Consider the following 56,044-nt stretch of genomic DNA (forward strand, 5'->3'; position numbering starts at 1 on the left):
ATATCGAAATCCAGAACCGCAGCGAGTGTCGGATCATCAATCCGGATGCCTGGAAGAGGGCCTGATGTTTCTGGTGCACCCGGCAACCGCAGAAATGTACCAATCAGGGCGTTCTTCACGCGGCGCGTCTTTTCTGGATACGCATTGCGACTTTCTCAGCCATATTTGTGGCGCAGGCCTACAGTAGTGTTTGGCTTCCCCGGACAGAGCCTTCGGAAAAGCGATATCTTACAAAAACGCCCTGATGTTCACGGGGTTCATGCCGGATACATTTTGCATCCTTCGGGGGTGGCCTGCCGTAGAAAGATGCCGAGTTCCCGGAAAGTGCTGGCACGTGGATCTGAGGCACGCCACACGAGCCCAATTGTCCGACTTGCTTCGGGTTCGGAAAGGGGGCGGACGGTAATGAGGTTCTCAAAATCCATCCGGTTACGCAGAGCAAGCCGGGGAATGAGCGAGAAGCCTTCGCCTGCACCAATCATGTGCCAGAGCATCTCCAGGCTTGTGGCCAATCTGGTTTCGCGCTGTCTGGGAATGGTTGGGCAGATGGACAGCGCCTGATCGCGAAGACAGTGACCGTCTTCCAGTAACAGAAGATCAGGTCGACCCAGCTGTTTCAGAGAGATCCTGTTCTTGCCAGCCAGTTCGTGCGTAACCGGAAAAACGCCCAGAAAAGCCTCTTCGAAAAGAGGAAGGGCTTCCAGCGCCTCCGACGGAGCAGGCAGCGCCATCAGAGCCAGATCGAGTTCGTTGTTTCGCAGAGACTGGACCAGCGTATCCGTCGTTCCTTCTGTCAGGCGCAGATTCAGGTTCGGATAGGACTGCCGCAGATGGGGAAGCGTGCCGGGAATATAATACGGGCCAAGCGTCGGGATGACGCCCAGTCGCAGAATGCCATCCAGCGGGCTGGTGCGCGTCCGTGCGACTTCCAGAAGATTCCGGGCTGCCGTTAAAACTTCACGGCCAAGCGCAATCAGGCGCTCTCCATCAGGTGTGGGGGCGACATGCCTGCGCGAGCGCTCGAACAGCGTAACGTCGAGAAGTTGCTCCAGCTTACGGACCTGCTCTGAAAGGCCCGCCTGGCTCACACCACAGCGTTCTGCCGCGCGGGAGAAATTGCGCAGGTCATCCACTGCCACGACATATTCGATGTCCCGAAGGGATAGGCCGGAAAGGGGAACGTAACTCATGAATTATAGATAATACCGAACACCAAAATATGGAAGTGCGGTTTTTCCTATATTTGCATGAAAGCGTCATCGGCCTTGGCAAGACACATCTGCTGACGAAGCGTATAAGGTTTCAAAGAATTTCCACAGCAAGGATGAAGACTCCATGACACAGCGCGCTGCTCTCGTGACCGGTGGTTCCCGTGGTATCGGGGCCGCAATCGCCCTTCGTCTCGCCACAGACGGATATGACGTTGCGATCTCTTATGCCAGCAACGAAAAAGCTGCTGCGGATATCGTCAGCAAGATTGAAGCCAAGGGCCGCAAGGCTGTTGCCATCAAGGCCAATGGCGGAACAGCGGAAGGTAACCGCGCTGTTGTCACGAAGGCCGTGGAAACATTCGGTCGGCTGGATGCACTCGTCTGTAACGCCGGGATTTATCCTTACGGGCCGATCGATCAGATGACAGTTGAGCAGATCGATCAGGTGCTGAACCTGAATGTTCGTGCCGTTATGATCGAGACGATGGAAGCTGTGAAACATCTGGGGCAGGGTGGTCGCCTGATTTACATCGGCTCTGCTTTTGGTGCCCGCGCACCTTTCCCAGGTATTTCTCTTTACTCCGCCACCAAGGCGGCTCTGGAAGGCTTTGCCCGCGGCGTAGCGCGTGATGTGGGGCCGAAGGGGATTACCGTTAATGTGGTTGAGCCAGGTCCGATCGATACGGATCTGAACCCGGCTGACGGCGAAGGTGCGGCCCTGATCAGCAGTTTCACCGCGACGAATTCCTACGGTAAGGTCGCTGATATTGCGGATTTCGTAGGCTTCCTTGCAAGCCCTGCGGCCTCTTACATTACGGGCGCGTCCCTCCCGGTGGATGGCGGTCTGACGGCCTGATCTAAATTAACGTGCGGTCTATCCTGTTTTCTCTCCTTGTTATCGGAGCGGATGCGCAACATTCTCCCTGCGAAAGTCGTGGGCAGGGAGATGCCGCGTAAACGCTAAAGGAAAACAGGATGACGTTCGGGCGCAGGTTCTTTCTGGCAAATACAATGCTGTTTTCAGCCAGTATCGCTTTGACCGGGCGTGCATCGGCTACGGCAGCTTCAGATGGAGCGGGCGATGACCTGACCCGCTTCATCTACGCGATGCCAAAGGCCGAGATGCATGTGCATATTGAAGGCACGCTTGAGCCGGAAATGAAGTTCCGTCTGGCCCAGCGCAATGGTGTCTCCCTGCCGTACAGCACGGTTGAAGACATGCGGGCCAGTTATAACTTCCACGATCTTCAGAGCTTTCTGAAGATTTTCTACGAGGGCAAAACCGTTCTGCTCAAGGAGCAGGATTTCTATGACCTTACATATGCCTATCTGACCAAAGCAGCCTCCCAGAATGTGCTGTATGCGGAGATATTCTTCGATCCGCAGATGCATACAGATCGTGGCATTCCGTTCGCTACGGTTATGAATGGCCTCACGCGGGCGCAGGCTGATGGCCGACGTAATCTGAAGATCGACTCCCAGCTTGTTCTTTGCTTCGAGCGGGAACTGACGGCTGAGTCTGCCATGAAGACGCTGGAGGCAGCGCTTCCCTACCGTCAGCATATTGTCGGTATTGGGTTGGACTCTGACGAGAAGAACAATCCCCCTGACAAATTCCGGGAGGTGTTTGCCCGCGCCCGTAAAGCCGGTTTCCACCTGACGATGCATTGTGACCTGAACCAGCTCGATACGCATGAACATATCCGGCAGGTGCTGGAAGACATTCAGGCAGACCGCATTGATCATGGCGGCAATATTCTGGAGCGTCCGGATCTGGTGGCTGTGGCAAAACGCCGAGGCACAGCGTTTACCGTTTGCCCGGTTGCCTGTGGCTGGCTGCGGGAAAATGGTGAAAACATCAACATCATTCGCGGAATGCTCGATCAGGGGCTGAAAGTTACGGTCGCGTCTGATGATCCCGCTTACATGAAGAGCAATTATGTGGCGGAGAGCCTTGTCGTGGCGCAGGGCGATGGCGCGTTGAGCAAAGGCGATCTTCTGACGCTGGCGCGAAACAGTTTTGAGGCTGCCTGGATCAGCCCGGCGCAGCGCAAAATCTATCTGGGCAAGCTGGAAGCCTTTCGTCGTCAGTGGGCTTGAAGGACTGGTCAGTGGGGCTGATATGAAATAGGTAGTGGTGATGAGGGTTTGATCTCTGTTCGGTTTGACCGATCAATCATATTGACAGGAACTGTTTCCTGACCTTCTCATTTTGTGGGACATAGGTTCCGCAACCTAACACGAGCGACAAAGCAGGAGACCTTCTGATGGTTCGCATTAACTCCACACTGGCCCCGTTCTCGACCGATGCATTCCGCAACGGCGAATTCCTGACGGTCACGGATGCAGACGTCCGTGGCAAGTGGTCCGTCTTCTTCTTCTATCCGGCAGACTTCACGTTCGTTTGCCCGACAGAACTCGAAGATCTGGCTGATAATCAGGCCGCTTTCGACAAGCTGGGCGTTGAAATCTATTCCGTTTCCACGGACAAGCATTTCACGCACAAGGCTTGGCACGACACGTCCCCGGCTATTGGCAAGATCAAGTACACCATGCTGGGCGACCCGACGGGTGTGATCTCCCGCAACTTCGGTGTTCTGATCGAAGAAGCTGGTCTGGCTGATCGCGGCACGTTCCTGCTCGATCCGGAAGGCAAGGTTCAGTACATCGAAATCACGGCTGGTGGCGTTGGCCGCTCCGCGACGGAACTGCTGGAGAAGATCCAGGCCGCTCAGTATGTCGCCACGCATCCGGGTGAAGTCTGCCCGGCCAAGTGGAAGGAAGGCGGCGAAACGCTGAAGCCTTCTCTCGACCTCGTCGGCAAGATCTGATTTTGCCGGGTGAGGCGGGATCGCCTCACCATTCCCTGCCCCTTCATCGGGGTAGGGCTCTTCAAGATTTCACCAATTTTAAATTGCTGGAGAAAACGATGCTTCAGGACGACCTGAAAACCCAGATGCGCGCCTATATGGAATATCTGCGCAGTGACGTCGTGCTGGAAGCTACCCTTGGCACCGACGAGCGCTCCGCCGAAGTGCGTGGATTGCTGGAAGACATTGCCAGCCTGTCCAACAAGGTGACGTTCTCCGACGCCGGAACTGCTTCCCGCCGCCCATCTTTCCTGATTCGCCGGGCCGGTTCGGTTGAAGCCGTGACATTCGCTGGCCTCCCGATGGGGCATGAGTTTACCTCGCTGGTCTTGGCGCTGCTTCAGGTCAGCGGTCATCCGCCCAAGATCGACGCTGATCTTGGCGAGCAGATCAAAGCGCTGGACGGAGATTTCCATTTCGAGACCTATTTCTCCCAGTCCTGCCAGAATTGCCCGGATGTGGTGCAGGCGCTGAACGCCATGAGCGTCCTGAATCCAAAAATCCATCACGTCGCGATTGATGGGGCGGATTTTCAGGAAGAAGTCGAACGCCTTGGCATTCGGTCTGTGCCGCAGGTCTATCTGAATGGGCAGCCATTTGCCTCTGGTCGCATGGAAGTCGCGGATATTCTGGCAAAGCTGGATGCGTCTTCTGTTGAGCGTGCGGCTGCCAAGCTGAACGACGTTGCACCATTTGATGTTCTGGTACTGGGCGCGGGCCCGGCGGGTGCATCCGCAGCGATTTATGCTGCACGTAAAGGCTTGCGGACGGGCCTCGTTGCGGACCGTTTCGGTGGTCAGGTGATGGATACGGCTGGCATCGAGAACTTCATTTCCGTCAAGGAAACAGAAGGCCCACAGCTATCTGCTGCGCTTGAAGCCCATGTGCGCCAGTACGACGTGCAGATCATCGCGTCCCAGAAAGCAGCAAAACTTGTTCCGGCGGCTCAGATTGGTGGCTTGCATGAGATCGCTCTGGAAAGTGGGGCGAGCCTGCATTCCAAGACGGTTATTCTGGCAACCGGTGCACGGTGGCGCCAGCTAGGCGTTCCGGGTGAAGAGGAATATCGCACCAAGGGCGTGGCCTACTGCCCGCATTGCGATGGCCCGTTCTACAAGGGACGCCCTGTTGTTGTGACGGGCGGCGGCAATAGCGGTGTTGAAGCTGCAATTGATCTGGCGAATATCGTCTCACACGTTACGCTTTTGCAGCGCGGTGCGCACCTGAAGGCGGATAAGGTGTTGCAGGACAAGTTGCTGAGCCTGCCCAACGTCACGGTTCTGATGAGTGCGCTCACCACGAAGATCGAAGGTGACGGCAAGGAAGTCACGGGTCTGACTTACAGCGACGCTGATGGTGGCCTGCACCACATCAAGACGGACGGCGTATTCGTTCAGATCGGTCTGCTGCCAAATACGGACTGGTTGAAGGGGACCCTGGATCTGAGCCCGTATGGTGAGATCGTGATCAACGATCATTGCGCAACATCAGTGCCGGGGATCTACGCTGCGGGTGATGCGACGACAGTGCCGTATAAGCAGATTGTCATTGCCATGGGTGAGGGCGCAAAGGCCTCCCTGTCTGCCTTTGACTACCTGATCCGCTTGCCTGTGCAGGCATAATTGGTGAGGCCTTGGGGAGAAGGAAAAGGATGTATATGGTTCAGGCCATGCATCCTTATCTGCTCCCCCTCCTTGCCTTCGCACTGACTGCCGCCCTTTTCACCATTACGCCGGGCCTGGATACCGCCATGACCCTCCGGACGGCCACGACGTCCGGATGGAAAGCCGGGCTGGCGGCGGTTATGGGAATCTGTCTTGGGCTGGGCGTCTGGGGCCTGGGAGCGGCTTTTGGCCTGACTGCACTTTTGGCGGCGTCAGAGACGGCATTCACAGCCGTCAAATGGGCGGGGGCGCTTTATCTGGGATGGATAGGCATCAAGCTGCTTCTACATCCCCGATCATCCTTGTCGAAAGAAGAGGCTGAAGCATCCGTTGAGCAGCCGACGAACCGTCCAGAGGCAGGACTGGCCTTTCGGCGCGGTTTGCTGAGCAATCTGCTGAACCCCAAGGTTGGCGTCTTTTACATGACGTTTATGCCGCAGTTTATTCCGCCCCATGTCAATGTGCGCGAATTTTCGCTTCTGCTAACCGCCATCCAGGCGTTGCTGTCTTTTGCATGGCTTGGACTGCTGGTCGCCTTGACCATTCCTCTGGGACGCTTTCTGTCCAGTCCGACCGTCGTACGGCGTATGGACCGCCTGACCGGCAGCGTTTTCTTGCTGTTCAGCCTTAAGCTGGCACTTGCCCGTCGGGCTTGAGAGCAGACTCGATTTTTCAGCACTTTTTGTGGCAGGCTGACAGCAGCAGGTCTTCTTGAATCTGGTATGCGGGGTCTGCTGATGAATGCTGTTCTGAAAGGAGCTCGATCATGAGTGCAAAATTTGAACTCTATACCGACACTGCTGGCGAATATCGTTTTCGCCTGAAAGCAGCTAACGGAGAGAGTATTCTTGCCAGTGAAGGGTACAAGCAGAAAGCCAGTGCGGTGAATGGTATTGCTTCCGTTCAGAAGCATGCCCCTGACGACGCCCATTATGAGCGTAAGATTTCAGCGTCTGGAAAGCCGTTCTTTAATCTGAAGGCTTCAAACGGGCAGGTGATTGGTAGCAGTCAGGCGTACAGCAGTGAAAGTGCGCGGAATGCCGGGATTGAATCCGTTAAGAAAAATGCACCGTCAGCTGTGACGGTAGATGCTGTATAAGAAGATCTGTTAATCTGCCTCTGCATCATTTTAGTACTATTGATGCAGGGGTGTGTAATAAAACTAGGCTATAAAGCTGATATTCTTAACAAAAGCCGTAAGTTGGCTCTGGCTATTGACGCCTAACCTGACAAAAATATCTTTGACCATCTGTCGGGCAGTTCCTTCGGTGATATTCATTTTCAAAGAAGAGTCCTTAATGGAATTCCCATTCGCGATCAGGCAGGCAATTTTTGATTGAGACGCTGTAAGGAAAAGGTTGCTCAAAATAGCTTCCGTTTCAGAATTGACTCTATGAATGGAAAAAATAACCATTCTGGTTTGTTCCATTTTGGATGAAACGTTTATTACTTTCGCAAAGAAAATCTTATCTGTTTCGGTTTTTATTTTTATGGGATTGTGAATGTCGCCGGATCCAGAGAGGAGGCGAGAAAATTTACTGTTACCATCAGAGCTTTTCACTTGGATTGTGTTGTTTTTTATAAAAATTCCATCGGATTCCATCCGGATTAGGTTGTTGTTCGCATATACAATTTTATTTTCTGAATTAATCAGAGCAATTCCAAACGGCATTTCTTTAAAGGAATTCTCAAATATTTCATGAAAATTCTTGCTCTTGTTAAAAGAGATTCCGGTTCCAACTGCTTGAATAACGTGCGGAATTATTCGTGTCAGGTTTTGCTTGATGATTGCGCTTGATTGTATTGTTAATCCGTCTGGAGACTGTACTGATAATAGAAACCTATTCCCATTTTCAGTTTTGAACATGGCATGATGTATTCTTCGAACACCAAATTCCCTTAAAAATTCCATGTAAAACGGTATTTTGTCGATTTGTTTGTCAGATAAGAAGCTGTCATCAACATATAGGAAGTCATTTTCTATTTTTTTTCTTGTATAGACAGACAGAGGTGATTTGTTTCGCCAGTGATTGTAATATAATTCTTCTGTTTTCGGATCCTGATTGGAGCCAAACCGCCATTCAGACATGTCTTCGTCTAATGGAATTAAAGATGCGCCGCCAAAACTGCTGTCTGTGCAGTATTTTGCGATATTTACTAAGGCTTCATTCCATTCGGAGCGGTCTTCTATAGTTTTATAGATATTTTTTGTAATAAAAATATGATTTTCCATTTGATGGATTCTTTCTTTTGAAGCCGGAATCATCAGACAAAAATATTCAAAAAAAAGCAAACATCCACTACCATATGGGAGTGGTGGCCAAAATTCTCATGCTTCAAAAAAACAGGCGCGGTGAGTTGCAGATCTCATCTGGCTAGAGGCAGGAGAAAACAATGGTAGCGTCAGTAATTTTCACCCCAACAGGGGGTAGCCAGTCTGTCGTCAGTGCACAGAATGGCGTAGTAACTATAGATAATTCTGGAAAAATATCTGGGGCGGCATTTTATACTGGCCTTCCTGTTCCAGATGCAAGTCAAGCAACAACAGGAAGTGTTATTGTAGATAATAATTCTGTTGTAACTGCCTCAAATTGGACAATTGGAACTGCATCCGAAAGTGCAGCAGTCACAGTGAGTGGAGGGGGATCTCTATCTCTCGATAACTCAGTTTCGATCACTAGCGGATCGAAGATAATTATTGGTAATGGCGGCACTGTAGTTCTTGGTGGTTATGCAACCACAACAACAGGCCTTATCCAGTTCGACGAAGGCGGCGGTGGAACGCTTGAAATTGCAGCAGGAACAACGCCAAGTATTATTAGTTACATTACGAATATTAAAGAAAATGATACAATCATTCTCAGCGGCCTGACGGCAGACGGTTATACGTATGAGAACGGCGTTTATACACTGACCAATCAAGGCGTACCCATTTCCGGAACATCTTCATTCCAGCTCCCGGCAGCGAATGAAGGAACGACCTTCACGGTTTCGACGATCAACGGCAAAACTTATCTGAGAACACTGGTTGTCGTGTGCTTTTTGCGGGGATCAATGGTCCGCACCGCACAGGGAGAGGTCGCAGTTGAAGATATCTGCATTGGCGACGAAGTTACCGTTTATGACTGGCAGGCTCAGGCCGAAGTAAATCGTCCGGTCGTGTGGGTTGGAACCAAAAAGGCCTTTGTCTGCCCAGGGCTGCCTGATGACAAAGCTGGTTATCCGGTCCGTGTTCTCAAGAATGCTATCTCAGATGGTGTTCCCTATGAAGACCTGCTGATCACTGCTGAACATTGCCTGTTCTTCGACGGTAAATTCGTACCTGTGCGGATGCTCGTAAACGGTCGTTCCATTTTTTACGACAAGAGCATCACGTCTTACGACTATTACCATGTAGAGACGGAGCAGCACTCTGTTATCACCGCGAATGGCGTTCTTACAGAGAGCTATCTGGACACAGGAAATCGTCGCTCATTTGCTCAAAGCGGCAATGTCGTCGCCTTGGGTGGCCGTGCTAAAACATGGGCTGAAGACGGTAATGCGCCGCTGGATGTCAGGCGCGAGTTTGTGGAGCCGCTATTCCACCAGTTTGATGCGCGTGCCAGCAAGGTCTGCTCAGAGACGGTTTCCGAAGATGCACCTCTTACGGAAGATGCTGATCTTCACCTGGTGACGGACACAGGCACGGTTATTCGCAAGACCCGTGAAGCCAATGACCGTGTCATGTTCATGATCCCTGCCAACGTCAAAAGCGTGCGGATTGTCTCCAGAACCAGCCGCCCGAGTGACGTTATCGGCCCGTTTGTAGATGACCGACGCAACCTCGGCGTTCTGATTGGCGATATCACTCTGTTTGAGGAGAGCCGTACTCACCGGATTACAGCGCATCTGAAGACTGAGACGCTGGAAGGCTGGAGCAATCCGGAGAAGGGTAACATGCGCTGGACAGCCGGTCGTGGTCTTCTGCCGCTTGGTAGCCGCCCTTCCAACAGCATTGCCATTCTTGCTCTGCAGATCAAAGCTGGCGGACCGTACAAACTGGCGCCTCAGAACAACGCAGGCCTGTCTCTTACAGCCTGAAGCCCGGTATTTTCCTGCTTTGGCTCTGTCCCCTTGTCGGGAGCAGAGCCTTTTTTGTTCAGGCCGCAGCCATACCGCGCAGGACGTAAGGCAGGATGCCGCCATGGCGATAGTAATCTGCCTCGTCCACCGTATCGATGCGACACAGGAGGGAAACGTTTTCCTGTGTGCCATCGCGACGGGTGATGGTCATAACCAACGTTTTGCGAGGAGTCAGATCACTGATGCCCGCAATATTGATGGTTTCAGTCCCATCCAGATTCAGTGTCTTACGCGTCGTTCCAGGTTCGAACGTCAGTGGCAGAACGCCCATCCCCACAAGGTTTGAACGGTGAATGCGCTCAAAGCTCTCGGCGATGACGGCTTTGACACCAAGGAGACGCGTGCCTTTCGCGGCCCAGTCACGGGATGAGCCCATGCCGTATTCCTTGCCGCCGAACACGACAAGCGGTGTTCCTTCGTCAGCGTAGCGCGTGGCCGCATCATAGATAGACATAAGTGCCCCATCCGGCTGATGACGTGTCATGCCACCTTCGGTACCCGGCGCCATTTCATTGCGGATACGGATATTGGCGAAGGTGCCGCGGACCATCACGCGGTCATTGCCGCGGCGTGACCCATAGGAATTAAAGTCTTTAACCGCGACCTGATGTTCCTGAAGATATTCGCCCGCAGGAGAGGACGTCGCGATGGAGCCGGCAGGCGAGATGTGATCGGTGGTGATGTTGTCACCAAGCAGCGCCAGAACGCGTGCGCCTGAAATGTCACTCGTTGTCTGTGGGTCAGCTGTCAGGCCAGAAAAATATGGTGGATCCTGCACATATGTGGAGCCAGGCTGCCATTTGAATGTGGCTGAATCACTGGCTGTTCCCAGCGCCTGCCATTCCGGCGTGCCTTCCGTGATACGACCATACCGCTCAACGAAGGCACCCCGGGTAACCGCGGACCCAACCAGTTCTGCAACATCATGGTTGGAGGGCCAGAGATCCTTCAGATAGACGGCCTTGCCGCCCGGCGTGTGACCCAGAACGGCTGTCGTAATGTCCTGACGCATCGTCCCGAGCAGTGCGTAAGCAACCACAAGTGGCGGGCTTGCAAGGTAGTTCGCGCGAACATTAGGTGAAATACGGCCTTCAAAGTTCCGATTGCCGGACAGGACAGATGTCGCCACGAGGTTATGTCCCTCAATGGCATCAACTATCGGCTGGGCCAACGGACCTGAGTTTCCGATGCAGGTCGTGCAGCCATATCCAACGGTTTCAAAGCCCAAGGCATCCAGATCTGCCGTTAGGCCTGCACGATCCAGATAATCGGTCACAACCTGCGACCCTGGCGCGAGCGAGGTTTTGACCCATGGCTTGGGCTTGAGGCCGAGTGCACGTGCCTTACGGGCAACCAGTCCTGCGGCAATCAGAACGGCCGGATTGGACGTGTTGGTGCAGGATGTAATGGCCGCGATAACGACCGAACCATGTTCCAGCGCGTAATCGGTTCCAGCGACCGGAGCGGTGACGATGGTATTTTCCGGTTTGACGCCGAGCGTCTCCGTCAGGGCCTGCTCGAAAGCCTCGGAGGCAGAGCGCAGTTCTACACGGTCTTGCGGGCGCTTTGGTCCTGCGAGGGACGGCGTAACGGTGCTGAGATCCAGTGCGAGCGTGGAGGAAAAGACCGGTTCTGGCGTGGACGCATCACGGAACATGCCTTGCGCCCGCAGATAGGCCTCGACAAGCGCAATACGGTGTTCGTCACGGCCGGTCTGGCGCAGGTAATCCAGTGCCAGCGCATCGACCGGGAAGAAGCCGCAGGTTGCGCCGTATTCCGGGGCCATGTTGGCAATGGTGGCGCGGTCTGCAACCGGCAGATGGTCCAGTGCGGGGCCATAGAACTCGACAAATTTCCCGACAACGCCCTTGGCGCGCAGCATCTGCGTGATGGTCAGGACAAGGTCTGTGGCCGTCGTGCCTTCGGGGAGCTTGCCATCCAAACGAAAACCGACGACATCCGGAATGAGCATGGAAATTGGCTGGCCGAGCATCGCGGCTTCGGCTTCAATACCACCAACGCCCCAGCCCAGAACACCTAGTCCATTGACCATGGTGGTGTGGGAATCTGTGCCATACAGCGTGTCCGGATAGGCATAGGTCACGCCATCAATCGTGCTGGTCCAGACGACCTGAGACAGATATTCCAGATTGACCTGATGGCAGATGCCCGCACCCGGCGGCACAACGCGGAACTGGTCGAATGCCTGCTGGCCCCAGCGGAGGAACGCATAACGTTCGCCATTCCGCTCGAATTCCAGAGAAACGTTCTGCTGAAGGGCATCCGCACGGCCTGCGACATCGACCATGACGGAATGGTCGATCACAAGATCAACTGGCACAAGCGGATTGACCTTCCGCGGATCGCCGTTGAGCGCCAGAATGCCATCGCGCATGGCGGCCAGATCGACGACAGCCGGAACACCTGTAAAATCCTGCATCAGAATACGGGATGGCTTGAACGGCACTTCCTGCGTTGAGCCAGCGTAGTGCAGCCAGTCTGCAATGGCCTGTGCATCTTCAGTTTTGTAGCTCGTGCCGTCCGTGAAACGCAGAACGTTTTCGAGCAGAACCTTGAGGCTGACGGGAAGGCGGGAAATGTCCCCGATTTTCTCCGCTGCGACAGGAAGAGAGAAATAGCGATAGGTCTGTCCGTCAACGGACAGGTCGCGCTGGCTGCCCAGAAGATCGCGTCCAACCTGTTTCATGATGTGTGTTCCCTGCTGGTCGTGTCGTCTGGTTTAGTGAATGGCGCGCAGGAGGGCCTGCGTGACGTCTTCTGTTGTAGCCGTGCCGCCAAGATCGCGGGTACGGATATTGTCTGTCGTAAGGATCTGCTTCATGCCGGCATCAAGGCGGGCGGACAGGTCCTGGCGTCCCACATGAGCCAGCATCATGCTGGCTGCCATCATCAGTGCGAGGGGATTAGCAATGCCCTGACCTGCAATGTCGGGTGCTGAGCCATGAACGGCTTCAAAAACAGCCATTTTCTCGCCAATATTCGCGCCTGGTGCCATGCCTAGGCCGCCGACAAGCCCCGCAGCCAGATCAGACAGGATATCGCCAAAAAGATTGGTTGTGACGAGAACGTCGTAATTTTCTGGCTTGATGACAAGCTCCATCGCGCAGGCATCGACAATGCGCTCTTCAAGCTCCACGCGGCCTTCATATTCTGCGGCTACGCGGCGGCCTTCATGCAGAAAGATGCCGCTCAGGATCTTGAGGATATTGGCCTTGTGAACCAGCGTAACCTTCTTGCGGCCGTTCTTCACAGCGTACTCGAATGCAAACCTTACGATTCGGTTACATTCCGCTCTCGTGTTGAACCCGGCGCCGTATGCCACAGCTTCCGGATCGTCCCCAACGCGCATGTAGTGTTCCATGGCGGCGTAAAGGCCCTCAACGTTTTCCCGGATCACGACCAGATCGACGTTCTCATAACGACCGCCTGGCACGATTGTCTGCGTCGGACGCACATTCGCATACAGATCGAACTGCTGACGAAGTGTCACATTGATGGAGCGGAAGCCTTTGCCAACAGGCGTTGTCAACGGGCCTTTCAGCACCAGGCCCGTACGGGCGATGCTTTCCAGCGTCGCATCAGGCAGGGCGCTTCCCTGGCTCTCTAGAGCGCCCATGCCTGCGCTCTGATGGTCCCAGACAAAAGGCGCTCCCAGAGCATCAAGCACTGTCGTGACAGACGCCATGATTTCTGGTCCGATACCATCACCGGCGAGAAGGGTAGCGGGGATCTTGTCGGTCATGGGGGCGTCCTGTCTGTCCGTATGTGAGAAGGCGTGCGGACTTTAGAGAGGAAAACTGTTAGATCCAATATTTCCATACAGGTTTCATCATACCTTAAAGGTATCGCATGGTTGAGCTTCGTCATTTCCGCGCCGTTGTTGCCATCGCGGAGGAAGGCACCCTGACACGAGCCGCAGAACGGCTGGGGATTCAGCAGCCTCCTCTCACGCGGATGTTGCGCTCCTGTGAAGAAACCATGGGTGTTCAACTTTTTGAGCGTCATGCCAAAGGGATGCGCCTGACGGCTGCTGGACGCAGTATGCTCAAGGGGGCTTATGACATTCTCGACCGTGTAGACGAGACGGTTGAAGATGTCCGTCGTGTCGTGCGGGGCGAGAGCGGGGAGCTATCTGTCGGCTTCACCAATTCCGCAATGTGCCACCCCAGTTTACCCGCCGTTTTGGGGTATTTTCGCGAAAGCTGGCCGGATGTCACGCTTGGCCTGACAGAGGGGAATTCCAGTCAGTTGCTCGGCGCCTTGCGAGACGATCTGGTGGATGTCGCGTTTGTCCGTGCGTCCATCCCGGATGTTTCGGACGTTATGGTGGAGTTGATTCTGGAAGAGCCCATGGTTGTGGCTGTGCCCAAGGCCCACCCCCTTGCGGACAATCCTCCACCAGAAGGGCTCAGACTGGCTGATCTGGAAAATGAAGACTTCATTCTTTATCAAAGCCAGTACAACAACGGTCTGTACAAGACGATCGTGGATGCCTGCCTCGGGGCAGGTTTTATGCCCAATATCCGCCAGAAAGGGCCGCAACTCATGGCGGCTCTCAGTCTTGTAGCCGGGGGGTTGGGGATTTCCGTGGTTCCGCACTCCATGCAGCAGCACCATGCGGGGCAGATCACCTATATTCCGCTTTCGTCCCGCACGGCGCTGACTGCGCCGGTTTATCTTGTGTTCAGGTCTGTGCGTATGACGGGCGCCAAACTGTACTTCATCCATCAGGCTCGGCAGATGCGCACGCGCCAATTTGGGACAGGAAAGGCGGTTTTCTAGCCGAGCGCCTGTGTCTCCCGGATCAGGGAATGAATAAACGCCAGCTTTTCCCGCACTCCGGACGTCAGCACAAAGGGATAAAAGTCTGAGAGGCCCATGGAGCGGTTAAGGCTGTTGACTGCTGATGTCAGGGGGACCCAGGCCTCCATGATTTCGTCAAATGTGGACGTCAGATACGGATCGTTTCCGGGGCCGTTGGTTGAGAGGGGTGATGCATCCGGCAGAACGGGATGAATGGTTACGCCATACGCCCATGCGGTCTCCAGAGTGGAAACGATATGGAGGTAATGGGCCCATGTTTCTGCAAAATCTTCCCAAGGATGGGACGTCGCATACATGCTGACATGCCGTTCCCGCCAGTCTTCCGGCGGTGGGTTGTTGTAATGATTTTGCAGGGCCTCCTGATAGTCCTGCTGGTCATCGCCGAACACTGCGCGGCAACTCTCCAGGCGCCCTGCATCCCGAACCAGAACATTCCAGTAATAGTGTCCGATTTCGTGCCGGAAATGACCGAGAAGGGTGCGGTAATACTCGCCCATTTCTACCCGCATCCGCTCGCGTTCGGCGTCATCGGCTTCACGGATGGCTAAAGTAATCAGACCGTTGTTATGTCCGGTCATAATTGGGGCAGAGCCGTCTGCGGCATCGTCCAGGAAATCAAACGCCAGACCGTTATGAGGGTCTTCCCAACGGCTCCGGATTGGAAGCTTGAGGCGAAGCAGCGTGTAAAACAACCGATGTTTGGCGACTTCTATCTTCCGCCAGCGCTCAAGATTTTTCGGATTGTCGAGGTTGGGAATTGTCCGGTTGAAGCGGCAGGCAAAGCAGATGGCGGGCCTGCCGGATCTGTCTGGCGTCGTCAGCCAGTTGCAGGCGTCATAGGCATGGTTCGCACAGTAGACGAGTTCTGCATGCTGAACCTGTTCTTCCACGGGGTGCCAGCGGCCCGTTCCGGTCGGTTCCAGCGCGGTCAGCGTTGCCAAACCGGGAAGATAGCCCACGGGATGATGGCAGGATTCACACGCAATATTTTCGAAATACAGAGCCTGCTGGCAGCACTGACATGAGAAAAGCTTCACTGTTTCGGCACCTTATTGCAGCTCTTGCGAAGCATGATGTCAGGTATTGGTCTCTCTGTGCAAATGTTGTGCTTCCATTAGGACATCAAACCGCGCCTGACAGTGATCCAGAAGCCCTGAAACAGGGGCAGCCTCTTCCGGTGTCGCCGAAACGGCAAGGGGAATATGGTTCTGGGCTGTAACCAGACCCGAAGTCGTGTCGAATCCGAACCATCCTGATTCCGGTACCCAGATTTCAGCCCAGGCGTGCAAGTCACAGGTCAAGGTCTGGCTGCCTGTATCCAATGGCTTTGGCTGAATCAGGTATCCGGAGACAAACCGAGCTGCGAAGCCCAACCTGCGCGCGAAAGCAATCATTAACCACGCACTATCTCGGCAGGAGCCCGTCAGGCGGGAGAGAGTCTCAGCTGGAGCCCAGGTGCCGGGCTCCATACGGGTCTTATAGTGCAGAGATTGGGCCAGTTTGCGATTGAGCCAGATCAGGCGAGCCAGATCTGTTTCTCCCGCTGAAAGGAATTGACCGTCAAGAAAGCCGTCCAGCAGGTCTGGATCAGACGTAGTCACTCTGTAGGCGGGATTGTCCGGTGTCTGTGAAAGCGGCTGACCGCCCTTTTGAAAGGGGTCATAGGGCGTGATATCCACAGTCATACGGACTTCGATATCGAAGTGAGAGACCTGCTCGGCAAAGATGGCTTCGGCAACCGTATTTTCGTGGGCGTCCAACCGCCACGCGATCTGACCTTCGCCAGGACCGACGTTCAGGGCGTAGGTCAGGACAGGGTTGCGTGCGTTAACGAGCGGCCGCAGCCGGATGGTCTGAGGGCCCAGGAAGACGGGACGGTCATAGCGATAGGACGTGTGGTGGCGAAGCGTCACGAGCGTGTTCATTGTGGCAGATTTCCGCGATCCACTCTCATGACCTGATGTTCCCTGCTCCCCTGATGTCCCGTTAGCTCGGGATTATCCTTCCTTTATCGTAACAGGAAGAACGGCAACGGCAACTCTCTTGATATATTCTGGGAAAAACAAAACTGCTCGCTGCTTTTATTGCTTGGCAAACAGAAGGGAGTTGATAGGTTAATAAATAATCGTAATGATCCGGCCGGGTATGGTTCATACAGCTGTCGGGTAAGGAAACGGGGCAAACAGATGAGGTCCAACGTCTTGCAATCCCAGGTCCAGGAAGCCGGCATTTTCTCCGCTTATCTCAAGCCCTCGTTTTTCTGTGAGCTGATGAACCGGGGAGAGGCGTTACCTGAGGCCCTGCAACTGGTTCAGGACAGGCTGTCCCAGTTCGACATCAAGGAACTCCGCCACCGTACATCCAATGCGGAAACCCAGTTGTACCGTCTTGGTATCACCTTCACGGTTTACTCTGACCGGGAGGCCATTGACCGGGTTTTACCTTTTGATGTGATCCCCCGCGTTCTGACCGCTGACGAATGGGCGTTTATCGAAAAAGGCGTGCAACAGCGCGTCAAGGCGATCAATCTTTTCCTGTGGGACATCTATCATGATCGCAAGATCCTGCAGGACGGTATCATTCCCGCAGATCTGGTTCTGAAAAATGCCAATTACTGTCAGGCTATGGTCGGCGTGGATGTCCCGGGTGGCGTGTATGTCCATATTAATGGAACGGATCTGATCCGCGATCGCAGCGGGCAGTTCCTTGTTCTGGAAGACAACGCCAGAACCCCGTCAGGCGTGTCATACGTCATTGAAAACCGGCACATGATGCTGCGATTGATGCCGGATCTGGCATCAGGGATGCCTCTTCGTTCGGTAGAGGATTATGGGCTGCGTCTGCATCGGGCGCTTTGCGATGTCGCACCGGAAGGCGTGACTAACCCGCAGGTCGTTCTTTTGTCTCCCGGGATCTATAACTCAGCCTATTTCGAGCATGTCTTTCTGGCACGCGAGATGGGTGTTCCTCTTGTTGAGGGGCGCGATCTCCTCGTTGAAAACAATCATGTTTACATGCGAACTGTCGCTGGGCTCCGACCTGTGCATTCGATCTACAGACGCATTGATGACGCTTTCCTGGACCCGCTGGCTTTCAATCCGGAAAGTCTTCTGGGCGTTCCCGGACTGGTGGAAGCCTACCGTCAAGGCAACGTGACGATTGCCAACGCTCTCGGGACCGGGGTTGCGGACGATAAGGCCGTGTACGCGTATATGCCGCGGATTATCCGGTACTATCTGGAAGAAGAACCCATTCTGGGAAGCGTTGAAACGCACATCTGCGCTGAGCCAGAAGGGCTGGCCTTTACTTTGGCTAATCTGGAGAAGCTTGTCGTCAAACCTGTCGGGGAGTCCGGAGGCTATGGGCTTCTGATAGGGCCACACGCAACGGAGAGCGAACTCGAGGAATTCAGGCGCCGACTGACGGAGAACCCTTCCAATTATATCAGCCAGCCCGTGATCGATCTTTCGGTGACGCCAACCCTGTGTGACGCAGGCGTTGAGGCGCGGCATGTTGACCTACGTCCCTTCGCATTAACCGGAAAAACGACATGGGTGCTTCCGGGGGGCTTATCGCGTGTGGCTCTCCGTAAAGGATCTCTGGTTGTTAATTCCTCCCAGGGCGGAGGATCGAAGGATACATGGGTGATGTCCGTATGACACAGCTTTCCCCAACGGCATCAGGCATGCTTCCCGGCCTGAATACCCTTCTGTCCCGGTATGCCGAAAGCATGATGTGGCTGGCGCGCTACATGGAGCGGATTGAAAATCTGGCACGTCTGATTGAGGTAACCGAGGCGTTCGTACGAGGCCCGGACGGACGGACGTCCTGGGATACAATCGTTCAGATCAATTCAGACGAAGAGCGGTTCAGCGCTCTTTATCCAGCGGCTACCGAGCAGGACTATCTACAGTTTTACATTACGGATGTTGCAAATTCGAGTTCCATCAAGGCGATGGCCAACTCTGTTCGTGAAAATGCCCGTTCGGTTCGTCCCCTGATTTCCACAGAAATGTGGATGCAATTGAACGTCTTCACACGCTGGGTCCTTGATCTTCAGGCGTCCGATATCCGCAGGACTGGCCTTTCTGCGTTGTGTAATCGCATCAAGCAGGACTGCCAGACCCATACAGGCGTAACCGAAGGCACTTTATACCGCGATCAGGCATGGCTCTTTTACCTTCTGGGGCGGCATATGGAGCGGAGTGACCAGATCACCCGTCTCATAGACACGCGATATCATACGTTGCTTCCCCAGGAAGAAGTGGGCTCTGAAATCGATACGACACAATGGGCGTCTGTTCTGCGATCTGCGGCTGCATATCACGCATTTCGACGCTTGCAGCCGGTCACGACAACGCCAGCAAATGTGGTCGGATTTCTACTGAAGAACGAAGGATTTCCCCGGTCTCTTGCCTTGAATTTACGACAGACTGATAGCGTTCTGGGCGCATTGTCCACGCACTACAATCTGCGCAAGCAATGCTATGCCGTACAGGAACGTCTGGCCGACCTACGCGCAAGTCTCGAAGATCAAACGGCAGAAGAGATCATTATTCGTGGGCTGCATGAATATATGCACTGGATTCAGGGGCAGATAGAAACAATCCAGACGGAACTGGTGACTGCTTACTGGCCCCCAGCAGCTACGCAGCACGTATCGGATGCCAGTGTCGCACAATAGAGCAGGAAGGGGCTGATCGCTCGAATAGGGGAAGAAGTGGAAATCCTTCTTCTCGGGCATTGAGGATAAATATGAATTACTTATTGAGATCCATATTATGGATGAAGAAATCCACAACTTCTGAAACCAGTTTCTTCGAATCTTGCCGCCAGTAAACCCCTACGTTGAGGGTAATATCGGAAAGGTCCTCGATGTTTTTATTTTCTTCAAATTTGTATTTTACTGATTTTAAATAGGATATCGTAGACATTCCTATGGTCTCAGGATTGTCTATCAAGCTGGATGCACCAATGATTGAATTTAGTTCAATCAGGTTTTTCGGTGTTTTTAAGCCATTATATTCGAGAATAGAGTCGAATCTATCGCGCATAGCTGTTCCACGAATGGGTAGAACCCATACTTTTGATTGAAAGCTATCCCAGTTTCTAACTATCTCTTTCATTGAATAGGCGCGATCTTTATCGATAATAACACATTTATCTTGGATGAGATATTTATAGTTAATCCTATCATCTATTATGTCATTATAAGCACTGGCAAAGATTATATCTGTTCTTCCCTTCAGAAGAGAGGAAAATAGATGCTCTCTTGACCCATAATTTACTGTAAAATTTACATTTTTAGATGAAACTATAGACAAGATACATTTCATCATCTCTGAAATAATAGAGTTTGATTGAAATGATATATTCACATAGTTTTTTTCGTTATAGATATTATCTATATCAATAATCATCCTATCTATTTCTTTTTCAATTAAAATACTAGATTCTACAACACGTTTCGCAATCTCATTGGGTATAAGTCCATGTATAGTTCTTGAGAAAAGTGTTTTTCCAATAATTTTTTCAAATTCTATGCACGTTTTGGATATTGCGGCGGGGGTTAAAGACATAACTTCGGATGTTTTTTTTAAGTTTTGTATTTTATAAATATGTTTTATTACGTTTAAATGACGAATTTTAATGTTGGATTTTCTATTCATTTAAATTCTTCCCACGAATTTTAAGAATTATTGAATATTTACCACGTGCTATCGAGTGGATTGCTTTGTTTTTCTAGGCTCATTCTTTGTTGCAATAAGAAATATTCATCTCTTTTTCTGGGGCGCTTTCTTATTTCGTGGACGAAGATCAATAGCATTTCTTAAAAGTGTGGATATCAACTTTTTTTTGACATACAAAAGATTATCTATTTTTTCGGATTTTTAACTAATTTTACCGATTGAGAAAAATGTAGAATTAAAATGGATAAATATAATATTTCGAAAATATCATATGTATTTTAATAATTGTATTTGATTTAAGGTATACTTATTTATGTGTTTTAATTTTCATTAAAAAATATGTTCGATTTTAAAATTTACAATTAATTAAATTAAAAATAAAACTATTCCGTAAACTTAGTTTCTCTTGGTTTTGACTTTTCAGAAGAATGATGCATTCGAAAAACCTTTGATGAGTACCCTTACTTTTTTAACTCAGGGTCACTCGCAGTGGGGGAAGGACCGGACAAGCCATGTCCAGTGCGGCTCGCAGATTTTCCCAGCTTGTGAATGATGTCGGTCAGAGCACTGATTTCGAGAGCAATCTTCTCAAGCACGCTGGAAACCCGCTGATGGTCTTCCATTCTTGCCAGAAGTGCTCGGCGTTCATGGTTTTGTAGCAGGACTTCAGAGCCTGAATCTCACTGTCGTAGGTCTGGACAATGGACTGGAACAGGTCCTGCTGGACAGGATGCAGGTCAGATGTGGCTAGGAGCCTCCTGAAAGGTCTCAACCGCTTTGTTGAGCGAGGATGTTTCTTCCGATGAAGACATGGCCAGACTGATGCACTCGAAAAGCTGAGAGGTCAGTCCATACATGGCACAGGCACGGGTTCTGGCAAGATTTCTGTTGAGGGTCTCCAGGGAGTGCCAGATTTCCCGTTTTCCCAGAACAGGCCGAAAACGAACGGGAATCCCGCGTCTGAAATGGAAACCGGATTGCAGACGAATCAGCACAACAGGGTTCGTTTTGTAGAAGCCCCTTGTAGAAGAACGGGGGCTCCGGGTTGCTGAAAACCCTAAAAGATTTTTGTTTTCAATAACTTATATGTGGTACGAGCTGCGGGACTCGACCTGCTCCTCAACATTTTTGGGGTGTTGGGAGTGTCTCAATTTCAGCAGAAAACTGCGGATATGATGCTCTTCTCAGTGAACATTATGGAGAACAGGTTTGGAGAAAAACTGAGGCTAGTCAAGGGTTCTGTGGTGGTGGCCATATTGGCGTGAAGGAAGATGCGGCTAATTTTGAAATCGTTCCGGGGTACTGCGGGTCGCTCCGGGTTTGTGTATGTGATAATCGGTCATGTCGGGTGGTGGATAGATTTTTTCAATCAATCACAAATTATAGATAAAACGATTGATAGACACTTTGGATATCGATCATGCGTCAAGATGGCAGAATAACACCGTCGCATTGTAATTTTTTTAGAGCCAACAGCCATTCTCTCCTGATTCCGTCATGCAGAAGAAAAACGTGTAAATTTTGTCTTGCAAGCCTGGATTTCTATACACAAACCAGGCAAAAAGCATGAGAAGTCATGGAAAGCGTTTAAATGCCCACACTCTCTCCTCCGAAGCTCTCGATGGTCGATCTGTTCGCCGGTTGCGGCGGACTATCGCTTGGCATGGAGAATGCTGGTTTCACTCCAGTATTTGTCAATGAGCTAAACAAGGATGCACTAGCAACTTATCTTGCCAACCGACACCACGATGTCGGGGGCAAACCATTCGCAGACCAAAAACATCTACACTGCAATGATGCTAATGACTTGCAAGGTGACAGACTGGAGCGGATGGTCTCAGATTTATCAGCCCTTGGGATTGAATTTCCTACGTTGATCGAAACACAATCTAATTCAAAGCCTCGAGTAGAACGAGGAACTTTAGATTTATTAGCTGGAGGACCGCCTTGCCAAGGGTATTCGGGGATTGGTCATCGTCGCTCGTATTCGGTCGATAAAAAGGACCTGCCATCGAATCAGCTATACGGCCGAATGGCTCAAATTATTCGTCGTTTACGTCCCCGTATCTTCCTGTTTGAAAATGTCCGTGGCTTGCTTAATTCTAAGTGGACACGGGAAGGAAATGAATTAATTTGGCCAGACGTTCTAAGAGAATTCCAAGATATTCCAGGTTATCAGGTTCGCTTCACTCTGGTACGCGCTTCCGATTATGGTGTTCCACAGAATCGCCCCCGAGTCCTGCTAGTAGGGATAAGGGATGACATCGTTGAGAAAAGTTTTTCCGTAGATCTCGGGGGGGATCAATTAGATGCTGTGCAGTGTGGTTTTTTGCCAAAACCAAACCCGTCAGAGGCGCCTGATTTAGAAGAGCTCCTGAGCGACCTCGTCGATCTTGACGCGCAACATCGCCTTGAAACACAGGACTTCAAAAGTAGTAAGTTTCAAACGACTGAGTATCCAAGACCTCCGCAAACTGCAATTCAACAGAAGTTGCGTCAGCCTCCGCCAGTTCATGAAGAGCGGTCTAACCAACTCACCGACCACGAATACTCAAAACATGCGCTGCGGATCGTGCAAAAGTTTAAGCACATGATCGAGCACGGTGAGATCCCTGCGCACGCACGTACAAAAAAGTTCGCGCAAAAAGTTCTTCCAGCAACATGGGGAAACGGCCGCCCAACGATAACAGCAACATCTATGCCGGACGATTATGTACATTACTCTCAATCGCGCGTACTAACAGTTCGAGAATGGGCTAGATTACAGCTTTTCCCGGATTGGTACAGATTTGAGGGAAAGCGAACTACCGGTGGCATTAGACGCGCTGGCAACCCCAGAGAAGGCCTCTTTGACCGTGAAGTCCCCAAGTATACCCAAATTGGGAATGCTGTACCTGTCGGGCTCGCGGAGCGTGTTGGAAATAACTTTAAATATATTATTGAAGGCGCATTGAATAATGTTAGAAAAAAGTGATTTTTCTATAGTAAAAGCGCTAGAGATTTTAGGGAAAATTGGCGTTGAATCTGCCTTGTTAGTCCCAACCAAGACAGGATTAGAAAAATCAATATTTGATGCGACTGATAATTTACGCCAATATCTGTCGAATCTCCAATACCATGATTTTAGGCAGCAGGGGCAAGGTCAAGGCTGCAAGATACAGCGCGAAGCTTTTCTAGTAAGAGCGAATTCGCTCGAGAAGACCACAGTTTCAATGTATCGCCCAGAAACTAAAAGAGGTGACCCAAGGATTTGGCTTGGGCATTCTGTGCGATCATACGCGGCGGCTTATAATCTTCTAGCTATCGTTGTTTTAGACAGCGTCATGTACATTCTGAATATGAGTGATCGTGCTGTCCGGTCCTCTTTTACTAATGACGATTCGCCTTTCAGAAAAATTGTCGACCAATATACTTCGCCCTCCTCTGTGGCCAGAGAGCTTCTCGGGCTGCTGCGGGGTATTTCGCAACAAGGATTTGTAAAGACGCTGAGGTCTGGGGATACTGGAGTTGGCTATACGCTAGAGACCCTACTCGGCATTTCTGCGAACTCGCGTAAGGCACCGGATTTCAAAGGAATAGAAATTAAGGCGAAACGTAGCAGAGCGGGCTCAGGAGTTAATCGCTCTACTCTTTTTTCTAAAGCTCCCAATTGGAAACTTAGCCCTATTGGCAATGCTAAAAACCTCCTAGTCATGCGAGGTTATGATGACAAAAATGGCCGTCGTTCTCTGTATCATACACTCGATGCAGCAGAGCCAAACTCATTGGGATTAACCCTTGAAATTGATCCAGAGTGCGATTGGCTAAAACAAGTTTATGTCGACCCTTCAAGTGGGGCACGTGTGCACGACGTTACTTGGGAGATTCCGATTCTAAAAAATGACTTAGCTGCTAAGCATCAAGAGACTTTTTGGGTAAAAGCAGCTTGCCGGGGCCGAGGAAACATGGAAGCGTTTCATTACGTCGAAGTTCAGCATACCCAAAAAGCTATGACTGCAAATCTGCCAGCTTTAATCGAAGCTGGGGTTCTTACGGTTGATTATGCCCTTCATTATAATGGCACTAGAGCTCGAGATCACGGTTATTTATTTAAAATTCGTCCTGATAGCCTTGGAGCATTATTCCCCCCGCCGCGTATTCACGCTTTGTTGTAAATGACAATATAAGAGATTTAGAAATATTCTTTTTCATTTGCTTTGGAAGCATAAAATATTAATACGCACTAAACTTGTCTAAAAAGGGATTTTTACTCCCCCCTAAAATTAGGAGGCAAGCTCATCAATCAACGACTCTTCATTTCCTCCGTATATAATGCTTCCTAACTCGTCTATAAGCTCTAAAGATATTGCCAGTCTATATCGCATGCTTCTTAACGTAACATTTGTTGTATTTGCTTCTTTCCCATGCGCAATATCATTCCGACTGGCTATCAAAGAATTTATTTCACTTTTATAATTATCTTTACTTTCAAGCCACCTATTGAATTTCTCAGACCAGCTCAAATCAAAAGATCTAAGAATAAAATCAATATTACTTATTTTCATATTGCGTGATTCTGGCCAGGTGTCTGAGATATATTTATCTAGGCGCGATATTTCATGTGATGAAACGAATTCGAGAAGGATTTCTTTGAATGATTGTTCGATATATCCTGATATCAAGACACTTACGTATTTTGCCCAGTCGGCTTGTTCTTCTGGATCAGAAGGACTTTTTCGGGCCAACGCTTCAAGGCGTGCACGGTAGCTATGGCGCAATGCATTTGAAGATATACTCATTTTTTTAAGAATTCTTCCAAAGAAACCCGAAGACGCACTGAAACACGATTGGTATCGTTTGTGAATTTGTCTACAGACCACAAATAACCTTTTTGATTATCTGGAATACTTGAAATTTCTTCGCCTTTATCATCTAGCCCTCGCGTGTCCTTGTGAAGATTTTGCAATTTTTCTTTAATAGATTGCTTCCCGAGTATTTCTTTTGCTTGATCTGTGGCTTCTTGAATATCCTTATAAATTTTGTCACCTAAAATTGACATTAAGGATACAACAAGAGCATCAAAACGGGTTATTATGAAAGTTCCACCAGTCTTTAATGCAGAATCTCCTAAGCTTTCTCTAATCATACTCACTGATGATTTAAAAATAATTTCAATATTTCTACATTCTTCTTGTGGAATATTCCTATTATCGCTTATAAATGCGTCTAAAAATTTTGGCATACTTGCTTTATAGTTCGATCCGTTTTTATAAAGAGCAATCGCTCTTAGTATGGCCTCTTGGTCTTTCATGCGACTATGAACGTTACCAAATAGAGCTCGCCAATCTTCGTAATTGTTAATGTTTTGTATCGTTGTTAAAAGATTACCGTGGAAAATGCTTGCCCTTACTTCCTGAGAAGTTAGAGCTTTTCCACTCGTGTTTAACCTCTTAAATATTTGAATAATGGCTGCGTTGTATTCTTTTCCAAGTTCTTTATCGTCGTGTTTTGGGTTTGGTTTAATTACTACGGCATGAATTACTGCATCGGATAGCGTACGCTCATCGGATTGGTCTATAATTTTTGCTCTTTTATTGTAAGTATCTCTGCGCTTACTGTGGTATTTATTTTTTAAATCTTGGGGTATATCCACTCCAGAGAGAGAAAACTCTCCATTTAAATAGGATTGAAGCGTTTTAAGTCTTTGCTGGCCATCGATAATATTTAACTTGCTTGTCTCAGAATCTTTCGCGAGAAATATTGTTGGAACGGGCAGCCCAAGAATAAGAGATTCGATGAAACGTGATTTTTCAGCATTGGACCAAACAAAGCCCCGTTGAAATCCAGGTACGTAGATATCCTCGCGGTTAAGGCGTTTCACGAGACCTTCTACATCTACATCCCAGCCATAGCTGCTTACCTCGAAACGATAACCGTTCTCTGTTTCTGCCTCACTATTATCGTCTTTAATTTCTGTGTCTTCAATGTAATCTCTGTCATTGTGCATTTTTGATAATCCAAAATCTCATAAAAGACTCTTGAAAAGAAATATCATATTGTTGCAGATTAAGTAAATAATTAATTTGATATTATTTTCGTTAAATGCGTCCTATGTCGCGGTCAGGTTGAGAAGATGAACCGAACAATCAAGGAGGCAACCGTCAAGCGCTTCCATTACGACAGCCATGGGCAGTTAAGGACGCACCTCAGCGATTTCATGGCAGCCTATAACTTCGGGCGAAGACTCAAGACCGTGAACGGCCTTACCCCTTACGAAGGCGTCTGCAAAATATGGACTTCAGAGCCAGAAAGATTCATCATCAATCTAACCCACCAAAACCCAGAGCCAAACAATTAGAATACCTCGGGCTACGAGGAAGGCGCAGGAGAGAGCCTTTGAGAAATTTTCGGCGGATGGAGCACAATTCCCCCTCCATTTCGAGCCTGTTCTAGCTCTTTGAGCGCTGCTTGCAAGTCGCCTCTCCTTTTATGTGCTACGATGAAGGCTTTGATCTCCTTCGATACCGAAGCAGGCGGTTGCCACACATCGCGCAGTCGCTCCATCCGCTGCTCTGCGGCCTCTCGCGCAACATGATGATCCGCATACCAGTCCAAGATGATTTTACGCCGCTTTTGTTCTGCCTCCCGTGCGTATTCTTTCAGAAGACTCCGACATTTGTCCTTATCTACCAAGACGGCCAGCATTTTATGACGTGTATGAAGAACAGCACGTCTTGCCTGTTCTCGCTCGTCGGGAACAGGTAGCTCCAGTGCAGCTGGTGGACGCGTCGTTAAGCCGAGACGGTAGAGAATATATTCGAGGAGATAGCGCAGGATCTCCCCTAGATTAGCTGCGGCCTGCCGTAGTTGTTCTTCATCTTGCGAGAGACGTTTTTTCTGGAAGACCTGCCATCGCAGTGCGCGTGCTTCCTTCAGGCGTTCTCGGGCTGCTACAAATTCTTGACCTGCTGTGTTCAGCTTGCGGCGTAACGTGGCGATATCTTGCATCAAAAGATCGGCCTGTTCGTCGACCGATAGAAACCTCTTGTTTTCCAGCAGATGCTTTTTCTTCAAGATCTCCTGAGAAGCTCTGAAGTCTTTCTGCCAGTCCTCGAGATAACGACGGAAGCCGTCGGGCAAACGAGCCGGCTCAGCCCAGGACAAGATTTTAGGCGTATGACCTGTACGCTTCAGCGGGACGATCTGTGCATCCTCTGGGGGAGAAGAGGGTTCAGGCGTTTTTGCCGCTTTGGATGGAGACGAGAGCTTTAAGGGTTTTCTTCTGTTCTTTGCCGTTAAGCCTTCTTTCTCCAAAAACTCCCGGAAGTCCTTCATCCTGACTTTTGTCAGCCGTGTGAATGACCCGATCAGCATACCATCTTGGGTTTCAATGATATGGGCATCCCGACGTCTGTCTGTACGATCCCCCGATCTCATGTGCCAGTTTCTGGTGGCCAAGAGCTGGCGAAAGGCTGTCAGGTTATTGTCTGAGGCTTGCCAGAAGCTCAGGATTTCCTGTCTGGCCGTCGGGAGGTCAAAATCTTGCCGCTCGGTGATTCTCCGAGCTTGCGATGTATAGGCTGCAACCGGACGAGCAAACCTGTCTTCAGGCGCAAGGGCTGCAATTCTGTCAGCAGCATCGTGGTTGCCATCTGCCCTCAGCGCCTTTGCGATAGCGTGATCATGCCGTCCGGGAACGAGGGAGTGGCCTAATCGCAACTCTTCAAGCCGGGCAATTTTCTCAAGCCGTTGCCAAGAAAATCGGCTGCTCAGCACATGATCCTCCTGCCATTCCGGCAATAAGAGGTGGCCATGTGTGCTGCCATCTTTCTGATGGATGACGAGTGCCATGCGACTGGGATCAGCTGATAGCTCTGCACAGATGCGTTCCGCAAAAAACGCCAGCTGTTCATCCGTCATAGGCTCTGCGGGATTGAAGGCAATATGTCGCAGGCCATAGCGGATACCTTCACGCCGTGCCTCTTTCATCCAATCCTTTAAGAGATAGTCACTTCCCGACAAAACGCGGATGGCTTCATTCTTGGGACCGGACAGAACATGTCGGGAGACGGACTTATAGCCGCTCGCCGTCCGAATGCGTGTCTCTTGCACAATCATGGCGAGGCACCTGCATCGCTTTTAGTGCAGGACAGGGTCTGTCGTCTGTTCCGTGGTTTGGGAGAGAAAGCGTCGACGCCGTAGCAGAGGTAAAGAGCGTAGCAAGCTGTCGGTTCGGTCTTTGGTTATCTCAATGGCATCGAGAACATTACCGCAGCGAACAGCCTCTCCACAATGAGCAGCATGGGCTAGCTGATTAAGGTTGTTGCCGATGCGACTGAGCTCAAGGCGCAGGAGGCGCAGTTCAGGACCAAGCTCTGATTTCTGCTGTCCTGTCATCGCCTGCTCTTGCAGAAGAGACCGGACATAATGAGCTGTGGTCGCATGGCCATGTCGTCGGGCTGTTCTGGCCCATACGGCGAGTTCAGCCGGGTGGGCTCTGATGGAGAGGCGAGAACTACGAGGAGGCGACGCTTTTGGTCGGGAAGGCGTGCAAGGCATGACTGTATCCTTTTTGGGGTCAACGGGGGAGGAATTCCCCCTTGCCAGCTGTTCTATGCACCCGGAACGGGTAGCCATAGAGCACTGCTGGCTCAGGACAAGAAGGCCTCACAAAACAGGATAGCAATTCAGAAGCGGGATTTCAGAATAGGACAAAAGAAAAGTCTATTTTATCAAGAATATTTATTCAAACTTCTTATTGTTCCTTTCGTATATCATGGAACCGCGTTTCTGCTACTTCCCACGGAATTTGGCTCTGTGCCAGAGAGCGAATTTTCTGGAGACTATATTGTTGTCTCTTCTGATAATAATGTCCGGAGCCCTTTGCGAGCCATCCACCGATTCCCTGTGCCGCGAGAGCATGAGCGGCGCGGGAAATCTCTTCGTCGGTGGGGGTGCTGTGACGTCCGAGCAGAACGTGTCGGCCGTCTTCTACGAGAATGAGCCAGTCCTGAAATTCTGATTTGGAAGGAGAGGGCTTCATGGCTGGAAATTCGGCTCCGTTGTAGGGGAACGGCATCAGATGTGCCCTTTAGGAGACGGCAGGCTGAAAGCCGGATACTGAATGGCTTCGACCGTCCTTTGCAGGTTGGTGAGGTCAATACCGCTCAGATATGTTGTGGTGCCCTGACTCTTATGGCTGGATTCATGACCCAGCAGGGCATCAATCCAGAGTTCGCGGATATCGCTGTCCTGATTTCTCAGAAGCGTCGAGACGGTATGACGGAAGCCATGGAACGTGACGGCAGGGGGAAGGCCCATCATCATCTTGTAGCGAGAGAACGCCCGGCTGAAATCGGCTCCGCGAGACCCATCCTGTGAAGCCTTCAGGTCAGGGAACAGGTATTTCTCCTCCGTTTTTCGGAATGTCAGAAGACCCCAGTCCAGCAAAGCGGAATGAACGGGAACAAGACGCTCTCCCGCTTCGGTCTTGGGGGACCAGTTGTCTTCAGGATGTGCACAGATGCGGAAGCAGGGAACACCCTCCACGTCCTGAATGTCTTCATTGCGCAGGTTGCAGATTTCTCCAAGACGCATGCCGCTATAGGCGGCGACCATCGTAATGCTCATGAAGGTCTCTGCCGGAATGCTGCAAGCGGGCCATGGCGTCCGGGCCAGTCTGTTCATTTCTTCCTGCGTCCATGCCCGCCGGGAAGTGCGCTTGCTCAGGTTGAAGTCCCAGCCACGCCAGGGGTTCTCTTTCGCCATGTTCCTGCGCACAAGGTCACCCCACAGGGATGAAACGCACATGAAGTGGTTCTTGACGGTTTTTGCGCTGAGTGTCGGAAGGTCCTGTGAGGCGGCTCTGTCGATTTCTTCCTGAAGGGACAGGGTTCTGTTTTTGCCATGGGATGCTGGGAGCGAAAACAGGACATCCCGGAAATTGCCTGCGACCTCGCCATCAATCTGGCAGAGGGGGAGATCGCCAAAAGCGTCCATGAAAAGGGTGACAGTTCGCGATGTGGCCCGTTGTGTCTCTGGGCTCTTGGCCGGTTTGTTGTTTAGAAACCGTTTCAGGGCGGCAGACAGCAGGACGGGTGGTTTCGTCTTTGATGCTGGTGTGGCGGGGACGATTCCGGGTGTTTCGGAGGGCGTTATCTCTGGCTGAGGAGCCGGAATGACGGGAGCGGATCGGACGGTCGTGCTTTCGATGGCCTTAGTCAAGGTGCTGACAAGTGTGTCATGCAGCCGTCTGATTTCGGTTTCGAGAACCTTTTTCTCGGTCTGGGTCGTTCGCGTTTCCTGTACCGCTTGATACGCCAGCGCTGTCAGCTCTGTCTGTTGCTTGAGGGCAATCGCGATGACTTCCTCGAGGTTTTCCTGATAATGTTTGACGTCGTGGGCATGGTTCAGGACGCTCTTGTAATATTGGGCCTTTCCAGCCATTTCGGCCGCTTCGACAGCGGTTTTCTGGATAAGCTTCTGCTGGGCGAGCATGTCGCGATAATCATCCAGCAGCGCATAGGCAAGCTCTTCATTCGTTCGCAGCCCGCGCTCGCGTATGTAGGCGATCAGACGTGGGTTGGTAATGGACGCATCCGGGAATGGGGAAACCTTGGGAGGCGTCTGTGAAGGGCTCACGCTGCGAAGGCTCCGGAAAAGATCGGTGGTCTGGGCGTGCAGGTCTGCCGCACGGCGTCTGGCTTCTATCTTGCCTGCGGTTCCCAATGAAATCCAGATCTCGCTTTTGCCAAGCAGGGGCCGAAGCGGCGAGGGAACGATGCGGCGGAAGTGATAGCGCGAACCGACCAGTTTGAGCATGAATCTTCTCCGATTCTGGAGAAGAGCTTTGGAGAACCAACCCGCAGATTGCGGGCCATATCCTCATGTTTCCAATGAAATCAGACAGTTATGTGGTGCGAGCTGCGGGACTCGAACCCGCACGCCCTTACGGACTCGAGATTTTAAGTCTCGTGCGTCTACCATTCCGCCAAGCTCGCACACGCCTCATGCTGCTCGCAGCAGGGCGGTCCCGTTTTGGCTCAGCCAGCGCTCTGCTGCAAGACGTCCTGTGCGTCCATTTGTGCAAAATCTGTCAACTAAGCTCCAAAAAGCAGCGCTATGGTCAAAATGTTGAAGATGAGCGAGTTCATGGATCACGACGTAATCTCGAATTTCCGGAGGCGTCATGACCAGACGCCAGCTCAACATGATGCGTCCTTTTCGGGTGCAACTGCCCCAGCGAGACCGGACTTCCCGCAAATCGACACGGGACGGCACAAGCCCCATTCTTTTACTGTGCAGTGCAACAGCCTTCGAGAGATGCTCTTTTGCTAGGGTGTGCAGAAAATCCTTTACGCGACGTTCGGTATGAGCCGCATCTCCGCTGACATGAAGGCCATCTGAATCCAGCCATGTGCCACGGCGGGCATCTGGCTCGTGCAGAATGGGAACCGGTGATCCTTCGATCATGACTTCGTGCCCATCAGCCAGCACGCGTTTTTCAGGCAGAGCAGCGAGAGAGGACGTAATCCAGTCCATATGCTGATGGACGAACGCAAGACCCTGCCGCTGGCTGATGCGCTCCGGCATTGTAACAACAACACTGCCGTCTTGAGCATCAATGCGGAGGGTCATGCGGCGTGCACGAGGCGAACGTCTCCATACAAGAGGGACGGTCGGCGGAAGCATGGGGTTAGCCGGAGCGCTTTCTGGAAATGCACGCGGGTGCATTCGCAGGCCACTCACCGGGCCATGCGGTAATGTAATTCTCCAATGGGCCCGCGCGGCGCTCACTTACGCAGCGCCCGCCTGCTGAAGCGCCGGCAAGCAGAACGCTGTCCTGCGTCCCGGAGCGAAGAGGGTGCCATTCTGGAAGATCGAACCCGTCTCGCAGTAATCGATAAGCGCAACTTGGTGGGAGCCAGTCGATTTCAGCCAAGAGTTCAGGCGTTAGAGTAACGCAGTCCGGCACCTTGCGATGGCGCTTCGGATAATCTGTGCAACGGCAGGTCTGTGTGTCCAGCAGTCGGCAGGCAACGGTCGTGTAAACGATCTCGTCTGTGTCTTCGTCGCGGAGTTTGTTCAGGCAGCAACGCCCACATCCGTCACAAAGGGATTCCCATTGCTCGGAGGTCATCTGATCTAGCGGCGTGGTTTGCCAGAAAGGAGAAACTGAAGTCATGGCCGATCCAGTATCACACAGCCGAGGCACAACAGAACCGCTATTGTCAGGGAAAGCAGGGCGGCGGGTAAAAGCAGGGGAAGCCATATTAATTTCAGGCGGGTCGTCAGATCTGCTCCCAGGCCGATTGCTGCGCGCGTTGTTCCGATGGGCAGTCCAAGTAACGTGGCTCCGAACGGCATCATGACAGCTGGGGAAATCAGAACACCCTGGAGGATGTCATAATGTCGGCCGATAAAGCTTAGTCCAGCGCGATGAAGTTCAGGCAGCGCAAAAGCGAGAGCCGGACCGGGCAGTAGAACCAGCAAACCAAGAAGGCGTACGTGTCGGGCTGGCAGAAGACGCATCAGCAGCGTGATGACACCACAGCCAATGAGCAGGCCGAGTATAATGGCGGGCAAGTGAAGCCGCATGGAAATGGACATCATGGCTTGCTGCTGCCGTACCAGTCCTGAAACCGTTGCTCCAGCTGGTCACCGTATTTCGTCCAGAACGCGTCATTGACGGACAAAGCTGTTCCTCGCGGATCAAGGACGCTTTCAGGCATGTCGTTCAGGTGTGGAGACTGAGTGTGTAGTTGGGTCAGGGTTTTCTGTGCAGTCGTTGTCGGGTTGTTAGCCGGAATTGCCCAATAGAGTGCCGTGCTGAGAGTTTGCTCTGGCTGCGCGACAAAAAGAGAAGCCGCTGGTCCCGCTTTGACTTTCATGCTGACGCTGGAAATTTCCGTCATGGGGGCGCTGGTCATGAGTGCGCTGCTTTGTTCCATAATCCGGGCGGCATCATCGGGTGTTTTCCACCACACAATATAGGGTCGCAGCAGATCCAGCTTGTGAAACGCACGACTAACACCCGCGGGCGTGGACAGCGCAGTATAAATGTCACGCGCGTCTATTCCGTCCGCAAGCAGGGCAATTTCCAGCGTTGTACGTGCGCCAAGATAAAGACCGCGGCGTCCTGGATGACGTGCAACGTCCCAGAAGTCTTTCCAGTCAGGTGCGGCAGGTAGTCGTGAACGATCCCATGCGAGCGCCATGATCGTCTGGCCTCCGGGCAGGCCACATCCCTGAGTGCCGTCCAAAGGATGGACCCAACCTTTCTGACAGGCATCTGCAAGCTGGCTGCCGTTTAACAGGATAGCAGCCCAACTAGGGTTCGATGAATGAACGCCCGTTTCCAGCGTGCTGTATTGGCCGTCCCATTCAACCTGCTTCAGCGACTTGTCGCTTGTGATCAGGGCATTCGCAGTCACCGCACCTTCAGGAATGGCCCAGCCGGGGGCGGGAGGAGCAGGTTTGGCTGCACGACGATGTTTTGTGGAGTGGTGTGTAACCGCTCGTTTATGCGCGTGCGCCGAGGCTTCGGATGGCGAGAACACAGAAGCGACACTTTGGCCGACATGGGAGAAGAAATCCCCGATGTCATCGGAAGGGCGGGTGCTGCTTGCGGATGTGGCGTGCGCGTGCATGTTGGCAGGCAGAACCTGTATCGCAAGCAGGCCCACCAGAAATGCTGCAGGACGCATGATACGACCGAGACCCGCCCGGCATCGTGCCGGGAGCGTATGTCGCAGAAAGAAAGCGGGCCGGGTCAGAATGGTGTCCTCAATCAGCATGAAGAAGTCAGGCGCCGATGCCTGACCGAATGCGGCGGCACTTTAATACAGGTCGGCACGAAGCGGAAAGGCCGTTGCATGGCCGGCTGGCCAGGCGAGCTGAACGGCGGCTCCGGCGCGTGGCAGCTTCTGGGCCTGAAGGGGCGGACGTCGGAGCTCAATCTCGGTACCATCCGGGCAGCGCACCCGCATTCTGATATGATCGCCAAGATGAACGCTGTCCGTCAGTGCGCCGCGAACAGGTGGCGCTTCCTCATCATCAAGACCAAGAGACTGGCTGCCGAAAAAGGGCGAGATCCGATCCGGGCGAACGCAGACCAGGCAGGCGTGACCTTCTTGAAGCGTATCGTCGGATGCGAGAGCTTCCACAATGCCGCCGCAGGCAAGTTGAACGCGCGCGACGTCATCCGCAATATCCAGAACCTGCCCGGTCAAGGCATTGGCTTCACCAAAGAGTGTCGCCACTCCAACGTCTGATGGGCGATCATACAGTTCAGCCGCTGTTCCGCACTGAAGCAACGCCTCTTCATTAAAGAGGGCGATCTGCCCCCCTGCGCGCAATGCGTCTTCCTTGCGCGTGACGCTTTGCAAAACGCTGAGATTTCGCGCGCGCGACAGTTTCGACAGCAGAGACGCGATGCGTCGACCAGCGTGGATGTCCAGACCACCGTATGGGTTGTCGAGCAACAGAATGGTTGGGGCGGTTACGAGTGCGCGGGCCAGCATTGCACGGAAGGTCTGTTCTGGATTGAGGTCCTGCGGAGAAAGATTTCCCAGCCCATCCAGTCCCAGAAGAGACATCATGCGACCCGCACCCGCATCGGCTTCTGCAAGGCTTTGTCCTTGGGCGCGCAGGGCGAAAACGATGTTACTGCGCGTATCGAGGTGAGGAAACAGCGGATCTCGGGTACTGATCAGCACAATGCTGCGTTGCCCAGCGGGACGGGATGTAACATCTGTCTCCTGCACAAGGACGCGCCCCCCCATGGGGGGAGAAAAACCTGCGATCAGATCCAGTAGGCCAGATAATGCGGCTTCATCAGTTCCATAGGCGGTAACCGTTTCCCCCTCGGAAACCGTGAGGTCAAACGCTTCTCCTCGCAGTCCGGCGCGCAGAGCTTCAAGCCGGAGGGCAGGAGCCAGGCGTGTAGCGGGCTTCTTGCGGCGTGTGGGGGAAGGTGGGGCGCCGGGTGGGCGGGACATGCAACCTCTGATAATGCTTTTGCGTTTGAAGCCAGATACCGGGCCTGATTCCCAGGTCCCTATTTGATTGCAATGAGGGTTTGAACATGAGCCGCGATACCGTCAAGAAGAACATCGAAGCTGCAGCCGAGACAACGCAGGACCAGATCGAGACGCTGCGCAAGCAGGTTGAGCAGATCCTGAACGACTATGTTAACCCGGCTCTGCTTCAGGCAGCGGACCGTACAGAGCATGCCGTTGCAAATGCCCGCAAAATCACAGATCATGAAATTGAAAATGTATCGACGCGTGTGCAGTCGCGGCCCATCGCCGCTATTCTGATTTCCGCTGTGGTCGGTTTCCTGGCGGGCCGTTTCTCCAAGTAATCGGCACGTGACCTTTCAGGCGGGAGGCAGGCCATTCACAGACCTGCGCCCGTCCTGTTAGAAATAAAGGCAACGATCCTCCATGAAGCCCATCGAACTCGGTCAGGAAGTCCTTTCCGCCCAAGGCCAGATTCTCTCTCGCTCCGCCATGCGAATCGGCCGGAGAGTTGCGTGCGCGCTTGTTGCCGTTGTCTTCCTGCTGTTCGCAGCCATTTCTTTTCACGGCTTTCTGTGGGCGTTCTTCATCAGCGTTGCAGGTCTGAGCTACGTCAAAGCCAGTCTGTGCGTTATCGGCGTTGATCTGTTCTTCGTGCTGATTTTTGCAGTTCTTGCTGCATGGTCGATCCCCGACGTTGTTGAGATTGAGGCGCGTATTCGTCGCGACCGCAAGTTGGTCGAACTGAAGCAGTCTGTTGCCATTACAGCCGTTACTGGTCTTCTGCTGGGGCCAATTGGCCGTTTTACGGGCAAAAGCTTCCTGTCCATTCTGAAGAGTTTCTTCAGTCATTCCAAATAAGACATTTTATGACTGATTTTTGTCAAAGCCATCTGGCCAGTTGTAGGTTAATGGCGTAAGCACTTCGCCTGTGCCGTGATTACGCCCTTGGGGGAGTCGTCACGGACTTGCGAGGAGTCCCGTGGAAAGTTCGTCGAACAGTCCGTTAGTTGGCACCAAGGTCACAGCCTGATGCTTACGGAAGTCAATCTCTTCGGCGTCTTTGTCGCACCCCTCTCAATTTACGCCGTTGCAGCAGTGTTCGTAACACTTCTGTTGAGAAGCATTCTGTGGCGAACCGGTGCTCTGAGCTGGTTCTGGCACGTCGCCCTCTTTGAAATAGCGCTCTATGTCTGTGTTCTCTGTCTACTCATCCTTTACGTCTAGGAGGGGTCGGCTATGAACTGGACCCGCAGTGTGATCCGCGTTCTGCTGACTCTGATTGTCCTGGCGATGGCCATTGGCCTCGGTCGGACCATGTGGGACATTTACGTTCTGGCACCATGGACGCGCGATGGCCGTGTTCGTGTGTACGTCGTAGATGCAGCCCCTGAAGTTTCCGGAACAGTTGTTTCTGTTCCTGTCGTGGATAACCAGTTTGTCCATCGCGGTGATCCGCTTTTCGTTCTCGATCCCGTTCGCTTCCGCCTTGATATTGACGCCGCCCGTGCCCGCCTTGCCGGTGCAGACGAAGACCTCAAGCTGAGATCTTCAGATGCCAAGCGTCGTATGGGCCTCGGTGGCATTGTGTCTGCCGAAGAGCAGGAAGACTTCAACTCGAACGTTGAAACCCAACGCGCCAAAGTAAATGCTGCAAAAGCCGAACTGAATACGGCGCTGCTGAATCTTCAGCGTTCCACGGTCTATTCGCCAGTTGACGGGTACATCACCAACTTGAACCTTCGCGTCGGTGATTATGCCCATGCTGGTCAGCCTGGTCTCGCCGTGATTGATGCCCACAGTTACTGGATCAACGGATACTTCGAAGAAACCAAGATGCACGGTGTGCATGTTGGGGACGCGGCCCGTGTCAAACTCATGGGTTACAAGCAGATCCTGCCTGCCCACGTCGTCAGCATTGGTCGTGGTATTAACGATCGTAACGGCGTGTCAGACCGTCTTGGTCTGCCAGACGTGAACCCGATTTTCACGTGGGTCCGTCTTGCGCAGCGTATCCCGGTTCGTCTGGAACTGGATAACGTTCCGCCGGAAATCACTCTCGCGGCCGGCATGACCGCAACCGTCACGATTGGGCGCGAAACGCCGGGCGCCCGTGGCAAGTTGACCACCTGGCTGCAGAACCATCTCTGACATGTCACGCAACAAGCTTCTGACCCTCGCTCTCAGCACCTGTCTGTCACTTACGGCCTGCACCGTCGGGCCGAATTTCAAGCCAGACAAGATCAAGGTGCCCGACACCTTTGTCGAGCAGCCACAATCGGTGACGGCAGCCGAGATCGCGCGGACCGAAGCAGACATGAAGGACTGGTGGGCCCAGTTCCATGACCCGATGCTGAACGAGCTGATCGAGGCCGCGGTCAAGGGCAACTATGATCTGCAGATTGCATCGCAGCACATCATTTCGGAACGGGCTGTCCGGCGGCAGGCTCAGGCAGCGTGGTATCCGCAGCTTGATGCAGCTATGGGCGGTGGCGATGACCGGTATTCCATCAATGTCGACAACTGGCCGCTCCGCCCTGGAAATCCGGCAAACCGGCCTCAGGCTTCGGTTCTGACCTACGGTGCTCGCGCCAGTTGGGAAATCGATCTGTTTGGGCATATTTCCCGGCAGGTCGAGGAACGTAAGCGGCTCGTTGAGGAATCTCTGGAAAACCGTCGCGCTATTCTGTTGTCGCTGCTGTCCGAAGTCGCATCAGACTACGTGACGTTGCGCGGTATTCAGGAACGGCTTGCAGTCACGGAACACAGCATCGATGTGGCACAGCGTTCCCGCGAGCTGACTGAAAAGCTTTACACGCACGGCTTGGGTAATACGTTGGCTGTAGCGCAGGCACAGACGGAAGAGCATCTCGAGCGCTCGCGGCTTGCTCCACTGCACTCGCAGGAAGAGCGCCTGATCCATGCCATTTCCATTCTGCTGGGTGAAATGCCCGGCAAGCTGGAGGAAGAGCTGGACGTGCGGCGCCCTCTGCCGTCTGTTCCTGCGTTCCCGGCGTCCCTGCCGTCCATCGTCTTGGCAAATCGCCCGGATATTCGGGCCACGGAAGCGCATTATGCAGCGGACATGGCTCAGGTCGGTGTGGCGGTTGCCAACCTCTATCCGAAGTTCATGATCCCGCTGACGTTCAATCCGAACGCTTCTGCCGCCTATCAGGCGTTTCAGATGGGCGGCATGGCCTGGAGCTTCATGATGATGGCTTCGCTGCCCATCATTCATGGCGGTCGTTATACAGCAGAAATTGCTCAGGCTCGTGCAGAAGCCGAGGCGAGCCGTCTGGTGTATCGTAAAACCGTGCTGAAGGCCTTCGCTGAAGTTGAAGATTCAATGGGTGACTGGCGCCATGACAATGAGCTTGTCACGCAGCTTGAAGAGGCCGCGACGGATTCCGGTCTTGCCCGTGACCGAGCGCAGAAGCTGTTTAGCGCCGGTCTGACCGGGTATCTGAATGTCCTGACGACTGAGCAGACAGCACTTTCTGCTCAGGATCAGGCAGTCGTGGGACGTATGGCCCGTCTGCGTGACGCCATTTCGCTTTACACGGCGATGGGTGCGGGCTGGCAGGGCCGTCAGCTCACCGATACGCGTCTGCCGATTGAAGTTGGAAAGCAAAACGCGCTGGTACGGGCCTTTACGCGCTAGGACAGGATTGGCTCGCAACAGGGCAAGAACAGTTTGAACGGAGTCCTGTCATGATGCCTGTCTTTCTGCGATCATTTGCTCTGCTGGCTGCTGTTATGTTGGGAACTGGTCTTTCCGAGGCAGCAACCGAGCGTGATCTTGAAGCGCCTGGGCCACTTGGGCCGTTATCTGGCACTTATCTTGACGCGGGGAAAACAGCACCCGTTCTTCTGCTCGTCCCTGGCTCGGGCCCCACAGACAGAAACGGGGATTCAGCGTCTGGCCTCAAGCCGGGAACGCTGAAACTGTTGGCTGAGGGACTGGCTGGGCGGGGTATTTCAACGGTTCGCGTTGATAAGCGTGGTATGTTTGGAAGTGCACGAGCGGTCGCGAACGGGAACCACGTTACCATTCAGGACTACGTGACGGACGTTCAGAACTGGATCTCTGTCATTCGCAAAGAAACGGGGACGCGTTGCGTATGGCTTGGTGGACATAGTGAAGGCGCATTAGTCGTACTTGCTGCATCTCAGCATAGCCAGGGTGTCTGTGGTTTGATCCTGTTGTCAGGGCAGGGGCGACCAATGGGTGAACTCATCCGGGCGCAGCTTCACGCCAATCCGCGCGCGCGCACGGTTCTTCCACAAATTGATAGCACCATTGATGCTCTTGAAGCAGGCCACCGTGTTGACCCGCTAACGTTACATCCCGGTTTACAGGCATTGTTCAACGCGGACGTGCAGGGATACCTGATTGATGTCATGCGTTATGATCCTGCTGCACTTCTGAAGGCGTATCATGGCTCCGTTCTGCTGGTGCAGGGTGGAAAGGATCATCAGATCAGCCCGACAGAAGATCTGCCTTTGCTACAGGCTGCTGACCCTCGCGCGACGACTGTTTATCTGCCCTCTGCAAGTCACTTTCTAACGGACATGCCGGGTGTTGATTCCAAAACCATGACCGGAGCTGGCCTTCCTTCTTTCGGCCCTCTTGATCCAGATCTGGTGCCGCATGTCGCGGAGTTTGTCCTCGGTCATTGACCCGAAGCGATCAACGTCACACATCTGAAAGTAATGGAGGAATAAACCAATGGCACAGGATGGTCACCCGGCTGAGGATTACCTCAGACCAAAGCTGGACAGTCTGATTGAAGAAGGTGTGAGCGCGGGATTTTCGCGTGATGTCGTACTTGCCGTACTGATTGATCTTCTGGATGACGGCGCAGCAGATGATGCGGAGTTGAGATGAAAGACCCTTATTCAGTTCTTGGGGTTTCCAAGACGGCCACGGACAAGGAAATCCGCAGCGCATACAGGAAGCTGGCCAAGCAGTACCATCCGGACCACAACCCCGACAGCAAGGACGCGGAAGAGCGGTTCAAGGCTGTAGGTCAGGCGTATAACATCGTCGGGGACAAGGAAAAGCGTGCGCGCTTTGACCGTGGCGAGATTGATGCCGAAGGGCAGGAGCGTGGCCCGTTTGGCGGTGGTGGCTTCGGTGGTGGCGGTCCGGGAGCCGGGGCACATGGCTTCCAGGGAAATTTCAATCAGGAAGATCTGGGCGCGTTCTTCTCCGACATGTTTGGTGGCGGCGGATTTAGTGGGGACTTCCAGCCCGGTGGTGCGGCAGGACGTCGGGCCACGAAGGGCTCTGACCGCCGCTTTTCCGTGACCATTACCTTTGAACAGTCCGTTCTTGGGACGTCTCTGGATCTGGCTTTGGGCGAAGGCGGTCATACGGAAGTTCGTATTCCGCCGGGCGTCGAAGAAGGACAGACCCTGCGTGTACGGGGTAAGGGCGCGCCAGGTCGTCCGGGGATGGATGGTCAGCCGGGTGTTCCAGGTGATGCGCTGCTGACGATTTCGGTCACGCCAGACAAGCGTTACGTCCGCGATGGTCGTAATCTGCGCATGACCCAGAATGTCGATCTCAAGACAGCTGTTCTGGGCGGGAAAGTGACCGTGGCAACCCCGAAGGGAGACGTCGCGGTGAAGGTGCCCAAACATTCCGACAGCGGGAAAGTTCTCCGTCTTGCCGGTCGTGGTATTGGCGCTGACAAAAAGAACCCCGCAGGTGACCTGTTCGTGACGTTGCAGGTGCATATCGGGACGGTTTCTCCTGAGCTGGAAGCCTTCTTCGCTGAGCAGGAGGCCTGATTATGGGAATGATCCGTCGCGCAAAAGCACGTATTCCAGACTGGCCATGGCGTCAGATTATTGGTGGCATTTTCGCCATCATCTTCGTTGTCGTGCTGAGCGTGATCGGATCCCATGCCCTCATCCTCGCCGGGGAGTGGCATTTGCCCTAAGATAAAGCCCGTCTTTGTTTTTGACGGGTTTTTCATGACCTCTTATTCTACACCTGCCTCCGGGCAACCGCTGGCGACGACACGTCGTCGCGCCTTTACCGTTGTGCTGGCAATCGAGCTGTGGGAACGGTTCGGTTATTACGGCATGCAGGCAGTTCTGACGCTGTTCATGGTCCAGCAGCTTCGAATGGCCGATACCACGGCCAATCTGATGCTGGGGGCCTTCTCCGCCCTGACCTACATCACGCCTGTTCTGGGTGGCGTGCTGGGAGATCGTTTTCTCGGGACGCGGCGCACTATGGTTATGGGAGCTATTTCCCTTGCCATCGGCTACGCCTGCCTTGCCGCTTCTTTGACATCACCGACACTGCTCCTGCTGGCCATGGCGCTGATTTCTACAGGAAATGGCCTCTTTAAGCCGAATGCGGGTAATCTGGTTCGCCGGATTTATGAGGGGGATAATGCCGCCCTCGATGCGGCGTTCACCCTCTATTACATGTCCGTCAACGTTGGCTCCACGGTGTCGATGCTGCTGACACCGTGGCTACAGGTTCACTATGGCGCACCTGTTGCTTTCGCGACCTGTTCGGTCGGGTTGGTGATTGGGTTGCTCTATTATGTGTGGCGTTCGGGATGGCTTGCCCAGACAGCCAGTCCTTTGGAAAAAGAGCGCGTGCCTGCCAGCCGTTTTGCTCTTGTGGGGCTCGGACTCCTTGCGCTGACTGTTTTTAACGCCTGGATCATGAGCAGCGACGGCCTTGCCCGGATCTGTATTTTTGCTGCCGCTGTGTTGCTGTTCCTGTCCTGGGTCGTCCTGTACGTCCGTGCACCGGGAGAAGAGCGACCGGGTTTGCGGCTTACATACATGCTGTGCCTGCAGGGAACGATTTATCTCGTTTTTTATCAGCAGATGATCACGTCCTTGACGTTGTTCGCACTACGAGATGTCTCAGGCGACTTCAGCATCGGCGGCGTAACGCTTTTTCATATGTCTGCCGGGCAGTTTCAGGCTCTTAATCCGATCTGGATTATGGCGATCAGCCCACTACTGGCGATTTTGTATAATCGGCTGGGCGCACAGGGGCGGGACCTGTCGCTGGCTCGAAAAATGCTGATTGGCTACGTGATGGTGGCTATGGCTTTCGCGGTTTGGTGGCTCTCTGCCGTCGGAACGACAGGTTTGGTTTCCCCCTGGATTATGGTCGCGGGCTACGGACTTCTGTCTTTCGCCGAGTTGCTGACAAATGGTTTGGGTCTGGCGATTGTGGCCCGCTATACGCCCGCGCGTCTAAGTGGCTTCATGATGGGCGCACTTTATCTGCTGTGGGGCATTGCGATGTATGTGGGCAGTGTCATCGCCAACCGCGCGGCCATGCCTGCCGATATGGCAGCTTCCGCGGGAAATGCCCTGTATGCCAGTTTGTTCCGGACGTTGTGCGAAGTGGCGGTTGTTGTGGTGGTGATTCTGGCCTGCCTGAAGCCTTTGACACGCCGTTGGGACCGAGAACACATAACTGTGAACAGGAAACTTTCGCCGAATTGAACCATGTGAAGGTTTTGTAATTCGGGAGAAAACCTAGGAAAAAGATTAGACATGATCTGAAGTGATGCGGCGGAAGTGTCGCATTACGAAAACAACCGTCTTCCTCTCTCTATTCCGGACCGGCATCGGCCTGTATGGGAAAGTCATTCATGATTTCCGGTTACAGGCGACGTGAGAAGGAGACGCGGGAAAAGATGCAGAGGTTTAAAAGCGGTTTGACGAAGGCTCTGGGGGCGGCCTGTCTTTTGAGCACGACGCTCTCCACACCCCAGATTGCATACGCCGAGACGGCTTCTGCATCTGATCAGGGAAAACCTGGTCAGCCTCGCGCCCATAATAGTGCGGGGCACCCGGTTCTTCGCACCCGGTCCATCCAGCCAACCCCTCTGCTGGTCAAACCCGCTCCGACCCCGTCGCACCTTGCTGACGTGCAGCCTTCAGATACGACAGAAAACCGCTTCTTCCCGGCCAGCTTCCATGACTGGCTGACGCAGAGCACCATGACCGGTGACTGGGGCGGATATCGCACCTGGCTTACGGAAAAAGGGATCAACATCGGTGGTCACTTCCTGCAGGACAGTGCAGGAAATCCGATGGGTGGTAAGGCCAAGACCGTTCGTTATGCGGATGAATTCGGTCTTAACATCGATCTCGATCTGAAGCGTCTGACCGGCTGGAACCTTGGCCTGTTCCATTTCCTCAGCACCGCGCGTCAGGGGCTGGGTATCGGTGCCAAGCTTCCGGCGCTGGATAGCCCGCAGCAGATCTTTGGATCTGGTGAGACCGTACGTCTGACCCGTCTTTCGTGGGAGATGCCGTGGAACCGGTATGTTTCTACCGAAGTCGGTGAAATCAACACTGAGAATGATTTCGAGCAGTCGTCCATGTACTGGGGCATGAGCCAGTACTGCCAGTTTGAGTCCAACGCCATCTGCGGTATGCCGCAGTCTGTCGCAATGAACTCGGGCTACGGATATTACCCGACGGCGCATCCGGGTGCCTGGGTGAAGTTCTACCCTGCCGGAAACAATCATTACCTGATCCAGTTCGGTGCGTATTCGGTCGATCCGACCATCGCCAACACCCATAATGGCTGGAAAATGAACCTTCATGGTGCAACGGGGACGTACGTTCCGTTTCAGCTTGGATGGCATCAGGGCGGTAAGGACGATTACAGCGGCCCGCTTCAGACCAACATCAAGATTGGTGGCTACTGGGATTCTTCTCAGGTCAAGAACGTCTATGGCCAGCTTGGCACATTCGGCGTTCCGACAGAGTATCTGATTTCAGCGCCGACCCAGCAGGTTCGTGGCCGTTTTGGTGGCTGGTTCCAGTTCGACCGTATGCTGGAACGTGACAAGGCTGATCCGAACCGTGGAACATCGTTCTTCGGATCTTTTACCTGGGGTGATCCCCGCACCGCGATTGCACCTTACTTCATTACGTGGGGCATCACGCGTAAGGGGACCTTCCCGAGCCGACCCAATGATACGATCAGCCTCGGCATGAAGATGCTGTGGGTGAACCCGAAGCTGACGATCTGGGCGCGACAGATGCAGGCTGCCGGGGCAACAAACCTGTTCAAGCCGTCTGAAGAGCACGCCATTGAATTGAACTATGGCTGGCGTCCGACCCCGTGGCTCGTGATTCGTCCGGGTGCGCAGTATCTTATGCATCCCGGGGGTACCAATCGCTACAAGAATGCTCTGCTGCTTGATTTTGAGACGGGCATTACCTTCTGATTTCTCTGGCAAAAGCCAGACATGAAAAACGCGCCACCCGAGTAAGGTGGCGCGTTTTTTTGTGCCTGTAATCTGATGTGAAATCAGAGGTCAGTCGTGAAGGAGAACTTGAATGTCCGGGGCAGGCCTTCAAGCAGATAGCCGTTGAAGGACGAAGACCAGTAGCGTGTGTTGGCGATGTTATCGACGCCAAAGCGCAGAGTGACAGGCTTGTGGTACGTCGTGAACGTATAGCGTGCTGCCAGATCAAAGCGCGTCCAGACGGGCAGATGCAGGGTATTGGCTGTGTTAACCCACTGCTTGCCTGTATTGACGACACGCCCGACGACCGTGGCCCCCTTCAGGAACGGGAGATCGTATTCCAGATTGCCGTTGATCGTATAATTCGGAATGCCGATTGCTGAATTGCCATTCTGCAGGCCGCCAGCAGTGTGCCGCAAGTCCGCATCAATCAGCGTGCCGCCGCCATTGAATCTCAATCCCGGCAGGATTTCTCCATTCACCGTGAGTTCGATGCCACGGTTTCGCTGCAAACCGTCCTGTTTGTAAACGGAATACCCCGTGCCTTCGATGGGTACGTTATAAGAATTGGGGCGTGAAATCTGATAAAACGCCAGAGCAGCGCTGAAGCGACCAATGTCGTACTTGGCGCCGATTTCATACTGGGCAGACTTATAGGGCGGGAAAATCTGTCCGACATTTTGGGCACTGGCAGGGGCTGTATCACCCTGAGACATGCCCTCAATCCGGTTGAAGTAAATGGACGTCTGACGCGTCGGGTGAATGACAAGACCGACAACAGGCGTAATGGCATCCTGGTTGTATGGAGTGCTTAACGAGCCTCGGCCGGTTGTGCTGTAGTTATACCCGTTGATCATCATGTTCTGGTAGCGGAAGCCCCCGGTGAGGGCGACGCGACCATTCAGGAAAGACATCGTGTCAGAGAAAAACAGGCTGTACAGGCGTGTCCAGTTTGTCGTCTGCGGATCGTTTAAAACACCCCCAACGAAAGTCTGAGCCGGGGAGGCAAACTGCGGCGTCTTGTAAATGTTGGTGGTCGGAGAGGTCAGGGCCATCGCGTAGGCCGCAGCCGAATCTTCCCAGAGCGCAGAGCCACCAGCATTGACTTCGTGCTTGATGAAGCCCGTTCGGAAGTGCGCCCGAACGCCGGCGCGGGTGCTCTCATTCGTCTGATTGTAAGGCACATACATGCTGCCCGCAGTTGCGGCGCCGGTGGCTGCATCCGTTAGGGTCGGGCTGGAATAGTTGCCCTTCTCATTCGCGTTCAGGGCACCAAAGGCCCCATATAGGGTCACATTTTTGGAGAGATCATGCTCAATGTTCAGCATGCCAAAAATGTAGTTCAGGTCATTATACGCCCATTTCTGACCGAAATTGTGAGACGGGGCGACCGGGCGCGGAACGCTGGTGACAGATGAACTTAGCATCAGCCCAGGGCGGCCACCATCAACGCCCTGATTCTGATAGTTCATGTCCATCGAAATGCGTGTGCTGTTATCGCGACTGTGCCAGTCAAAATCAGCCCCCAGAGCGGTGGAGTGCCGGTATTCATTATTGATGGAATCTTCGCCGGATTGTCCGGCAACGTTCAGGCGAACACCGAACTGCTTCTCCGTTCCAAAACGACGGCCCACGTCAATGCTGCCGCCTCCCATGGCGCTGCTCGTGTAGTCTCCCGTCAGACGGGTGATGGGGGCATCCGTCGCATGTTTGAACATCAGGTTAATGTTGCCGCCAATAGCAGACCCACTCGGTGCAGCGCCGTTCAGGAACGCGCTGGCGCCGTTGAGAACCTGAACACTGTCGTAGAGCTGGGGTGAAACAAGCTGGCGGGGCGTGATGCCGTAAAGACCATTGATGGCCACGTCATCACCGTTGACGGCAAAACCGCGGATGACAAACATTTCCGAGAAGTTGCCGTATCCATACGTCGTGCGAACGGATGGATCATTTTCCAGAACCTGTCCCAGCGTCTGGGACTGCTGGTTCAGGATCATGCTGGAAGAATAACTGCGAATGTTGAAAGGCACATCCAGGCCCTTCTTGTTTCCGAGTGCACCAAGCTGTCCGCCACTCGTGACTTCCATCTGGTTCCGGCGCTTGGCCTTTACGATGATTTCTTCATCGGTCGGCGCGGATGATTTGGCCGCGCTGGGCGCTGCCGCAGCCTTGTTGGGCGCGACCTGGGTCTGGTTCGGCAAAGGACTTGCTGCATAGGCGAAAGCGGGAAGGGTTGTTCCGGCCAGCAGCAGGCAGGCCAGGTGCCTGCGATGGCGAGCAGGTCTGGGGCGGGAAAGCAGATATGCGCGCACGGAAAGAAGCCTCGATTGGAGGGGAAGATGTGCGCTACATACGGTAATGAGAATTAATCTCAAATAAATCAATGTAACTTAATATGACTGCGTCTGTGTGCGGGATGCGGGCACAAAAAAAGCGAAGCCTTTTTCGGGCTTCGCTTTGTCGTGGTTGGTTCGTCGCTAGTTCAGAGCACAACGGTGAACTGAACCCCCAGCACAGCGGCATCACGAAATGTCGTCGTCGCGCTGGGGCGTTGGATGTATTGGAAGTCGGGCTGGATCGCCATCGCACGGGCCACATGCGCGCTATAAAACAGTTCGTACACGTTCTCATGGCTCTGCGGGCCATAGACTGTGCCCCACTGGTTGTCCTGATAGGGCAGGTTGAGCTGCTTGGAGGATTCCTGCTGCAAGGCTGCCGTGGTGCTCATGTCGAAGTGCTGCCACATGGCGCCGACAGTATCGAGCGGACGGCCCCACGCTTTGCCCGTATCAATCATGCCGACCCATGTATGGTCTCGCATGGCGACGGTCTTGCCGTCACTGTACATGGCGCCCGCCATAAGGATCAGACCGTTGGTATCACCGGGCCCGTTGCGCATCAGCATCTGATCCATGATCAGCCACGCACTGTTTCGCCCGGCTTCATAGCGGCGAGGTAGGCCGGTCTGCTGCCACGAGTTCCCGTGAATGTCTTCGTACAGGTTCAGATAGCGTGAATTGTCGTAGGAATATCCAAGCTCGTAATGACCAACGAGATGGTTTTTCCCAAAACGGGGAATCCAGCCGATTTCGACAGGCGTAGAGAACTTCCCTAGCCCCGATTGCGCCCAGGACCAACCGGAAATGCCGCCGTTGTAAGCATGCGGGCTTACGGCGAAGAGGCCACCCATAATGTATGTATTGGCCGTTGGCATGACCCGGGCAATGGCTGCAAGGTTACCGGACGGCCAGTCGCGGTTGCCTTCCGTGTACTTATTTGGTGCTGGATTTCCGCAGACGGCGACGTTCATGAAGTCGCAGAAAAGTGGCGAGGCAGCAAAGAAAGAACCGACCGGAATCCAGCCAGCGCTGATGTCGATACGGTTATGGTAGAAGGATGCCTCTCCATACATCGACACGAGATGCGCTACGACGTTGCCACGTGCACCATAGATTTCCTGCACGGGCGCAATGGAATCCCCGAACATCCGGGAAACGTTCTGGCCATGTCCGTTGACGATCAGCGTATGCGTCCAGAAGTTTTTGATACCGGCCATTTTGTCCCAGTCGATATCCACTTCGACGCCGACCTGCCCCGTATCCGAATAGGCGCGGTCTTTACCGCCCGTCACATTGCCGGCGAATTCTTCGTTAACTGCAGCGAGGAGATGAATGCCATGATTGACAAGCCACGGCTGGATGCCGCCCCAGTCTCCGAAGAAATGCTGTGATCCCATGGGGGCTGCGAAAAACGCACCAGGGTCTTCAACTTCGTCAGGAGTGCCAGCGCTGCGTACGCCGCGCATGTTGTTTTGCAGGATGGGAACGCGTCGCCCTGTATCCATAGGGTGAGACGTCAGTTCGGATTTGCTGTTGCCTGCCGAGGGTTCCGCCGACGGGCCTGCCGTCGGGGTTGAACCTGAAGGCGAGGCCGACTGACCCCAGGCTTGGCCTGGCGCAAAAGCCAGTGTCGAGGCGGACAGGAGTCCCAGAAAAACGGTCCGCAGATGTCCGGAACGAAAAAGGCGAGCGTGATCAGTCAGCACGACCATAAGGCAGCGAATCTCTCTTCTGTCTGATGATGGCGAACAGGAAGACGGTCTTCTTCGAAGACTTTCCCACAGGGTGGGGCGAAGAAAATGAATTCCAATTTATGGAGTGAGAGGTGGTGTGTCGCAGACCGTCCGACCCGCTGTCAATGCGTGCAAGGGAACTAAAATGGTTTGGTCTTTGACCATGAGAAGTGTGACATTGTGTGGATGGAGACCATCATGGTCCAGATAAAGGGCAACTCCCGGAGCATTATGGCGTAAGACAATCTCTTGATTTTTTGTTTTTTTACAGGAGGCAGCATGAGGTTCTCTCGTTCCATGCTGACACGTGCAGGAGTGGGTCTTGCCGTGGGAGCGATTTTAACGACCGGTTCGGTTCTGGCCGAGCCCGCTACAGGTCCAGTCGCTCCCCCACCTGTTCCCGCTCTCGATTCCCCTCTTCAACTGGGCTCGGTGTCTGTGGAGGGAAACAAGCGTGTTCCATCTGCGGATATTCTCGCAGCATTCGGCTATCACGACGGTCAGAACGTCACACGTGCGAAGCTGGCAGACGCACAGAAGCAGGTCGCGACGCTGTATCAGTCACGCGGCGTTGGGGCGGACCTTGGTGAGCAGTTGCATATCTCCGCCAACAAGGTGGATGTGAAGCTGCTGATGAGGGAGCACGATCAAAGGACTGCCGAGGTTGGCACTGCTGGGCTGATTGTGGATAAGGTCGCTTTCGAGGGGAACCGAAAAGTACCAACGCCTGCTCTGGCAGCAGCAACTACCCTTCAGGATGGCGCAGCGATCTCGGATCAGGCTTTGGCTGCGGACGAAGTGGCGATCGAGAAAGTCTATCGGGAAAACAAGCTCGGCGCTCAGATCCAGCCACAGGTGGTTTATCCGAACCATGACAATCATCTGGTTCTGGTCTGGCAGATCCGTGAGCAGAGCCCGCGCTCAGACGGAGAGTAACCCACCTGAAGAATTAGGTCAGGGTCTCCGGATCCAATGACTGGGGGGTCAGGACACCCGGAAGATAAAGTGGGTGCTCTGGCCGTCCTGTCTTGCTCAATCTTAATGCCGTCACCTTCACGCCATGGTGCGCCAGCATTCGGGCTACAGCAGTGCCCCGAGGTCTAAGTGCCTTGGCCTGAGGGGCGCCGTAAGCCAGCACGACAAGATCAGCTGCCTTCGCCATTTCAAGAAGATGCCTGTCGTTGTCGGGGCCAATGGGATCATCGACTTCCAGAAGGCGTTTCTGATCCGTGCAGCGATAGGCAAAACTGTTGCCGACGAAAATTCCGCCATAACCCCATGCACGCGCATAGCGCTGGCATTTGGCGACCGTTCGGTCGTCCCCGAGTTCTGTGGCGACTGACGGGTTCATCATCAGCCACATGACCATGGGTTTCGTCTCGTCCCATACGCGCTTCAAGGTGTAACGGTAACAGTCGCCCGGGCCGTCGTAGAGGGCTGTACTGATGACGTCTTCCGAAAGACGAAGTGGCCGTGAATCACCAACGTGATGCTGCCCAAAAAGGTCAGCAGGCTCCCCTCCGCTCTGGAACGGTGTGGAGCGGGAAGGGCGCGACATAGAAGATATTCCGATATTTGGTAAGCTTAGTGGGCAGCCTGAAGCGCCTTGACGGCAGCCAGTGTGCGCTCGACGTGGCCATCCGGGGACATGGATGCATAGGAGAGGGCAACATGCCCATCCGGCGCAATCACGTAAGAGGTGCGGCTGGCCATATGCAGAAGAGGCATTTTGGCCTTGTAGGAATTGGTGATGGTCCCGTCAGGATCCGCGGCAACGGGAAATGCGCTCCGGCATTCACTGACGGAGAAACGGGTCAACTTGTCGATCGGGTCCATGGAGATCCCGATAACCGTTGCGCCCATCGCCTTGAATTCGGGAACAGCCTCGGCGAATTCATGCGCCTCGATGGTGCAGCCTTTGGTGAAGGCGGCAGGGTAAAAATAAAGGACGACCGGACCCGTTTTTAAGGCCTCGGCCAGATGGTAGCTGAACTCATGTCCTGCCATGCTCGCCTTGGCAGTAAAGTCTGGAGCATGGGCTCCTGTTTCCAGAGCAGCGTGAGCTGGAGAAGGGAGGGTGCCAATCATGGCAAGGGCACAGAAAGCAGAAATTGGCAGAAAGCGACGCATAGGATGTGCTCTGTTCCCTGAAAGTAACGGTTTAGAATGCGCCGGGCGGAACCACGACGCATGGTGAACCGTGCGGCAGACGGTGGCAGGCCGCAAGAGCATTTTCATGTGTCAGGCCGGTCAGGCGGGCACGATAGAGGTGTCCCTTGCCTGTTTTGACGCTGGCAACCTGTGTTCTCGCAGACGCGACAACTGCTCCGCCCTGACTATGAGCCTGAGACGCGGCTGAAGTGGCCTGTCCGGAATTGGCAAATGCGCCGACCTGAATGGCCCATGTTTTGGGGCCACTCGTTTCCTGTGGTGCGGCGATGGTGGCGTGATGCATTGTCGGTGCAGGGGAAGACAGTCGGTACTGCTGTCGTGAAGCAGGCATGACGGCCATGATCGGCTGGGGCTGCAAATGGTGCCCCATCGGAATTTCCTGCGCCGTGACCTGGCTGTCGGCCAGTTCGGTATCCATGCTGTTTGCGACGGGTGGGTGATAGGCCACTTTCTGCACAGTGGGAGCTGGTGATGTGATACCCCGCGCTGCCCACGCCGCGCTGACACTGTTTGGTTCTACCGGTGCGGCAGAGGCTACAACCACAGGCGCTGCGGGAGCGGCGGGTGTGGCGGGTGTTTCGGACACGGTCTCATCCGAAGACGAGCTATCGTCAGATGAACTGTCTGCTGATGAATCCTTGTGAGACCAGGCGGCCCGGATCGACTGGCTGGCAGGAGTGGTGGGTGCAGTATTTTCTGCGACCTGGATCTGGGCATTCGGATCATGCTGGGAGACCAAAAGGTCTGCGGCCGACCGGTTGTGAGGCGTTACGCCTGCGATGCGTGGACCGATTGCTGCCACATAGCGGCGTGTTTCGCGCGGCAGCGGACGTCCGCGACGCAGGTAGCTGTCGAGGCTTCCAGGGCCATCGTTGTAGGCAGCGAGAAATCCCGGAGAACCATAGATTTCGTACATCTGTCGAAGATATGCCGTGCCTGCGAGAATGTTATCATGCGGATCAAACGGGTCGTCGCCGAGGCCGTATTGTTGGCGCATGTCATCATAAGTTGGCGGCATAAGCTGTAACAGGCCCATGGCACCCGGCGTCGAAGTGATGAAATTGCCATTATGGTCGTAAAGGTGGCCGCCAGACTCCTGCTGCATGACCGCCCTGATCCATGCTTCTGGAATATCGAACCGAGCAGAGGCTTCCTGAATGTATGGCCCCCATGGATCGCTGGGTGGGCCAGGCGGAGCGTAATAGGATTTCGCGTGAGCGCGATATTTCGCGGCTTCCTGAGAGACCGGAACCTGAGAGGTCGAACTCATGTCGGGTGTACCGGCGCAGGCCGCGAGAAGGCCGATCAGACCAAGTGCCAGACCGGAACGGAGAGCGGTCAACGGGCGAAGAGTGGTCTGGAACGGCACGGCGGGTCTGGGCATCGGGGCAGGGTACCTGACAAGGGAAGAACTGTCGCAACCCCCAGACAATACACAGGGATTACGGCAAAACTAGGAAAAATGACGAAAGGTTTACGTTTGTCGCCTACTTTTTCGCTTCGAAGCTGTTCGACGAGAGATGGTGAAAGGGTGCTTCTTCATCAAGGGGAAGACTGCTTGCGGGAACAGAGTCTATCGGCTAGGCGAACCAGATGAACTCATCTGCCCCGGCCCCCAAAGAGCCAGAGATGCAACGGCTACCGAAGCATGATCTGAGCCCGCTGAAGTTCGACCAGCGTCGCGGGAGCCCCGCTGCCCGGGCCTGGGATGATTTTCGCGGAGCCTCCAAGCTCTGGCGTCTGGGCGTTATGCTGGGATGGTTGGACATCAAGCTTCGCTATCGCGGATCAGCGTTGGGTCCATTCTGGCTGACCATTACATCCGCCATCATGGTTGCATCCATGGGCGTTCTGTACAGTCGCCTCTTTCATCAGGATATGAAGGTTTACCTGCCGTTTCTGGCGCTCTCCCTGACGCTTTGGCAAACGGGGTTATCGAGCCTCCTTCAGGAATCCTGCACCAGTTTTCTGGATGCAGAAAGCATCATACGCTCCAGTCGTCTTCCTTTGCTGCTTCAGGCCATTCGGGTTGTGGTCCGTAATGCGATCGTCTTTGCTCACAACATCATAGTGCCTGTGGGTGTTTTCGCGATCTACCATGTCTGGCCGGGGTCTACGGCGTTGTTGGCGCTTCCTTCACTCCTGCTATGGGGACTGGACGGATTTGCGGCCTGTATGCTGCTGGGCTCGCTCTGTGCGAGGTTTCGGGATGTGCCACCGATTATTGGGGCGCTCCTTCAGATCGTGTTCTACGTAACGCCTGTCATTTGGCAGCCGCAGCAGCTGGCGGGGAAAGCGCGGTATCTTCTGTACAATCCGTTTTATGCTCTGCTGGAAGTCGTTCGTGCTCCGCTGTTAGGGCACATTCCTTCGATCGGCGTCTGGCTTGTGGCTCTGCTGACGAGTGCTGTCTTCTGGGTTATCGCGATATGGGCTTTCGTCCGTGTGCGCTCACGGCTGGTATTCTGGATCTGACATGACGCATATCCGCCTTGAGAATCTCTCCCTGTCGTTCCCGGTTCTGCACGGGGCTTCTCGCTCTCTGAAGAAAACCCTGCTGGCGCGTGCCAAGGCCACCGTCACGAAGCCTGCATCTGTTGGCGGAAGAATGCGTCTCGGTGCAGTCGCCTCGGATGCCGTGCTCGTGCAGGCGCTGTCAGGGCTGACATTTCAGATCAATGGAGGTGAGCGCATCGGCCTGATCGGCCATAACGGCGCTGGTAAAACAACGCTCCTGCGTGTGCTGGCTGGTATCTATGAAACAGATGATGGCTATCTGGACATCGAGGGCGACAGTCATGCGCTCATTGATCCGCAGTCTGGCATGAACCCGGAGTTAAGTGGGCGCGAAAACCTCAATCTCTTTGCATGTCGCATTGGTTTGCCCAAAGGGCAGCTTCCAGCTTTGGAAGCCGACGTCGAAGCCTTTGCGGAGCTGGGACCGTTTTTTGATCTGCCCGTTCGACTCTACTCGTCCGGGATGAGCATTCGGCTTGGATTTGCTCTGGCTACGGTTCCCCGTCCGCGCATTCTCCTGATGGATGAATGGTTCATGGCAGGGGACCAGCGCTTTCAGGAAAAGGCGAAGGAACGGATGGCAGGCATGGTTGATGCCGCTGAAATTCTTGTTGTGACATCGCATTCCCTGCCTGTGCTCAAGCAGTGGTGTACGCGCATCCTCTGGATGGAAGAGGGGCAGATCCGCATGGATGGTCCGACGGACACTGTGCTTGAGGCATATGAGGCCTCACTGGCCTGAGGTCAGCTGTTATTTGGTCTGGTCTCAAGGGTGCGGTAGGATCAACTTCGAGTTTGACCATCACCATGGAGACTAATCATGTCTTATGCCGCTATTGATGCAGCCCGCGTTGCCAAAGCTGCGAAGTCTGCCCTTCAGACACTTGCCACCGTCAAGGAGCAGTCAGAAGCTCATCAGCGTAAGACGCTTATGATCGAGCGGATCGAAGCCCTCGCCACGGCTGCAGCTGAAACCAAAGATTGCAATGCGATTACCCTGACATCCGAAGAATTCTGGATGATCTCCAAAAATTGGTAAAAGCCGGCAGGGCAGGCGGGTCAACACCCGCCTGTTAGCCTTGGTAAGAGGCAATTTCCACAAGGTTGCCGTCCGGGTCCCGGCAATATACCGAAGTGATCGGTCCCAGTGCGCCCAGGCGCGAAACCGGACCTTCCACAACGACAACACCGCATTTTTCGAGATGCCGCACCACATCGTCACTTGAGATAGCTGTTGTGAAGCAAAGGTCGGATGTGCCGGGCTGAGCGCCTTCGGCCGTTTCCCAACCTTCTGATCCTTCAGGGCGAAGATTGATCTTCTGGCCGCCGAAGCAGAGAGCAACACGGTTATTACGGCCGTATTCCTCAATATCCATGCCCAGAACCCGCTGGTACCAGGATGCCGAAACAGTTCTGTCCCGTACGGTCAGAACGATATGGTCAAGGCGATCAACGGTAAAGCGCATGATGGTCCCTCAAGAAAACGGCGCCCGATGGTCCTGATAGTATCATCAGGACGCAGAAACCGTCAGGCCTCGGTGCCCTGTTCGGGCGGGAAAGAATAGCTCAGGTTGGTGGGCGCTTGCGGAATGCCGCCAAGCTGACGACCTCGGCATCTTTCTTCTCTTCCTGAGGGGGCTCTTCGATCGTCACTTCTGGGTGGTGCGCCGGATCGATGTCATCTGGCTCTACAGCGCCTTCAGGAATCTCGATGTCCTCGTCGTCATCGACCATGCTGCTGACGAAGCGCAGCGCCATCCGGATATGTGGATCTGCAAAGGCCGTAATGGCGGCAACCGGGATGACGAGGATGCTGCCAACGCCCCCGAACGACAGACCAACGGAAATGACATTCTTTTCGCGATCCAGCGCCAGATCCCAGAACTGGTGCTGAAGAACGATCGTCATTTCTTCCGGATACTGGGCGCGGAGACGGGACGGAATAATCACGTCCGGACGATTAGTGCGGAAGGTCAGGTAGAAATGGTGAGCACCGGGAAGTCCCTCAGCCGCAACGTGCTCAATGGCGCGCAGCATGACTTCACGATAGGCGTCTTCCACCCAGTCGTCATAGGGAAGAAGGCTTTCGGGCAGGTCGTGCTCAAGGCCGTCCTGGCCGGTGTGATCGTCGTCGCTCATGGTCGCAGGCCTGATGTTTCAGTCAATCAGGTCAGGGATGCGACAGACCAGCCAGAATGGCAAGACGTTTTGCACAAAAGGAAAAATGAGGTGGGAGGGCTTCTGTTGCCCGGTGCCCTCCCGAACCGCGCTTATCGCTTATGCAGCGACAGCGAGCACCTCAGAGTTATCATTGGCACTTGTAAGTTTAGCCCGATGACGGTGGTACAATACCGGGCAAAAGATAAGTCTTTACCATGCGCGTCGAGCCTGTTTCGTCCCCACAGATCCCTCTTGCGAGAGATTTTTCCTGGTGGAGACGCCGGGCACTGCCCCCGGGTCCACAACACTTATTTCACTTACCGTTTATCGCCATAGCCGGGGACGAACCCCTTGCACTGCTGAACATAGGAGTGCTGTTGCCGTCCTGCAAGGGGAAAAGACGAAGCGCATGATGATGCCGCCCGGACTCGTCTCTTGCGGTGGCGGGAGATGTTTCGTCATGCTAGA

The 56,044-nt window shown here is 53.6% G+C and carries 54 protein-coding genes, 1 tRNA gene, 1 other RNA gene and 1 pseudogene (1 of these 57 running past the window's edge); 28 read left to right on the plus strand and 29 right to left on the minus strand.

Going from position 1 to position 56,044, the window contains the following annotated elements; genetic code table 11:
- Positions 1-119, minus strand: the 5' end (the start) of a protein-coding gene (locus tag GCE01_RS06555; RefSeq protein WP_099211798.1) for an SMP-30/gluconolactonase/LRE family protein. Its footprint begins 826 nt before the window's first position; 119 of the gene's 945 nt are visible here — the first part of the coding sequence; the start codon lies at positions 117-119; the stop codon falls past the left edge of the window.
- A 138-nt stretch (positions 120-257) separates the two neighbouring features.
- The gene (locus tag GCE01_RS06560) at positions 258-1,190 is read right to left on the minus strand and encodes a hydrogen peroxide-inducible genes activator (RefSeq protein WP_086633398.1); all 933 of its coding nucleotides are present in this window, start codon (positions 1,188-1,190) and stop codon (positions 258-260) included.
- Positions 1,191-1,335: 145 nt separating this feature from the next.
- On the opposite strand from GCE01_RS06560, the gene GCE01_RS06565 reads away from it, so the two are divergent.
- The 6 genes from GCE01_RS06565 (at position 1,336) to GCE01_RS06590 (ending at position 6,844) form a co-directional block, all read left to right on the plus strand.
- Positions 1,336-2,067: an SDR family oxidoreductase gene (locus GCE01_RS06565; RefSeq protein ID WP_064274703.1), complete on the plus strand. Its 732-nt coding sequence runs from the start codon at positions 1,336-1,338 to the stop codon at positions 2,065-2,067.
- A gap of 119 nt (positions 2,068-2,186) precedes the next feature.
- Complete coding sequence (gene add / locus GCE01_RS06570) at positions 2,187-3,311, plus strand: adenosine deaminase (RefSeq protein WP_099211800.1); 1,125 nt, start codon at positions 2,187-2,189, stop codon at positions 3,309-3,311.
- A gap of 167 nt (positions 3,312-3,478) precedes the next feature.
- Positions 3,479-4,042, plus strand: coding sequence for an alkyl hydroperoxide reductase subunit C (gene ahpC, locus GCE01_RS06575; RefSeq protein WP_046900770.1), 564 nt, complete (start codon positions 3,479-3,481; stop codon positions 4,040-4,042).
- A 98-nt stretch (positions 4,043-4,140) separates the two neighbouring features.
- A complete protein-coding gene (gene ahpF, locus GCE01_RS06580) occupies positions 4,141-5,703 on the plus strand; it encodes an alkyl hydroperoxide reductase subunit F (protein ID WP_099211802.1) in 1,563 nt (520 codons plus the stop codon).
- 35 nt (positions 5,704-5,738) lie between these two features.
- A complete protein-coding gene (locus GCE01_RS06585) occupies positions 5,739-6,401 on the plus strand; it encodes a LysE family translocator (RefSeq protein WP_244591115.1) in 663 nt (220 codons plus the stop codon).
- A 110-nt stretch (positions 6,402-6,511) separates the two neighbouring features.
- Positions 6,512-6,844, plus strand: coding sequence for a YegP family protein (locus GCE01_RS06590; RefSeq protein ID WP_099211807.1), 333 nt, complete (start codon positions 6,512-6,514; stop codon positions 6,842-6,844).
- 63 nt (positions 6,845-6,907) lie between these two features.
- Here the strand turns inward: GCE01_RS06590 and GCE01_RS06595 are convergent, their stop codons facing one another.
- Complete coding sequence (locus GCE01_RS06595) at positions 6,908-8,011, minus strand: LuxR family transcriptional regulator (protein WP_244591116.1); 1,104 nt, start codon at positions 8,009-8,011, stop codon at positions 6,908-6,910.
- A 128-nt stretch (positions 8,012-8,139) separates the two neighbouring features.
- Between GCE01_RS06595 and GCE01_RS06600 the strand changes: the two genes are divergently transcribed.
- On the plus strand, positions 8,140-9,825 hold the full coding sequence (locus GCE01_RS06600) for a Hint domain-containing protein (RefSeq protein WP_099211811.1): 1,686 nt from the start codon (positions 8,140-8,142) through the stop codon (positions 9,823-9,825).
- Positions 9,826-9,883: 58 nt separating this feature from the next.
- On the opposite strand, the gene acnA is transcribed toward GCE01_RS06600, so the two are convergent.
- Complete coding sequence (gene acnA, locus GCE01_RS06605; RefSeq protein ID WP_099211813.1) at positions 9,884-12,574, minus strand: aconitate hydratase AcnA; 2,691 nt, start codon at positions 12,572-12,574, stop codon at positions 9,884-9,886.
- 33 nt (positions 12,575-12,607) lie between these two features.
- The gene (locus GCE01_RS06610) at positions 12,608-13,630 is read right to left on the minus strand and encodes an isocitrate/isopropylmalate dehydrogenase family protein (protein WP_046900777.1); all 1,023 of its coding nucleotides are present in this window, start codon (positions 13,628-13,630) and stop codon (positions 12,608-12,610) included.
- A gap of 107 nt (positions 13,631-13,737) precedes the next feature.
- On the opposite strand from GCE01_RS06610, the gene GCE01_RS06615 reads away from it, so the two are divergent.
- On the plus strand, positions 13,738-14,670 hold the full coding sequence (locus GCE01_RS06615) for a LysR family transcriptional regulator (protein WP_099211815.1): 933 nt from the start codon (positions 13,738-13,740) through the stop codon (positions 14,668-14,670).
- On the opposite strand, the gene GCE01_RS06620 is transcribed toward GCE01_RS06615, so the two are convergent.
- Together GCE01_RS06620 and GCE01_RS06625 are read right to left on the minus strand one after the other, a co-directional pair.
- Entirely contained in the window at positions 14,667-15,749 is a 1,083-nt protein-coding gene (locus GCE01_RS06620) for a zinc-binding metallopeptidase family protein (RefSeq protein ID WP_099211816.1), read from the minus strand. The two genes, GCE01_RS06615 and GCE01_RS06620, sit on opposite strands and share 4 nt — an antisense overlap.
- 39 nt (positions 15,750-15,788) lie before the next feature.
- Positions 15,789-16,637 (minus strand): transglutaminase family protein, encoded by an 849-nt coding sequence (locus tag GCE01_RS06625; RefSeq protein WP_099211818.1) that lies wholly within the window; start codon positions 16,635-16,637, stop codon positions 15,789-15,791.
- 261 nt (positions 16,638-16,898) lie between these two features.
- Here GCE01_RS06625 and GCE01_RS06630 point away from each other — a divergent pair, with 261 nt between their 5' ends.
- Positions 16,899-18,371, plus strand: a complete 1,473-nt coding sequence (locus tag GCE01_RS06630; RefSeq protein WP_099211820.1) for a circularly permuted type 2 ATP-grasp protein — start codon at positions 16,899-16,901, stop codon at positions 18,369-18,371.
- 26 nt (positions 18,372-18,397) lie between these two features.
- Positions 18,398-19,396 carry an alpha-E domain-containing protein gene (locus tag GCE01_RS06635; RefSeq protein WP_086633579.1) on the plus strand — a complete coding sequence of 333 codons (999 nt, stop codon included), beginning with the start codon at positions 18,398-18,400 and terminating at the stop codon, positions 19,394-19,396.
- Between the two features lie 76 nt (positions 19,397-19,472).
- On the opposite strand, the gene GCE01_RS06640 is transcribed toward GCE01_RS06635, so the two are convergent.
- Both GCE01_RS06640 and GCE01_RS17395 read right to left on the minus strand, forming a co-directional pair.
- On the minus strand, positions 19,473-20,381 hold the full coding sequence (locus GCE01_RS06640; protein ID WP_099211822.1) for a hypothetical protein: 909 nt from the start codon (positions 20,379-20,381) through the stop codon (positions 19,473-19,475).
- Positions 20,382-21,139: 758 nt separating this feature from the next.
- Positions 21,140-21,397: a DUF6538 domain-containing protein gene (locus GCE01_RS17395; protein ID WP_308446169.1), complete on the minus strand. Its 258-nt coding sequence runs from the start codon at positions 21,395-21,397 to the stop codon at positions 21,140-21,142.
- A gap of 596 nt (positions 21,398-21,993) precedes the next feature.
- On the opposite strand from GCE01_RS17395, the gene GCE01_RS06650 reads away from it, so the two are divergent.
- Together GCE01_RS06650 and GCE01_RS06655 are read left to right on the plus strand one after the other, a co-directional pair.
- On the plus strand, positions 21,994-23,376 hold the full coding sequence (locus GCE01_RS06650) for a DNA cytosine methyltransferase (protein WP_099211824.1): 1,383 nt from the start codon (positions 21,994-21,996) through the stop codon (positions 23,374-23,376).
- Positions 23,360-24,556, plus strand: coding sequence for an MvaI/BcnI family restriction endonuclease (locus GCE01_RS06655; RefSeq protein ID WP_099211826.1), 1,197 nt, complete (start codon positions 23,360-23,362; stop codon positions 24,554-24,556). The genes GCE01_RS06650 and GCE01_RS06655 overlap by 17 nt, the downstream gene beginning before the upstream one ends.
- A gap of 108 nt (positions 24,557-24,664) precedes the next feature.
- On the opposite strand, the gene GCE01_RS06660 is transcribed toward GCE01_RS06655, so the two are convergent.
- Positions 24,665-25,180: a HEPN domain-containing protein gene (locus GCE01_RS06660; protein ID WP_167386125.1), complete on the minus strand. Its 516-nt coding sequence runs from the start codon at positions 25,178-25,180 to the stop codon at positions 24,665-24,667.
- Positions 25,177-26,388, minus strand: a complete 1,212-nt coding sequence (locus GCE01_RS06665; protein WP_099211828.1) for a DUF262 domain-containing protein — start codon at positions 26,386-26,388, stop codon at positions 25,177-25,179. The genes GCE01_RS06660 and GCE01_RS06665 overlap by 4 nt, the downstream gene beginning before the upstream one ends.
- A gap of 111 nt (positions 26,389-26,499) precedes the next feature.
- On the opposite strand from GCE01_RS06665, the pseudogene GCE01_RS06670 reads away from it, so the two are divergent.
- A pseudogene (locus GCE01_RS06670) lies at positions 26,500-26,739 on the plus strand (IS481 family transposase); the annotation flags it as partial.
- An 11-nt stretch (positions 26,740-26,750) separates the two neighbouring features.
- On the opposite strand, the gene GCE01_RS17100 reads toward GCE01_RS06670, so the two are convergent.
- The 10 genes from GCE01_RS17100 to GCE01_RS06720 all read right to left on the minus strand — a co-directional run bounded on the left by GCE01_RS17100 (position 26,751) and on the right by GCE01_RS06720 (position 35,380).
- Positions 26,751-28,301: a hypothetical protein gene (locus tag GCE01_RS17100; protein WP_244591117.1), complete on the minus strand. Its 1,551-nt coding sequence runs from the start codon at positions 28,299-28,301 to the stop codon at positions 26,751-26,753.
- 219 nt (positions 28,302-28,520) lie between these two features.
- A complete protein-coding gene (locus tag GCE01_RS06680; protein WP_167386126.1) occupies positions 28,521-28,940 on the minus strand; it encodes a plasmid mobilization protein in 420 nt (139 codons plus the stop codon).
- 196 nt (positions 28,941-29,136) lie between these two features.
- On the minus strand, positions 29,137-29,460 hold the full coding sequence (locus GCE01_RS06685) for a hypothetical protein (RefSeq protein ID WP_244591118.1): 324 nt from the start codon (positions 29,458-29,460) through the stop codon (positions 29,137-29,139).
- Positions 29,460-31,202 (minus strand): site-specific integrase, encoded by a 1,743-nt coding sequence (locus GCE01_RS06690; RefSeq protein ID WP_099211832.1) that lies wholly within the window; start codon positions 31,200-31,202, stop codon positions 29,460-29,462. The genes GCE01_RS06685 and GCE01_RS06690 overlap by 1 nt, the downstream gene beginning before the upstream one ends.
- A 93-nt stretch (positions 31,203-31,295) precedes the next feature.
- A tRNA-Leu gene (locus GCE01_RS06695) sits at positions 31,296-31,381 on the minus strand.
- Positions 31,382-31,388: 7 nt separating this feature from the next.
- Positions 31,389-32,072 carry a M48 family metallopeptidase gene (locus GCE01_RS06700; RefSeq protein ID WP_099211834.1) on the minus strand — a complete coding sequence of 228 codons (684 nt, stop codon included), beginning with the start codon at positions 32,070-32,072 and terminating at the stop codon, positions 31,389-31,391.
- A 4-nt stretch (positions 32,073-32,076) separates the two neighbouring features.
- Entirely contained in the window at positions 32,077-32,565 is a 489-nt protein-coding gene (locus GCE01_RS06705; RefSeq protein WP_046900785.1) for a YcgN family cysteine cluster protein, read from the minus strand.
- Positions 32,562-32,993, minus strand: coding sequence for a hypothetical protein (locus tag GCE01_RS06710; RefSeq protein ID WP_099211836.1), 432 nt, complete (start codon positions 32,991-32,993; stop codon positions 32,562-32,564). The genes GCE01_RS06705 and GCE01_RS06710 overlap by 4 nt, the downstream gene beginning before the upstream one ends.
- On the minus strand, positions 32,990-34,177 hold the full coding sequence (locus tag GCE01_RS06715; RefSeq protein ID WP_244591119.1) for an extracellular solute-binding protein: 1,188 nt from the start codon (positions 34,175-34,177) through the stop codon (positions 32,990-32,992). The genes GCE01_RS06710 and GCE01_RS06715 overlap by 4 nt, the downstream gene beginning before the upstream one ends.
- Before the next feature lie 42 nt (positions 34,178-34,219).
- Positions 34,220-35,380, minus strand: a complete 1,161-nt coding sequence (locus GCE01_RS06720) for an ABC transporter ATP-binding protein (RefSeq protein WP_099211838.1) — start codon at positions 35,378-35,380, stop codon at positions 34,220-34,222.
- Positions 35,381-35,466: 86 nt separating this feature from the next.
- On the opposite strand from GCE01_RS06720, the gene GCE01_RS06725 reads away from it, so the two are divergent.
- The 11 genes from GCE01_RS06725 to GCE01_RS06765 all read left to right on the plus strand — a co-directional run bounded on the left by GCE01_RS06725 (position 35,467) and on the right by GCE01_RS06765 (position 44,634).
- Entirely contained in the window at positions 35,467-35,745 is a 279-nt protein-coding gene (locus GCE01_RS06725; RefSeq protein WP_046900788.1) for a hypothetical protein, read from the plus strand.
- An 82-nt stretch (positions 35,746-35,827) separates the two neighbouring features.
- A complete protein-coding gene (locus GCE01_RS06730) occupies positions 35,828-36,262 on the plus strand; it encodes a hypothetical protein (protein ID WP_046900789.1) in 435 nt (144 codons plus the stop codon).
- A gap of 171 nt (positions 36,263-36,433) precedes the next feature.
- Positions 36,434-36,628 carry a DUF1656 domain-containing protein gene (locus tag GCE01_RS06735; protein WP_007284708.1) on the plus strand — a complete coding sequence of 65 codons (195 nt, stop codon included), beginning with the start codon at positions 36,434-36,436 and terminating at the stop codon, positions 36,626-36,628.
- Positions 36,629-36,640: 12 nt separating this feature from the next.
- Positions 36,641-37,552 carry an HlyD family secretion protein gene (locus tag GCE01_RS06740; RefSeq protein ID WP_046900790.1) on the plus strand — a complete coding sequence of 304 codons (912 nt, stop codon included), beginning with the start codon at positions 36,641-36,643 and terminating at the stop codon, positions 37,550-37,552.
- A gap of 1 nt (position 37,553) precedes the next feature.
- Entirely contained in the window at positions 37,554-39,062 is a 1,509-nt protein-coding gene (locus tag GCE01_RS06745) for an efflux transporter outer membrane subunit (protein ID WP_099211840.1), read from the plus strand.
- A 50-nt stretch (positions 39,063-39,112) separates the two neighbouring features.
- Complete coding sequence (locus tag GCE01_RS06750) at positions 39,113-40,081, plus strand: alpha/beta hydrolase (protein ID WP_244591120.1); 969 nt, start codon at positions 39,113-39,115, stop codon at positions 40,079-40,081.
- Positions 40,082-40,130: 49 nt separating this feature from the next.
- Complete coding sequence (locus tag GCE01_RS16830; protein ID WP_167386127.1) at positions 40,131-40,289, plus strand: hypothetical protein; 159 nt, start codon at positions 40,131-40,133, stop codon at positions 40,287-40,289.
- Positions 40,286-41,197, plus strand: coding sequence for a DnaJ C-terminal domain-containing protein (locus GCE01_RS06755; RefSeq protein ID WP_099211842.1), 912 nt, complete (start codon positions 40,286-40,288; stop codon positions 41,195-41,197). The genes GCE01_RS16830 and GCE01_RS06755 overlap by 4 nt, the downstream gene beginning before the upstream one ends.
- Before the next feature lie 2 nt (positions 41,198-41,199).
- Positions 41,200-41,349: a hypothetical protein gene (locus GCE01_RS16835; protein ID WP_167386128.1), complete on the plus strand. Its 150-nt coding sequence runs from the start codon at positions 41,200-41,202 to the stop codon at positions 41,347-41,349.
- A gap of 34 nt (positions 41,350-41,383) precedes the next feature.
- On the plus strand, positions 41,384-42,892 hold the full coding sequence (locus GCE01_RS06760) for a peptide MFS transporter (RefSeq protein WP_099211844.1): 1,509 nt from the start codon (positions 41,384-41,386) through the stop codon (positions 42,890-42,892).
- Between the two features lie 194 nt (positions 42,893-43,086).
- Positions 43,087-44,634 (plus strand): carbohydrate porin, encoded by a 1,548-nt coding sequence (locus GCE01_RS06765; protein ID WP_046901006.1) that lies wholly within the window; start codon positions 43,087-43,089, stop codon positions 44,632-44,634.
- A gap of 83 nt (positions 44,635-44,717) precedes the next feature.
- Here the strand turns inward: GCE01_RS06765 and GCE01_RS06770 are convergent, their stop codons facing one another.
- Both GCE01_RS06770 and GCE01_RS06775 read right to left on the minus strand, forming a co-directional pair.
- Positions 44,718-46,967, minus strand: a complete 2,250-nt coding sequence (locus tag GCE01_RS06770; protein WP_099211846.1) for a TonB-dependent receptor — start codon at positions 46,965-46,967, stop codon at positions 44,718-44,720.
- A 170-nt stretch (positions 46,968-47,137) separates the two neighbouring features.
- The gene (locus GCE01_RS06775) at positions 47,138-48,706 is read right to left on the minus strand and encodes a carbohydrate porin (protein WP_086633364.1); all 1,569 of its coding nucleotides are present in this window, start codon (positions 48,704-48,706) and stop codon (positions 47,138-47,140) included.
- A gap of 300 nt (positions 48,707-49,006) precedes the next feature.
- Between GCE01_RS06775 and GCE01_RS06780 the strand changes: the two genes are divergently transcribed.
- A complete protein-coding gene (locus GCE01_RS06780) occupies positions 49,007-49,663 on the plus strand; it encodes a POTRA domain-containing protein (protein WP_099211848.1) in 657 nt (218 codons plus the stop codon).
- Positions 49,664-49,676: 13 nt separating this feature from the next.
- Here the strand turns inward: GCE01_RS06780 and GCE01_RS06785 are convergent, their stop codons facing one another.
- The 3 genes from GCE01_RS06785 to GCE01_RS06795 are packed head-to-tail and all read right to left on the minus strand — an operon-like array spanning position 49,677 to position 52,283.
- Positions 49,677-50,285, minus strand: coding sequence for a DUF1643 domain-containing protein (locus GCE01_RS06785; protein ID WP_099211850.1), 609 nt, complete (start codon positions 50,283-50,285; stop codon positions 49,677-49,679).
- A gap of 26 nt (positions 50,286-50,311) precedes the next feature.
- Complete coding sequence (locus GCE01_RS06790) at positions 50,312-50,857, minus strand: peroxiredoxin (RefSeq protein WP_099211852.1); 546 nt, start codon at positions 50,855-50,857, stop codon at positions 50,312-50,314.
- 31 nt (positions 50,858-50,888) lie between these two features.
- On the minus strand, positions 50,889-52,283 hold the full coding sequence (locus GCE01_RS06795; RefSeq protein ID WP_174694801.1) for a lytic transglycosylase domain-containing protein: 1,395 nt from the start codon (positions 52,281-52,283) through the stop codon (positions 50,889-50,891).
- A gap of 209 nt (positions 52,284-52,492) precedes the next feature.
- Between GCE01_RS06795 and GCE01_RS06800 the strand changes: the two genes are divergently transcribed.
- The 3 genes from GCE01_RS06800 to GCE01_RS06810 all read left to right on the plus strand — a co-directional run bounded on the left by GCE01_RS06800 (position 52,493) and on the right by GCE01_RS06810 (position 54,455).
- The gene (locus GCE01_RS06800) at positions 52,493-53,374 is read left to right on the plus strand and encodes an ABC transporter permease (protein WP_099211854.1); all 882 of its coding nucleotides are present in this window, start codon (positions 52,493-52,495) and stop codon (positions 53,372-53,374) included.
- A 1-nt stretch (position 53,375) separates the two neighbouring features.
- Complete coding sequence (locus tag GCE01_RS06805; protein WP_046900801.1) at positions 53,376-54,158, plus strand: ABC transporter ATP-binding protein; 783 nt, start codon at positions 53,376-53,378, stop codon at positions 54,156-54,158.
- Positions 54,159-54,236: 78 nt separating this feature from the next.
- Positions 54,237-54,455 (plus strand): hypothetical protein, encoded by a 219-nt coding sequence (locus GCE01_RS06810; protein WP_046900802.1) that lies wholly within the window; start codon positions 54,237-54,239, stop codon positions 54,453-54,455.
- 34 nt (positions 54,456-54,489) lie between these two features.
- On the opposite strand, the gene GCE01_RS06815 is transcribed toward GCE01_RS06810, so the two are convergent.
- The 3 genes from GCE01_RS06815 to ssrA all read right to left on the minus strand — a co-directional run bounded on the left by GCE01_RS06815 (position 54,490) and on the right by ssrA (position 55,971).
- On the minus strand, positions 54,490-54,882 hold the full coding sequence (locus tag GCE01_RS06815; RefSeq protein WP_046900803.1) for a VOC family protein: 393 nt from the start codon (positions 54,880-54,882) through the stop codon (positions 54,490-54,492).
- A gap of 100 nt (positions 54,883-54,982) precedes the next feature.
- On the minus strand, positions 54,983-55,555 hold the full coding sequence (locus tag GCE01_RS06820) for an SspB family protein (protein ID WP_046900804.1): 573 nt from the start codon (positions 55,553-55,555) through the stop codon (positions 54,983-54,985).
- Positions 55,556-55,646: 91 nt separating this feature from the next.
- Positions 55,647-55,971: a transfer-messenger RNA gene (ssrA, locus tag GCE01_RS06825) on the minus strand.
- Positions 55,972-56,044 lie beyond the last annotated feature (73 nt).

Source organism: Gluconobacter cerinus (assembly GCF_002723935.1).
GTDB lineage: Bacteria > Pseudomonadota > Alphaproteobacteria > Acetobacterales > Acetobacteraceae > Gluconobacter > Gluconobacter cerinus.

Bases quoted from the DNA above. Each gene is read 5' to 3' on its own strand.
- GCE01_RS06820 (WP_046900804.1), bottom strand. From the start codon at position 55,555: ATGAGCGACGACGATCACACCGGCCAGGACGGCCTTGAGCACGACCTG.
- GCE01_RS06745 (WP_099211840.1), top strand. From the start codon at position 37,554: ATGTCACGCAACAAGCTTCTGACCCTCGCTCTCAGCACCTGTCTGTCA.
- GCE01_RS06725 (WP_046900788.1), top strand. From the start codon at position 35,467: ATGAGCCGCGATACCGTCAAGAAGAACATCGAAGCTGCAGCCGAGACA.
- GCE01_RS06775 (WP_086633364.1), bottom strand. From the start codon at position 48,706: ATGGTCGTGCTGACTGATCACGCTCGCCTTTTTCGTTCCGGACATCTG.
- GCE01_RS06760 (WP_099211844.1), top strand. From the start codon at position 41,384: ATGACCTCTTATTCTACACCTGCCTCCGGGCAACCGCTGGCGACGACA.
- acnA (WP_099211813.1), bottom strand. From the start codon at position 12,574: ATGAAACAGGTTGGACGCGATCTTCTGGGCAGCCAGCGCGACCTGTCC.
- GCE01_RS06560 (WP_086633398.1), bottom strand. From the start codon at position 1,190: ATGAGTTACGTTCCCCTTTCCGGCCTATCCCTTCGGGACATCGAATAT.
- GCE01_RS06740 (WP_046900790.1), top strand. From the start codon at position 36,641: ATGAACTGGACCCGCAGTGTGATCCGCGTTCTGCTGACTCTGATTGTC.
- GCE01_RS06660 (WP_167386125.1), bottom strand. From the start codon at position 25,180: ATGAGTATATCTTCAAATGCATTGCGCCATAGCTACCGTGCACGCCTT.
- GCE01_RS06790 (WP_099211852.1), bottom strand. From the start codon at position 50,857: ATGCGTCGCTTTCTGCCAATTTCTGCTTTCTGTGCCCTTGCCATGATT.
- GCE01_RS06730 (WP_046900789.1), top strand. From the start codon at position 35,828: ATGAAGCCCATCGAACTCGGTCAGGAAGTCCTTTCCGCCCAAGGCCAG.
- GCE01_RS06685 (WP_244591118.1), bottom strand. From the start codon at position 29,460: ATGCCGTTCCCCTACAACGGAGCCGAATTTCCAGCCATGAAGCCCTCT.
- GCE01_RS06595 (WP_244591116.1), bottom strand. From the start codon at position 8,011: ATGATTCCGGCTTCAAAAGAAAGAATCCATCAAATGGAAAATCATATT.
- GCE01_RS06720 (WP_099211838.1), bottom strand. From the start codon at position 35,380: ATGTCCCGCCCACCCGGCGCCCCACCTTCCCCCACACGCCGCAAGAAG.
- GCE01_RS06785 (WP_099211850.1), bottom strand. From the start codon at position 50,285: ATGTCGCGCCCTTCCCGCTCCACACCGTTCCAGAGCGGAGGGGAGCCT.
- GCE01_RS06635 (WP_086633579.1), top strand. From the start codon at position 18,398: ATGCTTCCCGGCCTGAATACCCTTCTGTCCCGGTATGCCGAAAGCATG.
- GCE01_RS06755 (WP_099211842.1), top strand. From the start codon at position 40,286: ATGAAAGACCCTTATTCAGTTCTTGGGGTTTCCAAGACGGCCACGGAC.
- ahpC (WP_046900770.1), top strand. From the start codon at position 3,479: ATGGTTCGCATTAACTCCACACTGGCCCCGTTCTCGACCGATGCATTC.
- GCE01_RS16830 (WP_167386127.1), top strand. From the start codon at position 40,131: ATGGCACAGGATGGTCACCCGGCTGAGGATTACCTCAGACCAAAGCTG.
- GCE01_RS06715 (WP_244591119.1), bottom strand. From the start codon at position 34,177: ATGCTGATTGAGGACACCATTCTGACCCGGCCCGCTTTCTTTCTGCGA.
- GCE01_RS06615 (WP_099211815.1), top strand. From the start codon at position 13,738: ATGGTTGAGCTTCGTCATTTCCGCGCCGTTGTTGCCATCGCGGAGGAA.
- GCE01_RS06815 (WP_046900803.1), bottom strand. From the start codon at position 54,882: ATGCGCTTTACCGTTGATCGCCTTGACCATATCGTTCTGACCGTACGG.
- GCE01_RS06765 (WP_046901006.1), top strand. From the start codon at position 43,087: ATGCAGAGGTTTAAAAGCGGTTTGACGAAGGCTCTGGGGGCGGCCTGT.
- GCE01_RS06750 (WP_244591120.1), top strand. From the start codon at position 39,113: ATGATGCCTGTCTTTCTGCGATCATTTGCTCTGCTGGCTGCTGTTATG.
- GCE01_RS06735 (WP_007284708.1), top strand. From the start codon at position 36,434: ATGCTTACGGAAGTCAATCTCTTCGGCGTCTTTGTCGCACCCCTCTCA.
- GCE01_RS06585 (WP_244591115.1), top strand. From the start codon at position 5,739: ATGGTTCAGGCCATGCATCCTTATCTGCTCCCCCTCCTTGCCTTCGCA.
- GCE01_RS06665 (WP_099211828.1), bottom strand. From the start codon at position 26,388: ATGCACAATGACAGAGATTACATTGAAGACACAGAAATTAAAGACGAT.
- GCE01_RS06655 (WP_099211826.1), top strand. From the start codon at position 23,360: ATGTTAGAAAAAAGTGATTTTTCTATAGTAAAAGCGCTAGAGATTTTA.
- GCE01_RS06590 (WP_099211807.1), top strand. From the start codon at position 6,512: ATGAGTGCAAAATTTGAACTCTATACCGACACTGCTGGCGAATATCGT.
- GCE01_RS06680 (WP_167386126.1), bottom strand. From the start codon at position 28,940: ATGCCTTGCACGCCTTCCCGACCAAAAGCGTCGCCTCCTCGTAGTTCT.
- GCE01_RS06625 (WP_099211818.1), bottom strand. From the start codon at position 16,637: ATGAACACGCTCGTGACGCTTCGCCACCACACGTCCTATCGCTATGAC.
- GCE01_RS06705 (WP_046900785.1), bottom strand. From the start codon at position 32,565: ATGACTTCAGTTTCTCCTTTCTGGCAAACCACGCCGCTAGATCAGATG.
- GCE01_RS06810 (WP_046900802.1), top strand. From the start codon at position 54,237: ATGTCTTATGCCGCTATTGATGCAGCCCGCGTTGCCAAAGCTGCGAAG.
- GCE01_RS06630 (WP_099211820.1), top strand. From the start codon at position 16,899: ATGAGGTCCAACGTCTTGCAATCCCAGGTCCAGGAAGCCGGCATTTTC.
- add (WP_099211800.1), top strand. From the start codon at position 2,187: ATGACGTTCGGGCGCAGGTTCTTTCTGGCAAATACAATGCTGTTTTCA.
- GCE01_RS06640 (WP_099211822.1), bottom strand. From the start codon at position 20,381: ATGAATAGAAAATCCAACATTAAAATTCGTCATTTAAACGTAATAAAA.
- GCE01_RS06565 (WP_064274703.1), top strand. From the start codon at position 1,336: ATGACACAGCGCGCTGCTCTCGTGACCGGTGGTTCCCGTGGTATCGGG.
- GCE01_RS06700 (WP_099211834.1), bottom strand. From the start codon at position 32,072: ATGCTTCCGCCGACCGTCCCTCTTGTATGGAGACGTTCGCCTCGTGCA.
- GCE01_RS06780 (WP_099211848.1), top strand. From the start codon at position 49,007: ATGAGGTTCTCTCGTTCCATGCTGACACGTGCAGGAGTGGGTCTTGCC.
- GCE01_RS06795 (WP_174694801.1), bottom strand. From the start codon at position 52,283: ATGCCCAGACCCGCCGTGCCGTTCCAGACCACTCTTCGCCCGTTGACC.
- GCE01_RS17100 (WP_244591117.1), bottom strand. From the start codon at position 28,301: ATGACGGATGAACAGCTGGCGTTTTTTGCGGAACGCATCTGTGCAGAG.
- GCE01_RS06690 (WP_099211832.1), bottom strand. From the start codon at position 31,202: ATGCTCAAACTGGTCGGTTCGCGCTATCACTTCCGCCGCATCGTTCCC.
- GCE01_RS06710 (WP_099211836.1), bottom strand. From the start codon at position 32,993: ATGATGTCCATTTCCATGCGGCTTCACTTGCCCGCCATTATACTCGGC.
- GCE01_RS06805 (WP_046900801.1), top strand. From the start codon at position 53,376: ATGACGCATATCCGCCTTGAGAATCTCTCCCTGTCGTTCCCGGTTCTG.
- ahpF (WP_099211802.1), top strand. From the start codon at position 4,141: ATGCTTCAGGACGACCTGAAAACCCAGATGCGCGCCTATATGGAATAT.
- GCE01_RS06600 (WP_099211811.1), top strand. From the start codon at position 8,140: ATGGTAGCGTCAGTAATTTTCACCCCAACAGGGGGTAGCCAGTCTGTC.
- GCE01_RS06800 (WP_099211854.1), top strand. From the start codon at position 52,493: ATGAACTCATCTGCCCCGGCCCCCAAAGAGCCAGAGATGCAACGGCTA.
- GCE01_RS06650 (WP_099211824.1), top strand. From the start codon at position 21,994: ATGCCCACACTCTCTCCTCCGAAGCTCTCGATGGTCGATCTGTTCGCC.
- GCE01_RS06610 (WP_046900777.1), bottom strand. From the start codon at position 13,630: ATGACCGACAAGATCCCCGCTACCCTTCTCGCCGGTGATGGTATCGGA.
- GCE01_RS16835 (WP_167386128.1), top strand. From the start codon at position 41,200: ATGGGAATGATCCGTCGCGCAAAAGCACGTATTCCAGACTGGCCATGG.